Origin of the sequence: Mycobacterium sp. (assembly GCF_035633495.1) — a bacterium.
Classification (GTDB): Bacteria; Actinomycetota; Actinomycetes; order Mycobacteriales; family Mycobacteriaceae; genus Mycobacterium.
On sequence record NZ_DASQEU010000105.1, the window covers coordinates 1 to 51,487 of the forward strand.

General features: G+C 67.8%; 50 protein-coding genes and 6 pseudogenes. 28 read left to right on the top strand and 28 right to left on the bottom strand.

Annotated elements, in window-relative coordinates:
* Together VET27_RS16185 and VET27_RS16190 are read right to left on the bottom strand one after the other, a co-directional pair.
* Positions 1-216, bottom strand: a pseudogene (locus tag VET27_RS16185) (lipoprotein LpqH); the annotation flags it as partial.
* A 267-nt stretch (positions 217-483) separates the two neighbouring features.
* The gene (locus VET27_RS16190) at positions 484-864 is read right to left on the bottom strand and encodes a nitroreductase family deazaflavin-dependent oxidoreductase (RefSeq protein ID WP_526519965.1); all 381 of its coding nucleotides are present in this window, start codon (positions 862-864) and stop codon (positions 484-486) included.
* Between the two features lie 22 nt (positions 865-886).
* Between VET27_RS16190 and VET27_RS16195 the strand changes: the two genes are divergently transcribed.
* From VET27_RS16195 to VET27_RS16205, 3 genes and pseudogenes are all read left to right on the top strand, one after another.
* Positions 887-1,273 (top strand): nitroreductase/quinone reductase family protein, encoded by a 387-nt coding sequence (locus VET27_RS16195; RefSeq protein ID WP_526519884.1) that lies wholly within the window; start codon positions 887-889, stop codon positions 1,271-1,273.
* 54 nt (positions 1,274-1,327) lie between these two features.
* Positions 1,328-1,729, top strand: coding sequence for an ArsR/SmtB family transcription factor (locus VET27_RS16200; protein WP_526519886.1), 402 nt, complete (start codon positions 1,328-1,330; stop codon positions 1,727-1,729).
* Positions 1,726-2,737 (top strand): annotated as a pseudogene (locus tag VET27_RS16205) (cation diffusion facilitator family transporter). Before VET27_RS16200 ends, VET27_RS16205 begins: the two are co-directional and overlap by 4 nt.
* A gap of 65 nt (positions 2,738-2,802) precedes the next feature.
* Here the strand turns inward: VET27_RS16205 and VET27_RS16210 are convergent.
* Positions 2,803-5,412, bottom strand: coding sequence for a LuxR C-terminal-related transcriptional regulator (locus tag VET27_RS16210; RefSeq protein ID WP_526519888.1), 2,610 nt, complete (start codon positions 5,410-5,412; stop codon positions 2,803-2,805).
* A 77-nt stretch (positions 5,413-5,489) separates the two neighbouring features.
* Positions 5,490-5,687 (bottom strand): hypothetical protein, encoded by a 198-nt coding sequence (locus VET27_RS16215; RefSeq protein WP_526519890.1) that lies wholly within the window; start codon positions 5,685-5,687, stop codon positions 5,490-5,492.
* Between the two features lie 184 nt (positions 5,688-5,871).
* Between VET27_RS16215 and VET27_RS16220 the strand changes: the two genes are divergently transcribed.
* The 10 genes from VET27_RS16220 (at position 5,872) to VET27_RS16265 (ending at position 17,493) form a co-directional block, all read left to right on the top strand.
* Positions 5,872-6,360: a lipoprotein LpqH gene (locus VET27_RS16220; protein ID WP_526519892.1), complete on the top strand. Its 489-nt coding sequence runs from the start codon at positions 5,872-5,874 to the stop codon at positions 6,358-6,360.
* Between the two features lie 229 nt (positions 6,361-6,589).
* A complete protein-coding gene (locus VET27_RS16225; protein WP_526519894.1) occupies positions 6,590-7,171 on the top strand; it encodes a hypothetical protein in 582 nt (193 codons plus the stop codon).
* Complete coding sequence (locus tag VET27_RS16230) at positions 7,164-10,034, top strand: beta-propeller fold lactonase family protein (RefSeq protein ID WP_526519896.1); 2,871 nt, start codon at positions 7,164-7,166, stop codon at positions 10,032-10,034. Before VET27_RS16225 ends, VET27_RS16230 begins: the two co-directional genes overlap by 8 nt.
* A gap of 433 nt (positions 10,035-10,467) precedes the next feature.
* Positions 10,468-11,769 (top strand): glutamate-1-semialdehyde 2,1-aminomutase, encoded by a 1,302-nt coding sequence (hemL, locus tag VET27_RS16235; protein ID WP_526519898.1) that lies wholly within the window; start codon positions 10,468-10,470, stop codon positions 11,767-11,769.
* Positions 11,766-12,380, top strand: a complete 615-nt coding sequence (locus VET27_RS16240; RefSeq protein ID WP_526519900.1) for a histidine phosphatase family protein — start codon at positions 11,766-11,768, stop codon at positions 12,378-12,380. The genes hemL and VET27_RS16240 overlap by 4 nt, the downstream gene beginning before the upstream one ends.
* The gene (locus VET27_RS16245) at positions 12,377-12,961 is read left to right on the top strand and encodes a TlpA disulfide reductase family protein (RefSeq protein WP_526519902.1); all 585 of its coding nucleotides are present in this window, start codon (positions 12,377-12,379) and stop codon (positions 12,959-12,961) included. The genes VET27_RS16240 and VET27_RS16245 overlap by 4 nt, the downstream gene beginning before the upstream one ends.
* Before the next feature lie 38 nt (positions 12,962-12,999).
* Positions 13,000-13,776, top strand: coding sequence for a cytochrome c biogenesis CcdA family protein (locus tag VET27_RS16250; protein ID WP_526519967.1), 777 nt, complete (start codon positions 13,000-13,002; stop codon positions 13,774-13,776).
* A 113-nt stretch (positions 13,777-13,889) separates the two neighbouring features.
* A complete protein-coding gene (gene resB, locus VET27_RS16255) occupies positions 13,890-15,404 on the top strand; it encodes a cytochrome c biogenesis protein ResB (protein ID WP_526519969.1) in 1,515 nt (504 codons plus the stop codon).
* Positions 15,401-16,378, top strand: a complete 978-nt coding sequence (ccsB, locus tag VET27_RS16260; protein ID WP_526519905.1) for a c-type cytochrome biogenesis protein CcsB — start codon at positions 15,401-15,403, stop codon at positions 16,376-16,378. Before resB ends, ccsB begins: the two co-directional genes overlap by 4 nt.
* Complete coding sequence (locus VET27_RS16265; protein WP_526519971.1) at positions 16,375-17,493, top strand: MinD/ParA family ATP-binding protein; 1,119 nt, start codon at positions 16,375-16,377, stop codon at positions 17,491-17,493. Before ccsB ends, VET27_RS16265 begins: the two co-directional genes overlap by 4 nt.
* A 7-nt stretch (positions 17,494-17,500) precedes the next feature.
* On the opposite strand, the gene VET27_RS16270 is transcribed toward VET27_RS16265, so the two are convergent.
* Positions 17,501-17,659, bottom strand: a complete 159-nt coding sequence (locus VET27_RS16270) for a hypothetical protein (protein WP_526407020.1) — start codon at positions 17,657-17,659, stop codon at positions 17,501-17,503.
* Between the two features lie 123 nt (positions 17,660-17,782).
* On the opposite strand from VET27_RS16270, the gene VET27_RS16275 reads away from it, so the two are divergent.
* Positions 17,783-18,064, top strand: a complete 282-nt coding sequence (locus VET27_RS16275; protein ID WP_526519973.1) for a DUF4229 domain-containing protein — start codon at positions 17,783-17,785, stop codon at positions 18,062-18,064.
* Between the two features lie 31 nt (positions 18,065-18,095).
* Here VET27_RS16275 and VET27_RS16280 read toward each other — a convergent pair whose 3' ends face one another.
* The 5 genes from VET27_RS16280 to VET27_RS16300 all read right to left on the bottom strand — a co-directional run bounded on the left by VET27_RS16280 (position 18,096) and on the right by VET27_RS16300 (position 24,662).
* Entirely contained in the window at positions 18,096-18,767 is a 672-nt protein-coding gene (locus tag VET27_RS16280; RefSeq protein ID WP_526519907.1) for a hypothetical protein, read from the bottom strand.
* 106 nt (positions 18,768-18,873) lie between these two features.
* Positions 18,874-19,746 carry a 1,4-dihydroxy-2-naphthoate polyprenyltransferase gene (locus tag VET27_RS16285; protein WP_526519975.1) on the bottom strand — a complete coding sequence of 291 codons (873 nt, stop codon included), beginning with the start codon at positions 19,744-19,746 and terminating at the stop codon, positions 18,874-18,876.
* Between the two features lie 517 nt (positions 19,747-20,263).
* Complete coding sequence (locus tag VET27_RS16290; protein WP_526519909.1) at positions 20,264-20,809, bottom strand: DoxX family membrane protein; 546 nt, start codon at positions 20,807-20,809, stop codon at positions 20,264-20,266.
* A complete protein-coding gene (locus VET27_RS16295; protein ID WP_526519911.1) occupies positions 20,806-21,663 on the bottom strand; it encodes a nucleoside phosphorylase in 858 nt (285 codons plus the stop codon). Before VET27_RS16295 ends, VET27_RS16290 begins: the two co-directional genes overlap by 4 nt.
* Before the next feature lie 116 nt (positions 21,664-21,779).
* A complete protein-coding gene (locus VET27_RS16300; RefSeq protein WP_526519913.1) occupies positions 21,780-24,662 on the bottom strand; it encodes an arabinosyltransferase domain-containing protein in 2,883 nt (960 codons plus the stop codon).
* Positions 24,663-24,903: 241 nt separating this feature from the next.
* On the opposite strand from VET27_RS16300, the gene VET27_RS16305 reads away from it, so the two are divergent.
* From VET27_RS16305 to VET27_RS16315, 3 genes are read left to right on the top strand one after another with little or no spacing between them, the layout of a single operon-like run.
* Positions 24,904-25,737 (top strand): S-methyl-5'-thioadenosine phosphorylase, encoded by an 834-nt coding sequence (locus tag VET27_RS16305; protein ID WP_526519915.1) that lies wholly within the window; start codon positions 24,904-24,906, stop codon positions 25,735-25,737.
* The gene (locus tag VET27_RS16310) at positions 25,734-26,765 is read left to right on the top strand and encodes an NAD-dependent epimerase/dehydratase family protein (RefSeq protein WP_526519917.1); all 1,032 of its coding nucleotides are present in this window, start codon (positions 25,734-25,736) and stop codon (positions 26,763-26,765) included. Before VET27_RS16305 ends, VET27_RS16310 begins: the two co-directional genes overlap by 4 nt.
* A 13-nt stretch (positions 26,766-26,778) precedes the next feature.
* Positions 26,779-27,906, top strand: a complete 1,128-nt coding sequence (locus VET27_RS16315) for a nitronate monooxygenase (RefSeq protein ID WP_526519919.1) — start codon at positions 26,779-26,781, stop codon at positions 27,904-27,906.
* A gap of 89 nt (positions 27,907-27,995) precedes the next feature.
* On the opposite strand, the gene VET27_RS16320 is transcribed toward VET27_RS16315, so the two are convergent.
* Positions 27,996-29,024 (bottom strand): sensor histidine kinase, encoded by a 1,029-nt coding sequence (locus VET27_RS16320; RefSeq protein WP_526519921.1) that lies wholly within the window; start codon positions 29,022-29,024, stop codon positions 27,996-27,998.
* Positions 29,011-29,700 carry a response regulator transcription factor gene (locus tag VET27_RS16325; protein ID WP_526519923.1) on the bottom strand — a complete coding sequence of 230 codons (690 nt, stop codon included), beginning with the start codon at positions 29,698-29,700 and terminating at the stop codon, positions 29,011-29,013. Before VET27_RS16325 ends, VET27_RS16320 begins: the two co-directional genes overlap by 14 nt.
* A 128-nt stretch (positions 29,701-29,828) precedes the next feature.
* On the opposite strand from VET27_RS16325, the gene VET27_RS16330 reads away from it, so the two are divergent.
* Genes VET27_RS16330 through VET27_RS16340 form a run of 3 tightly spaced genes read left to right on the top strand, consistent with a single transcriptional unit; the run spans position 29,829 to position 31,763 of the window.
* Positions 29,829-30,458, top strand: a complete 630-nt coding sequence (locus VET27_RS16330) for a glycosyltransferase family 2 protein (RefSeq protein ID WP_526519977.1) — start codon at positions 29,829-29,831, stop codon at positions 30,456-30,458.
* Positions 30,459-30,484: 26 nt separating this feature from the next.
* Positions 30,485-31,141: a TIGR04282 family arsenosugar biosynthesis glycosyltransferase gene (locus tag VET27_RS16335; protein WP_526519925.1), complete on the top strand. Its 657-nt coding sequence runs from the start codon at positions 30,485-30,487 to the stop codon at positions 31,139-31,141.
* The gene (locus VET27_RS16340; protein WP_526519927.1) at positions 31,131-31,763 is read left to right on the top strand and encodes a methyltransferase domain-containing protein; all 633 of its coding nucleotides are present in this window, start codon (positions 31,131-31,133) and stop codon (positions 31,761-31,763) included. Before VET27_RS16335 ends, VET27_RS16340 begins: the two co-directional genes overlap by 11 nt.
* Before the next feature lie 92 nt (positions 31,764-31,855).
* Here the strand turns inward: VET27_RS16340 and VET27_RS16345 are convergent, their stop codons facing one another.
* Together VET27_RS16345 and VET27_RS16350 are read right to left on the bottom strand one after the other, a co-directional pair.
* The gene (locus VET27_RS16345) at positions 31,856-33,211 is read right to left on the bottom strand and encodes a hypothetical protein (protein WP_526519929.1); all 1,356 of its coding nucleotides are present in this window, start codon (positions 33,209-33,211) and stop codon (positions 31,856-31,858) included.
* A 135-nt stretch (positions 33,212-33,346) separates the two neighbouring features.
* Positions 33,347-33,691: a DUF302 domain-containing protein gene (locus VET27_RS16350; RefSeq protein ID WP_526519931.1), complete on the bottom strand. Its 345-nt coding sequence runs from the start codon at positions 33,689-33,691 to the stop codon at positions 33,347-33,349.
* Positions 33,692-33,740: 49 nt separating this feature from the next.
* Here VET27_RS16350 and VET27_RS16355 point away from each other — a divergent pair.
* Positions 33,741-33,845 (top strand): annotated as a pseudogene (locus VET27_RS16355) (regulator); the annotation flags it as partial.
* A 55-nt stretch (positions 33,846-33,900) separates the two neighbouring features.
* Positions 33,901-34,299, top strand: a complete 399-nt coding sequence (locus tag VET27_RS16360) for an ANTAR domain-containing protein (protein WP_526519933.1) — start codon at positions 33,901-33,903, stop codon at positions 34,297-34,299.
* A 166-nt stretch (positions 34,300-34,465) separates the two neighbouring features.
* Here VET27_RS16360 and VET27_RS16365 read toward each other — a convergent pair whose 3' ends face one another.
* Together VET27_RS16365 and VET27_RS16370 are read right to left on the bottom strand one after the other, a co-directional pair.
* Complete coding sequence (locus VET27_RS16365) at positions 34,466-35,599, bottom strand: AI-2E family transporter (RefSeq protein ID WP_526519935.1); 1,134 nt, start codon at positions 35,597-35,599, stop codon at positions 34,466-34,468.
* 15 nt (positions 35,600-35,614) lie between these two features.
* Positions 35,615-35,770: a hypothetical protein gene (locus VET27_RS16370; protein WP_526519937.1), complete on the bottom strand. Its 156-nt coding sequence runs from the start codon at positions 35,768-35,770 to the stop codon at positions 35,615-35,617.
* A 233-nt stretch (positions 35,771-36,003) separates the two neighbouring features.
* On the opposite strand from VET27_RS16370, the gene VET27_RS16375 reads away from it, so the two are divergent.
* Entirely contained in the window at positions 36,004-36,174 is a 171-nt protein-coding gene (locus VET27_RS16375; protein ID WP_526519979.1) for a DUF3140 domain-containing protein, read from the top strand.
* 25 nt (positions 36,175-36,199) lie between these two features.
* Here the strand turns inward: VET27_RS16375 and menE are convergent, their stop codons facing one another.
* Positions 36,200-37,288, bottom strand: coding sequence for an o-succinylbenzoate--CoA ligase (menE, locus tag VET27_RS16380; RefSeq protein WP_526519939.1), 1,089 nt, complete (start codon positions 37,286-37,288; stop codon positions 36,200-36,202).
* Between the two features lie 56 nt (positions 37,289-37,344).
* On the bottom strand, positions 37,345-37,671 hold the full coding sequence (locus tag VET27_RS16385; RefSeq protein ID WP_526519941.1) for a DUF3349 domain-containing protein: 327 nt from the start codon (positions 37,669-37,671) through the stop codon (positions 37,345-37,347).
* A 280-nt stretch (positions 37,672-37,951) separates the two neighbouring features.
* Here VET27_RS16385 and VET27_RS16390 point away from each other — a divergent pair.
* From VET27_RS16390 to VET27_RS16400, 3 genes and pseudogenes are all read left to right on the top strand, one after another.
* Positions 37,952-38,980, top strand: a pseudogene (locus VET27_RS16390) (inorganic phosphate transporter); the annotation flags it as partial.
* Between the two features lie 123 nt (positions 38,981-39,103).
* Positions 39,104-39,388 carry a hypothetical protein gene (locus VET27_RS16395; RefSeq protein WP_526519943.1) on the top strand — a complete coding sequence of 95 codons (285 nt, stop codon included), beginning with the start codon at positions 39,104-39,106 and terminating at the stop codon, positions 39,386-39,388.
* Positions 39,389-39,399: 11 nt separating this feature from the next.
* The gene (locus VET27_RS16400; protein ID WP_526519945.1) at positions 39,400-39,705 is read left to right on the top strand and encodes a DUF3349 domain-containing protein; all 306 of its coding nucleotides are present in this window, start codon (positions 39,400-39,402) and stop codon (positions 39,703-39,705) included.
* Positions 39,706-39,749: 44 nt separating this feature from the next.
* Here VET27_RS16400 and VET27_RS16405 read toward each other — a convergent pair whose 3' ends face one another.
* The 3 genes from VET27_RS16405 to VET27_RS16415 all read right to left on the bottom strand — a co-directional run bounded on the left by VET27_RS16405 (position 39,750) and on the right by VET27_RS16415 (position 41,445).
* Positions 39,750-40,136 carry a VOC family protein gene (locus VET27_RS16405; RefSeq protein ID WP_526519947.1) on the bottom strand — a complete coding sequence of 129 codons (387 nt, stop codon included), beginning with the start codon at positions 40,134-40,136 and terminating at the stop codon, positions 39,750-39,752.
* A 22-nt stretch (positions 40,137-40,158) separates the two neighbouring features.
* Complete coding sequence (locus VET27_RS16410; protein ID WP_526519949.1) at positions 40,159-41,034, bottom strand: SDR family oxidoreductase; 876 nt, start codon at positions 41,032-41,034, stop codon at positions 40,159-40,161.
* A 93-nt stretch (positions 41,035-41,127) separates the two neighbouring features.
* A complete protein-coding gene (locus VET27_RS16415) occupies positions 41,128-41,445 on the bottom strand; it encodes a hypothetical protein (RefSeq protein WP_526519951.1) in 318 nt (105 codons plus the stop codon).
* Between the two features lie 169 nt (positions 41,446-41,614).
* Between VET27_RS16415 and VET27_RS16420 the strand changes: the two genes are divergently transcribed.
* The gene (locus VET27_RS16420; protein ID WP_526519953.1) at positions 41,615-42,985 is read left to right on the top strand and encodes a PucR family transcriptional regulator; all 1,371 of its coding nucleotides are present in this window, start codon (positions 41,615-41,617) and stop codon (positions 42,983-42,985) included.
* A 13-nt stretch (positions 42,986-42,998) separates the two neighbouring features.
* On the opposite strand, the gene VET27_RS16425 is transcribed toward VET27_RS16420, so the two are convergent.
* From VET27_RS16425 to fadD8, 7 genes and pseudogenes are all read right to left on the bottom strand, one after another.
* Complete coding sequence (locus tag VET27_RS16425; RefSeq protein ID WP_526519955.1) at positions 42,999-45,173, bottom strand: dehydrogenase E1 component subunit alpha/beta; 2,175 nt, start codon at positions 45,171-45,173, stop codon at positions 42,999-43,001.
* Between the two features lie 10 nt (positions 45,174-45,183).
* Positions 45,184-46,098, bottom strand: coding sequence for a 1,4-dihydroxy-2-naphthoyl-CoA synthase (locus tag VET27_RS16430; RefSeq protein WP_526519957.1), 915 nt, complete (start codon positions 46,096-46,098; stop codon positions 45,184-45,186).
* A 24-nt stretch (positions 46,099-46,122) separates the two neighbouring features.
* Entirely contained in the window at positions 46,123-46,611 is a 489-nt protein-coding gene (locus VET27_RS16435) for a nitroreductase family deazaflavin-dependent oxidoreductase (protein ID WP_526519959.1), read from the bottom strand.
* A gap of 10 nt (positions 46,612-46,621) precedes the next feature.
* Positions 46,622-47,308, bottom strand: a complete 687-nt coding sequence (locus VET27_RS16440; protein WP_526519961.1) for an HAD family hydrolase — start codon at positions 47,306-47,308, stop codon at positions 46,622-46,624.
* A complete protein-coding gene (locus tag VET27_RS16445) occupies positions 47,305-48,519 on the bottom strand; it encodes an RNA polymerase sigma factor (RefSeq protein ID WP_526519981.1) in 1,215 nt (404 codons plus the stop codon). Before VET27_RS16445 ends, VET27_RS16440 begins: the two co-directional genes overlap by 4 nt.
* A 58-nt stretch (positions 48,520-48,577) precedes the next feature.
* A pseudogene (locus VET27_RS16450) lies at positions 48,578-49,150 on the bottom strand (MFS transporter); the annotation flags it as partial.
* 121 nt (positions 49,151-49,271) lie between these two features.
* Positions 49,272-50,873, bottom strand: coding sequence for a fatty-acid--CoA ligase FadD8 (gene fadD8, locus VET27_RS16455; protein ID WP_526519963.1), 1,602 nt, complete (start codon positions 50,871-50,873; stop codon positions 49,272-49,274).
* A gap of 101 nt (positions 50,874-50,974) precedes the next feature.
* On the opposite strand from fadD8, the pseudogene VET27_RS16460 reads away from it, so the two are divergent.
* Positions 50,975-51,221 (top strand): annotated as a pseudogene (locus VET27_RS16460) (DUF3253 domain-containing protein).
* Positions 51,222-51,487 lie beyond the last annotated feature (266 nt).

Below are 51,487 nucleotides of genomic sequence, written 5' to 3' on the forward strand. Positions count from 1 at the left end.
ACACACCACGGTGCCCGACACGTTCTGATCCTGGCCATCGATCGTGACCTTGGTTCCGCCGCCGGGTGCAGCTGTGGCGCTGGCGGTGCCCGCGCCTGTAGTTGCGTCAGCCGAGGTGGTCGGACTCTCAGACTTCTTCTCGTTCGACGAAAAGCCGGACAGACCGGCGATGACGACCGCCGCGCCGCTTACGGCGACCAGGAATGGATGCTTCACGATGGTTCTCCTTTGGTTGTGTGGCCGTCACGAAGCAAGTTAGGGCAGCTGCCGTCGAGCGGCTGGCGTAGTCGACAACCCCAGTTCCGCGATCGGCTTCGCCACCAAGCTGGGTAAGCCCCGCCGCTATGCGTGGCGCGAGATCGAGAAGTTCATGCTTGTGGCGCCGGCTTCGCACATCGAGGATGCGGTTGCTACTCCGGCAAGTGGATTGCCACGCGGTTGACGACTGGCGGTTGAACTCCGCATGCTGATCGGCGAACCACATCAACACCTACGCAACAGCACGGCGTCGTCGAACGGCAGCCGCGCAAAGATCGGCTTAAACAGCCCCTTCACCGAGCCCGCGGCCTCTGCTTTGGGCATCACCCGTGGATCCGTCACCGCGAATGTCTTTCCATAGCGTCGTATCCGACCGCCGTTGGCCGCGGTGATGTTCTTCAGCCAGTCCCGGTTCGGTCCGTAGGTCAACAAGATGGCCACCCCGTCACCGGTGCTGAACACGGTCAAGGGCGTCTTGAACTGCTTTCCGGACTTGCGGCCGACGTGTTCGAGGATGCCCATCGTCGGGGCCCAGCCCGCCCACAACCGTTGAACGGGATTGGTGACACGGCGGTTGAAACGGGCCAGCCATTGCGGTAGTTGCACATGGGCGATCAAACTCGTTGTCATGGCCTATCTCAAGCCCCCGTGGTTCACCGCGAAGATCTTCAACAGGGCTGCAATGGCGTTCGGGATCGGCGGCGCCGCGACGTTGACCGTCACCACGCGCAGCACCAAGCAGCCGCAGCAGATCCCTGTCGTCGTGCCCGAGGTCGAGGGTGTCAAGTACCTGGTGTCGACGCGGGGAGATTCGGAGTGGGTGCGTAACGTCCGCGCCGATCCCAACGTCAAACTCGGTGACGCCGGCTTCGTCGCGAGCGAAGTTCCGGTGGAGCAGCGAGCGCCGATCATCGCGGTCTACCGGCCGCTGGCGGGCAAGGTCGTCGAGGGCTACTGGAAGAAGCTGCCCGACGACGCCGACCACCCCGTCTTCGCCCTGACCCCGGCGGGGTGACGTCGGACGCCGCCATGGGTTTCCACACTCTAGGTGCTCCGCTATTATCTGCGTATGAATGTAGATAAGCAGCCACGTAGTCGTCGGCTCGACGACGATCAGGTGGGGCTGATGGTCGAGGTGTTCCGCATGCTGGCCGACGCGACCCGCGTGCGGGTGCTGTGGGCGCTGGTTGACCAGGAACTGTCCGTCAACGACCTGGCCGAGCACGTCGGCAAGCCCGCCCCATCGGTGTCCCAGCATCTGGCCAAGCTCCGTATGGCGCGTTTGGTCCGCACCCGCCGCGAGGCCACGACGATCTTCTACAGCCTCGAGAACGACCACGTCCGCCAACTCGTCAGCGATGCGGTGTTCAACGCCGAACACGCCAGCCCCGGCATCCCTGGTCACCACCGCAGGGACGACGACGTCGAGGTAATGCCGCAGCAGGATGCCCGAAAGGCGAACCGTCGATGAGACGCAGCGACCACGGCCACGATCACGAACACGGCCACGATCACCGCGGTGGGCTGCGCGGAGCGCTGCGCGAAGTGTTCTCCCCGCACAGTCACGACGCCTTTGACAGCGTCGACGACGCCCTTGAGTCCAGTGCGATCGGTATCCGCGCCGTCAAGATCAGCCTGATCGCGCTGGGTATCACCGCCGCGTTCCAAGTCGTGATCCTCGTCGTCTCCGGGTCGATTGCGTTGGCGGCGGACACCATTCACAACTTCTCCGACGCGCTGACGGCCATCCCCCTGTGGATCGCGTTCGTCCTGGGCCGCCGGGCCGCGACGAGGAGGTACAATTACGGCTACGGACGCGCGGAGGACCTCGCCGGCCTGTTCGTCATCCTGATGATCGCCCTGTCGGCCGTCATCGCCGGATACGAGGCGATCCGACGGCTGGTTAATCCGATCACCATCGACCACCTCGGCTGGGTGATCGCCGCCGGAATCGTCGGCTTCATCGGAAACGAGCTCGTCGCTGTACCGGATCCGGGTGGGTCGTCAGATTGGTTCGGCAGCCCTTCTCGCCGACGGACTGCACGCCCGCACCGACGGGTTCACCTCACTCGCCGTGGTGTTGGGCGCGATCGGCGTCGGGCTTGGCTTCCCACTGGCGGACCCCATCGTCGGGCTGATCATCACCGTGGCCATTGCGGCGGTCCTTCGCACTGCCGCGCGTGACGTGTTCCGCCGCCTGCTCGACGGCGTTGACCCGACGCTCGTCGACACCGCCGAAGCCGCCCTGGCCCGCGAGCCGGGCGTCGTCGAGGTGCGCAGTGTGCGGATGCGCTGGATCGGCCACCGGCTACACGCCGACGCGGAACTCGACGTCGCCCCCGAGACCAGTCTGCAGGATGCTCACCGGGTCGCACACAACGCTGAACACACCCTGACCCATGCGGTGCCCAAGCTGTCCACCGCACTCATCCACGCCTACCCCGCGCGCCAACCGGCTGGGCACGTCCACGGGCACTGACGTACGTCCTGCTTCTCACCGCGGCTGCGGACGATTGTCGTGTTCGGTCGCGTCAGTGGAAAGATTCAGAACCCTTGCAGAATGCCGATCAGCTGTTCGCGGCTGTTGGCTCCGACCCGCTGGCAGGCGCGGAAGAGGTGTCCTTCGACCGAGCGGGTCGACATTGTGAGTCGGTCGGCGATCTGCTTGTTCGATAGCCCTCGTGCGGCAAGCGATATTATTTCGCGCTGACGGGCAGTGAACGGCTGCGACATCGTCGCGGCCCGTAACGCGGGAGTCAGGGCCCCTTGGCATTCGGCTGCCAGACGCTGGGCCGCGGCGGACGCGCTCATTGCCGCACCGCGCAGCCCGGCGTGTTGATAGGCGACGATTGCGTGGGCTGCGGCGTCGGTGGCGGCGAGGCGATCGCCGAATGCCTCGTATTGGCGTGACGCGTCGACCAAACCGTCGCCGTCTCCCGCCGCGAGTGCGGCGGCGTGGGCCGCGGCCACAGCCGCGCGTGGGCCTTGGACCTGGTCGGTCAACTCGGCCAGCCTGCGCGCGGTGGTGTGGTCGCCAAACTGTGTCGCCGTCTGCAGAAGCATGACTTCCCAGGCCGGTCGGTCACGCTCAGATTCCTTTGCCGCCGCGTCGCGGGTGATCGAGATCGCCTGCGACACAGCGCCTTCAGCGGCACACACCCATGCCTCCGTGATGGATTTCTCCGCGTCCACCATGCAGGCATCGGGGTCTTGGGCCCACCACTCGATGTCACCGAATTCACGGCGCGCGTCGGTCGCACGTCCGGCCATTGCGGTCACGGTCGTCAACCACGACCGTCCGAAGCACTTCATCATGCGCCCGCTGTCCCCGGTACCCAGATATGCAACGGCTTCCCGCAATGAGCGACGCGCGTCGTCCAGAGCGCCCCGGCTCATCGCGGACATGCCGCTACGCACGCTGTGCCATGACTCCTCGAACGGAATGTCGCGCGTGTCGCGCCGAATCCGGGCGATCACGGCGTCCGACTGTGTCAGCGCACCCGCGAGTCGGTAGCCGTAGGCGTGCAGGAACGCCACCGGGTGCCGCAGGTGTGACACCCCTGGAGACCTATCGGCGATGGCGTAGCCGTTGCTTGCCGCGGGCTCCAGCTCCTCGATGCGCCCGAGGTCGGCGAGCCCCGCGACCAGCACCCAGGCCAGTATCATTTGCGAGACGTCGTCGGCAGGAAGGCCGGCGTGGGCGGTGTAGGCCGCTTCGACCGCAGCCCTGGAGTGGCCGCGCTCCAAGTCGATGAGTGCCCGGAGTGCGGTATCGATCGCCTGCGCGAAGTGATCGTCAGCGGGCAGCACCTCGAGTTCGCGTTCGGCGCTGGAAAGTTGACCGAGTACTACCGCGAAGTTCATGGCACGAAGAATCGCAATCTGAGCCCGCGCGGGGCCGGACGCCTGCTCGGCGAGGTCGGCGAGGATTGTCTCCGCTTCGGTGCCGCGCTCTTGCCAGGTGATCGCCATCGCGTGCGTGATCCTGGCGTCTGGGCCACCGCCAGCGGCAACGGCGCGCTCGGCGAGCGTTTCGGCGAGCCGATGGTCCAGCAGTTGCATCGCGGCCGCCGCGGCGGCGAGGAGGAACTCTGGGTCAGGCGTGAGATCGGATTCGATGGTGAGGGCCGCACGGCGGACCAGGTCTCGGGGATCTGTTGAGCCCTTTCGAGCGAGTTCGCTGGCGATGTGCCCGCGGAGTCGCTGCAGCCGCAGGGACTCGGCGCCGCGGCGGACCTCGCCGAGTAGTGGATGCGCCAGCCGCACCACCGCCGGTCGCACGCCGGAGTCGACGCTTGCCAACCCGAGTGATTCGGCCTCGGCGAGCGCGTCGGCATCCGTCACAGCCGCCAATACATCCGTATCCAGTGGCTCGGCCACGGCGAGAGCATCGAGAACGACACGAACGGTCGTGGGTACTTCGGCCAGCCGCGCTTCGAGCAACTCTGCAAGTGTCGGTGAGAGACGGGGACGCCCGTCCCACAGCCAGATACCCGAGCGCTGTGTCATCCGACCGGCGTTCACCTCGTTCTCGAGGAGGTGACGCAAATAGAGCGAGTTGCCTTGGGTGTAGCGCCAAAGCCGTTGTGCACTACGGGAGTCGACCGGCCCGTCGAGTACGTGCTCCAACAGTCTCGCGATCTCTGGCAGCGATAGCGGTTGCAGTTCAAGGCGTTCCAGATGAAGGTCCTTCCAGATCGCCGTGATGGCGTCCGGCGGCTTTTCTCCCGAGTGGATCGTCAGGATCACGGTGGCCAGTCGACGAATGACGAGTTGGTGAACGGCGAACGCCGACATGTCGTCCAGCAGATGCGCATCGTCGACGCCGACGACCACCTCGCGATCCGGTGCCGCACCGATGAGCCCGTCGATGACCTCACGTACCCGTCGCAGGGGATCGGGACCGAATTCGCTGGCGACGTCGGCGAATGCGCCCAGCGGAATGCCGCGCGCCGATGCGGTCCCGACGATCCAGTGCCGGCGCGCGTTACGCGGAACGCAGTTCGCGACGGCTTCGCGCGCGACCCGCGTCTTGCCCACACCGGCGGAGCCGGACAACACGATCCCACGGGCACCGTCGGCGGTCGCCCGCGTGGCGTCGGCAATCACCTGGAGCTCTTCGGATCGCCCGATCAGTGGCCACTGGCGGATCACCGCCGAATTCTAACCGCCGCAGGCGCCCTGCATCCGTTCTCAAGCAAGGCCGAGATCACGATTGGCGGTGCCAGCAATCACATCGGTGGCTGCTCGGATGCGGCTGCGAGCTTGGCGTCGGCGACTCGCATGAACGTCGGCAGCGCGTCCAGGTCCACCCCGACGCACTCGGCGATCACCTCCTCGGCAATCCCGGCATCGCGCATCCGCAACGCGGTCGCATACGGCAACGGCAACCGCTGCAGCGACTCGGCCCGGCGGGCATCGGTGGCCATAGATGAAGATTCACGCCGTCTTCAATGTCCGGCTGGGGTAGTTCGCTACCCCAATCCGGATACTCCTTGGCGCCTGGCCCACCGGGCGAACTGGGGTAGTCGACTACGCCACACACCTGCCGGAAAGCGCTCTACGTTGCCGTTGTAGCCATCGAGGCGACGCACGAACGAAGGGAAAACATCGATGAAGCGAGTTCTCGCGGCGGTGATCGGACTGATCGCCAGCGCCGCCATGTTGGTGGGCTGCTCCGACGACAAGGGCAGCAGCGCCCCGGCGAGCACGGCGGCCGCTGGCGGCTCCGACGTCTCAACTGGTGGCGCCAGCGAGGTCAAGGTCGACGGCGCCGATCTGGCCGGCCTGGACCCGGCCTCGGTCACCTGTGTCAAGCAGGGCGGCAAGATCAACATCGGCAGCGGCGCGGCCGGCCCCCAGCAAGGTCTGGGCGTGGTGATGACGGATGAGGCGACGCCGGTCGTCGAGTCCCTGGGCCTGGTGGTCGACGGCAATGCCCTTGCCGTGGCCAACAATATGGGCATGAAGACCGGCTCGGCCGAGGTCAAGGTCGAAGGTGACACCTACACGATCACCGGTGAGGCACAGGGCGCCGACCTGAAGAATCCGATGGCCGGGATGATCACCAAGAAGTTCGAAATCACGGTGAGTTGCAGCTAGAAGACCGCACTTAGGCGGCGGGCGTGCTGAGCACGCCCGCCGCTTTCGCAGCGTGCAGCGGTGACGACGTGGCAGCGAGTCACACCACCGTCGAGATGAAGTGGTCCCGTCCTGTGAACGGCCGAACTGGGGTAGCCGATTACCCCAGCCGACCCGCCGGAGCGCACCTAATTTTCTTGGTAAACAACGCGAATGCGCGATCGGTGTCCGTGTCCATGGAGGTGCCACGATGGGTAACACGAAATACGTCGGCCGGGTCGGTGCGCTGGCGGTCGCGCTGGGCATCGGTACGGCGGTGGTCACGTCGCCGGGGGTCGCGATGGCCGATCCTTCGGCGGATTCGTCGTCAGCACCTGACTCCTCGTCATCGAACGCATCACCTGCTGCGGAGTCCACGTCCAAGGATGACGCGAAACCTGCTGCGTCCGTGGCCACTTCGAGTGAAGCGCAGACAGCGGCGCATACCGGGGTACCGACTGCAGACCCGCGGTCGGGGATCGTGCAGGCGTCCGGTGGCGCGCACAGCTCGCGGGACGCCGAGGAGGAGCCCGCCGCATCGACCGACGAGGACACCTCGGCACCGCTGAGTACGCCGGAACCCGCGGACGCGGAACCCGCGGACGCCGAACCCACGGACGCGAAGCCCGCCACCAGACCGGAGCCGAGCGCGCCGGAACAGTCGCCGGTCTCGGCGGCCCCGGCTCCGCCACCGGCCACCGTCGCTCACACCGAATCTTCGGACAACGACGGTCCGGCGTTTGCGCACCCGCAGACCGTCCATCTGCCCGCCGCTGACACTGACATTGCCTGACCCGGACGACCCGGTGCCCGCCATCCGCAATCTGGTCGCCGTCGAACAACCGGCGACGACGGTGTCGGTGGCCTCGGCGCGCAGCAGCACTGCGACGGCCTCCGCGGGGCCCAGCGCGGCCGCGGCGCCCGCCACGGCGGCGCAGCTGCTGCCGGCTGCTCCGGTGAACCCGTTCGGCGTGGTGTCGGACGTGGTGTCGCGCGTGGTGTCGGGGTTGTTGGCATGGGTGGGGTTGGGTCCGTCGATGACGACCGCCCCCGCTGCGCCGGTGCAGTCGGTCGGGCTGTGGGGGTTGCTGGCCTGGGTGCGCCGCGAGGTCCAGCGCACGTTGTTCAATCAGGCCCCCACCATCAGCTACGACTCCACGTCGAACGTTCGGACCCTCGACGGGGTGGTGACCGGTCACTTGACTGCCGTAGACCCCGATGGCGACCCGGTGAGTCTCCGCGTCGTCGAGGCCCCGAGATACGGGACGGTGGTGCTCAACCGGGACGGCACCTTCACCTATACGCCCAACCCCGACTTCGCTCGCACCGGTGGCACCGACGAGTTCACCGTCCTGTCCTCCGACACCGGATTCCATTTGCACGGACCGTTTGGTGTGTTCGCCCCCGGCTTCGGCCACACCACCCTCATCAAGGCAAGCGTCCCGTTGTTCGCCATCGGGACCACCATCGATGTCGGCGACGACCCGAACGGGGTGGCGGTCAGCCCCGACGGCGCCACCGTCTACATCACCAACATCTGGGACGGCACGGTGTCGGTGATCGACACCACCACCAACACCGTCACCACCACCATCACCGTCGGCGCCTTTCCGCGCGGTGTGGCGGTCAGCCCCGACGGCGCCGCCGTCTACGTCGTCAACAATGCCAGCGGCACGGTGTCGGTGATCGATGCAGCTACCAACACCGTCACCATCAACACCGACGTCGGCGACGATCCGCGCGGGTTGGCGGTCAGCCCGGACGGCACCACCGTCTACGTCGCCAACGCCGAAGACGACACCGTGTCGGTCATCGAAACCACCAACTACACCGTCACCGCCACCATCCCCGTCGGCCACCCGAACCGGGTGGCGGTCAGCCCCGACGGCGCCACCGCCTACGTCACCAACTACTTCGACGGCACGGTGTCGGTGATCGACACCGCCACCAATACCGTCTCCACCACCATCGCCGTCGGCACCTATCCGCTCGGCGTGGCGGTCAGCCCCGACGGCGCCACCGCCTACGTCACCAACTACCTTGAAAACACGGTGTCGGTGATCGACACCGCCACCAATACCGTCACCACCATCATCTCCGTCGGCGACCAGCCGGACGGTGTGGCGGTAAGCCCCGACGGCACCCGGGTCTACGTCGCCAACAAATTCGACAACACGGTGTCGGTGATCAATACGGCCACCAATACCGTGACCGCCACCAAGAACGTCGGCGGCAATCCGGTCGGTGTGGCGGTTAGCCCCAACGGCACCCGAGTCTACGTCGCCAACGAGTTCGACGGCACCGTGTCGGTGCTCAATGTGTCGGCGGTGCAGATGAATAGTGTTGTGGCACAGGCAGTTCCGGCGAACCTGCTGACCCCCGCCCCGCAGACGAGCGTGGTGTCGAGGCTGTGCGGGCTGCTGGGCTTGGTGGCGAAGCAGATCCAGCGCACGTTCTTCAATCAGGCCCCAACCATTGGCTACAACCCCGCGTTGAACAGCCAGACCCTCGACGGGGTGGTGACCGGTGACCTCAATGCCGCCGACGGTGATGGCGACCCGGTGAGTCTTCGCGTCGTCGAGGCCCCGAGATACGGGACGGTGGTGATCAACCGGGACGGCACCTTCACCTATACGCCCAACCCCGAGTTCGCTCGCACCGGGGGCACCGACGAGTTCACCGTCCTGTCCGCCGACACCGGATTCCACCTGCACGGACCGTTCGGGGTGTTCGCGCCCGGCTTCGGCCACACATCCCTCGCGAAGGCGAGCGTCCACTTGTTCAAGATCCCGGCCATCATCGATGTCGGCGACGGCCCGGCCGGGGTGGCGGTCAGCCCCGACGGGGCCACCGTCTACGTCGCCAACAGCCAGGACGACACGGTGTCGGTGATCGACGCCGCCGGCAAGACCGTTACCGCGACCATCACCGTCGGCGACATTCCACTCGCAGTCGCCGTCAGCCCCAACGGCACCACCGCCTACGTCAACAACGGCCAGGACACCTCCGTGTCGGTGATCAACACCGCCACCAACACCGTCATCGCCACCATCGACCTCAGCGACGTACCGAACGGGCTGGCGGTCAGTCCCAACAGCGCCATCCTCTACGTCACCCAGCGCGATGCCGGCGCCGTGTTGGTGATCGACACCGCCACCAACACCGTGAGCGACACCATCACCGTCGGCGGCGCCCCCGCCTCGGTGGCGATCAGCCCCGACGGCGCCACCCTCTACGTCGCCCTTGGTGCCGACTCGGTGACCGACACGGTGGCGGTGGTCGGCACCGGCACCGTCACCACCATCACCGTCGGCAACCCGCCGGTCGGGGTGGCGGTCAGCCCGGACGGCACCCTCGCCTACGTGACCAAGCTCAACGACAACACGGTGTCGGTGATCGACACGGCCAGCAACACAGTCATCGCGACCATCACCGTCGGCAACGCGCCGACCATGGTCGCCTTCAGCCCCGATGGCACGAGGGCGTACGTCGCCAATTTCATCGATGACACCGTGTCGGTGATCAACACCGCCACCAACACCGTCACCACCACCAGAACCGTTGGCAGCGGACCGGTCGGGGTGGCGGTCGGCCCCGACGGCACCGTCTACGTCAGCCATGGTGGCGACGGCACCGTGTGGGCCATCGACTTCTGACAACCCCCGCCGTCCCCAGCTACGAAAGGAACATCATGAAAGGAACATCATGAAACGAACACTCGTCGCGGGGTTGACGACGGCCGCCCTGGTATCGAGCGGACTCGGCCTGGCCGCAGGCACCGCGCGGGCGGCCAACGAGGGCCCGTTCGTATGGTGCCCAGGGCAAACCATGAGTTACCCGGGGCCGGGGCGCGAATTCCTCTGGGACATGAACGTCTGCCACACCTGGTACCGCGTCGACTTCGGGAAGGGCAATGTGCCACGAAATTCGCCGCCGCCCCCAGAATCGAATATTTGGGACGGAGACAACCCCCCGCCGAGCGATCGGTGCTACCCCTGGTGTTTGTAGGCTGGCCCGGCCCGGCCAGGTGAGACCTTTCTCCTACACCCTGTAGTTGACGCCCGGTGGCCGACTGGGACACTGGAGATCATGGGTATCGAAACGTCGGCACGGTTGTTCGCCGACGCGTCCGCCGTCATTCCCGGCGGGGTCAACTCGCCGGTCCGTGCCTTCAACGCGGTGGGCGGGACGCCGCGGTTCATCACCAAGGCAAGTGGCTGCTGGCTCACCGATGCCGACGACAACCGCTACGTCGACCTGGTGTGCTCGTGGGGTCCGATGATCCACGGCCACGCGTACCCCGCCGTCGTTCAGGCCGTCCAGCGAGCCGCCGCCGACGGACTGAGCTTCGGAGCGCCGACGCCATCGGAGAGTGAACTGGCGCGGGAGATCGTCGGCCGCGTCGCGCCCGTCGAGAGGGTGCGGCTGGTCAACTCGGGCACCGAGGCCACGATGAGTGCCATCCGGCTGGCCCGGGGCTTCACCAGGCGCGCGAAGATCGTTAAGTTCTCGGGCTGCTACCACGGACACAGTGACGCCCTGCTCGCCGACGCAGGGTCGGGCGTCGCGACGTTGGGCCTACCGTCCTCGCCGGGCGTCACCGGTGCAGCTACCGCCGACACGGTCGTGTTGCCCTACAACGCCATCGGCGCCGTCGAGGCGGCGTTCGCCGAGTTCGGCGACGACATCGCCTGCGTGATCACCGAAGCCGCGGCGGGCAACATGGGCACCGTGCCACCGCTTCCCGGCTTCAACGCCGGGCTGCGCCGCATCACCGCCGAACACGGGGCGCTCCTCGTTCTCGATGAGGTGATGACGGGCTTTCGGGTCAGCCGATCCGGCTGGTACGGACTCGATCCGGTGGACGCCGACCTCTTCGCCTTCGGCAAGGTCATGAGCGGCGGACTGCCCGCGGCTGCGTTCGGCGGTCGTGCCGAGGTCATGGAGCGCCTGGCTCCGTTGGGCCCCGTCTACCAGGCGGGCACGCTGTCGGGTAACCCCGTCGCGATGGCCGCCGGGCTGGCCACGCTGCGGGCGGCCGACGACGCCGTCTACGCGACCTTGGATGCCAACGCGGACCGACTTGCCGGGTTGCTCACCGGTGCCTTGACCGAAGCGTCTGTGACACATCGCATTTCGCGGGCTGGCAGCATGCTGAGCGTGTTCTTCACCGATCAGAAGGTGGTCGACTTCGCCGGGGCGCGCGCCACCGAAACCTGGCGCTTCCCGGCGTTCTTCCACGCCCTCCTCGACGCCGGGGTCTACCCGCCGTGCAGCGCCTTCGAGGCGTGGTTCGTGTCGACGGCGCTCGACGATGATGCGTTCGACCGCATCGGCGCCGCCCTGCCCGCTGCGGCCCGTGCCGCCGCCGAAGCGCAGAGCCCCGCATGACGGACACCACGATTGTGCACGTGATGCGGCACGGCGAAGTGCACAATCCGGACAAGATCCTCTACGGGCGGCTGCCCGACTTCCACCTGTCCGACAAGGGTCGTGACCAGGCGCAGCGCGTGGCCGACTGGCTGGCCAACCACGACGTCGTACACGTCGCCGCCTCGCCGCTGGAACGCGCGCAGGAGACCGCCGGGCCCATCGCCGCGACGCACGGCCTGTCGATCGACACCGACCGCGATCTCATCGAATCCGTGAACGTCTTCGAGGGCGAGCGGGTGTCCCCGGGTGACGGCGCGCTGCGCAATCCCCGCAACTGGTGGCACCTACGCAACCCCCACACGCCGTCCTGGGGCGAGCCCTACGGTCACATCGCCGACCGCATGCAGGCGGCGCTCCACCGCGCCAGGGACAAGGCCGTCGGCCACGAGGCGGTGTGCGTCAGTCATCAGCTGCCGACGGCGACCCTGCGCCGCTCGTTGACCGGACAGACCCTGCATCATCTTCCGACCGCGGCCAAACGGATGTGCAACCACGCGTCGCTGACGTCCTTCTACTTTCACGACGAGGCGTTGGTCGGCTGGAGTTATGCGGAGCTGGGTGGCCAGTGAGGTGGCTGTTGGCTTTCCTTTCGTCGGCGGCGGTGCTGCTGACCGGATGCGCGACCGGTGACGACGCGGTAGCCCAGGGCGGCACCTTCGAGTTCGTGGCGCCAGGCGGCAAGACCGACATCTTCTACGACCCACCCGAGAGTCGAAGTCGCCCAGGCAAGATCAGCGGCCCCGAGCTGACCGACCCGTCGAAGACCGTTTCGCTGGACGACTTCGCGGGGAAGGTCGTCGTCATCAACGTCTGGGGACAGTGGTGCGGACCGTGCCGCTCGGAGATCCCCGAGCTGCAAGAGGTGTACGACGCCACCCGGGCCGACGGCGTCGCGTTCCTCGGCATCGACGTCCGTGACAACAACCGCGACGCTGCAGTCGATTTCGTCACCGACCGCAAGGTCACGTTCCCGTCGATCTACGACCCGGCCATGCGCACCATGATCGCGTTCGGCGGCAGGTATCCCACCACCGTCATCCCGTCCACGGTCGTCCTCGACCGGCAACACCGGGTCGCCGCGGTGTTCCTGCGCGAGTTGCTGGCGGAGGACCTGATGCCCGTCGTGCAGAGGTTGGCGGCCGAGAAGTGACCGACCTCGCAGTGAGTCTCGACCAGGTCGGCACGTTGATGTCGGCCGGTCCGCTGGCTCTCGCGTTCTGCGTCAGCGTGCTGGCCGGGTTCGTCTCTTTCGCATCGCCGTGCGTGGTGCCGTTGGTGCCCGGCTACCTGTCCTACCTGGCGGCGATCGTCGGTGTCGAGGACGGTCCGGACCAGGTCGGTGAAGACGGTGGCGCCGCCCGCACGACCGTCCGCGCCGCCCGGTTGCGCGTGGCGGGCGCCGCCGCGTTGTTCGTGGCCGGGTTCACGGTCGTGTTCGTGCTCGGCACCGTGGCGGTGCTCGGGCTGACCACCACGCTGTTGACCAATCAGCTTCTGCTGCAACGCATCGGCGGCGTCGTCACGATCGTGATGGGACTGGTGTTCGTCGGGTTCATCCCGGCGCTGCAGCGCGAGGCGCGGTTCACGCCGAAGCTGCTGTCCACCATCGGCGGCGCACCGCTGCTCGGGGCGGTCTTCGCCCTCGGTTGGACGCCGTGCCTCGGCCCGACGCTGACCGCGGTGATCGCGGTGGCGTCCGCCACCGACGGCGCGGGCGTGGCGCGTGGTGTCGTGCTCGTCGTCGCGTACTGCCTCGGGTTGGGAATCCCGTTCCTGCTGTTGGCCTTCGGATCATCGCGGGCCGTCCAGGGGCTGGGGTGGCTGCGTCGCCACACCAGGGGCATCCAGGTCTTCGGTGGCGTGCTGTTGATCGTGGTCGGCGTCGCACTGGTCACCGGTCTGTGGGCCGACTTCATCTCCTGGGTGCGAGACGCGTTCGTCAGCGACGTGCGGCTGCCGATATGACACCCGACCTGCCCTCCTCGCGAGCAGACGCAAAGGTGCTCGAATCGAGGCGTTTCGGAGTACTTTCGCGACTGCTCGCGCTGGTGCGGAACACCTGGCGCACCTTGACCTCGATGGGCACGGCGCTGGTGCTGCTGTTCCTGCTGGCGCTCGCGGCGATCCCCGGCGCACTGCTGCCGCAGCGCAGTCTCAACGAGGCCAAGGTGCAGGGGTACCTGGCCGAGCACACGCTGATTGGTCCGTGGCTGGATCGGCTGCAGGCGTTCGACGTGTTCTCCAGTTTCTGGTTCACCTCGATCTACGCGCTGCTGTTCATCTCGCTGGTCGGGTGTCTCACGCCACGCCTGGCCGAGCACGTCCGCAGCATGCGCGCCATGCCCGTCGCCGCTCCGCGGAATCTCGCCAGGCTGCCGAAGCACGAGTCGCTGGACACCACGGGTCAACCGGAGGCCGTCGCCGCCGACGTCGAGAAGCGCCTCAAGGGCTGGCGGCGGGTCAGCCGCCGCGACGGCGACACCATCGAAATCTCTGCGGAGAAGGGCTATTTCCGTGAGTTCGGCAACATCGTCTTCCACTTCTCGCTACTCGGTCTGCTGGTCGCGGTGGCGGCCGGCAAGCTGTTCGGTTACGAGGGCAACGTCATCGTCGTCGCCAACGGCGGGCCGGGATTCTGCTCGGCGTCTCCGGCGGCCTTTGACTCGTTCCGGGCGGGTAACACCGTCGACGGAACGTCACTGCATCCGATCTGCCTGCGGGTCAACGACTTCGACGCGGACTATCTGCCGAGTGGGCAGGCGCTGAGCTTCGCGGCCAACGTCGACTACCAGGCCGGAGACGACCTCGTCACCGATACCTGGCGGCCCTACCGGCTGGAGGTCAACCACCCGCTGCGCCTCGGCGGTGACCGGCTGTACCTGCAGGGCCACGGCTACGCCCCGACGTTCACCGTCACCTTCCCCGACGGGAAGACGCGCACCCAGACCGTGCAGTGGCAGCCCGACGACCCGATCACCCTGTTGTCGTCGGGCGTCATCCGCGTCGACCCACCCGGCGGCACCTATCCCGACGCCGGCGACCGGCGCAAGAACCAGATCGCGATCCAGGGGTTGTTCGCGCCGACCGAACAGCTCGACGGCAAGCTTCTGTCGTCGAGCTTTCCGGCGCTGAACGACCCGGCGGTTGCGATCGACGTCTATCGCGGCGACACGGGTCTCGACACCGGGCGACCGCAGTCACTGTTCAGCCTCGATTCCAGCCTGATCGACCAGAAGCGGCTCACCAAACAGGCCCGGGTGAACCTGAAGGCGGGCGAGTCGACGCGGCTCGACGACGGCACCCGGGTCGCGTTCGACGGCGCGGTGCCGTTCATCAACGTCCAGGTCTCCCACGACCCGGCGCAGATCTGGGTGCTGGTGTCGGCGATGGCGATGATGGCCGGGCTTCTGGTGTCGCTGGTGGTGCGTCGCCGCCGGATCTGGGTTCGTGTGTCACCGACGTCGCCGGGTACCGTTAACGTCGAGCTTGGTGGCCTCGCTCGCACGGACAACTCCGGGTGGGGCGACGAGTTCGAGAAGCTGACCGAGCGGCTGGTGCCTCCGGCGGAAACAGGCGGGAGAGAGCGTTCGTGAACAACCCCAACATCGACCTCGGGCTGGCCCGACTCTCGGACTTGGCCTTCACGTCGACGATCGTGGTGCTGGTCATCGCGTTGCTCCTGCTCGCGGTCGAACTCGCCTACAGCAGCAGCCGCAAGGCGGACGCCCGTGAGCTGGTGTCCGCGGGTGCCGTCACGGCCGACAGCGCCCAGCCCGGCGTCATCGTCGAGACCCCGAAACGGCCGTTCGACGAACGGATCGGTCGGGCCGGTCTCGCGCTGGTGTACGTCGGCACGGCGATGCTGCTGGCCTGCATCGTGCTGCGTGGTCTGGCGACCTCACGCGTGCCGTGGGGCAACATGTACGAGTTCATCAACCTGACGTGCTTCTCCGGGCTGGCGGCGGCGGCGGTCACCCTGCGTCAGCCGAAGTTCCGGGCGCTGTGGGCGTTCGTGCTGCTGCCCGTGCTGATCCTGCTGGCAGTGTCGGGAAAGTGGCTGTACTCCAACGCCGCACCGGTGATGCCCGCGCTGCAGTCCTACTGGCTGCCCATCCACGTGTCGGTGGTCAGCCTCGGCTCGGGGGTGTTCCTCGTCGCGGGCGTGGCGAGCATCCTGTTCCTGGTCAAGATGTCGCCGCTGGGCGACGCGGACCGCGAGGGCAGGCTGGCCGCCATCGTGCAGCGGCTGCCCGACGCTCAGACGCTGGACCGAATCGCCTACCGCACCACGATCTTCGCGTTCCCGATCTTCGGTTTCGGCGTGATCTTCGGTGCCATCTGGGCCGAGGAGGCGTGGGGCCGTTACTGGGGCTGGGACCCCAAGGAGACGGTCGCGTTCATCGCCTGGGTCGTCTACGCCGCCTACCTGCATGCCCGTTCGACGGCGGGCTGGCGGGACAAGAAGGCCGCGTGGATCAACGTCGTCGGCTTCGTCGCGATGGTGTTCAACCTGTTCTTCATCAACCTCGTCGTAGCCGGGCTGCACTCCTATGCAGGGGTGGGCTGAGGTTGACTCCTCCGGCGTCTGAGCAACCACCGGGCTTCCGGTCGCAGCAACGGTTCAGTGATCCATTGCAGGCCATACCGCCGGAGTGGACGGCGCCGACACCACCTCACGGCATGCCGGTCGTCAAGGTGCCGACGACGCCGGAGCCCGCGGCGGCGATCCCCGAGCCCGAGGCGAAGGCGCCGTACCTGGATCTGTCGACCGTGGCCTTGCTCGGCCAGCCCAAGCGAAAGCCGAGCGGGGGCTGGCGCCGCTGGCTCTATCTGGGTTCGTTCACCCTGGTGAACCTCGGCGAGGGGCGCAAGGCGATTCACCGCAGGGCGCTCACCGCTCAGGCCAGTCGACCACTCCGCGGCTGCTACCGGATCGCGTTGCTGTCACTCAAGGGCGGCGTCGGCAAGACGACGATCACCGCGACCCTGGGTGCGACGTTCGCCTCCGCGAGAGGCGATCGGGTCATCGCCGTCGACGCCAACCCCGACCGCGGCACGCTCAGCCAGAAGGTGCCCCTCGAGACGCCGTCGACCGTGCGTCACCTGCTGCGCGACGCCGAGGGGATCAGCAGCTACAGCGACGTCCGCAATTACACGTCGCAGGGCCCGAGCCGACTGGAAGTGCTTGCCTCCGAGAGCGATCCGGCCGTGTCGGAGGCGTTCAGCAGCGACGACTACAAGAGGACGCTGGAGGTGCTCGAGCGCTTCTACAGCCTGGTGCTCACCGACTGCGGCACGGGGATGCTGCACTCGGCGATGTCGGCCGTGCTGAACAACGCCGACGTGTTGATCGTCGTCAGTTCGGGTTCGGTCGACGGCGCGCGCAGTGCGTCCGCGACGTTGGACTGGCTCGACGCTCACGGCTACCAGCAATTGGTGACCAATTCGATCGCCGTCATCAACGCGGTTCGGCCGCAGTCGGGTCGGGGCGGTTCACGCGTCGATCTGGGGAAGGTCGTCGACCACTTCTCCCGCAGATGCAAGGCAGTGCTTCAGGTGCCATTCGACCCGCACCTCGAGGAAGGCGCGGAGATCAGCCTCGACAGGTTGAGGCCAGAGACTCGCGACGCGCTGACGGAGTTGGCGGCCGTGGTCGCCGGCGGATTCCCGGGCGCGCACTGAGACTCGCTCAGCGAGGGTCCTTGCCGTGGTTGAGACGGTTGAGGAACTCCGGGTCGTCATCGGGCCCGATGGTCCTGGTTCTCGGCCGGTTGGCGGTCGCTCGCACCAGGCGCCAGGCCCCATAGGCCAGACCCGCCAAGATGACGACGAGGAGAACGAACTGCAGCACAAAAACCTCCTTGCTGTAAATATACGCGCCGTCGGTAGGCTCGGGTTCGTGTCTGGTGCGGAGGGTTCGGGAGGCAGGAGCGAAGCGACCGGGGATTCGACGACTCGGCCCGGCTCGCGGATGGTGGTCGACGTTCTGATCTACACGATCGCTCGGCTTCTGTTGGTCGTCCTGCTCGCGGCGGCGATCTATTTCGGTGGGCACCTGTTGGGTATCCGCGAGTTTCCGATCGTGGTGCCGCTGCTCTTCGCGATCGTGCTCGCTCTGCCACTGGGTATTTGGCTGTTCGCCCCGCTGCGTCACCGTGCCACTGCCAGCATGGCCGTGTTCGACGAACGCCGCAGCCGCGACCGCGAGCAACTCAGGGCCCGCTTGCGCGGCGACGAGCCTCCGGTCGAGTGACGGAAGTATGACGCCGCTTGGATGAGGTGGGTCAGCCGTCGAGCTGGCCGGCGATCCCGCGTTCGATGCCCTCGCGCGTCGTGGACGGGAGCACGACGAGCCCGTCGAGTTCCTTGCACGCCAGTTCGTATGCCCGCTCGCGCTCGTTCTGCGTCGCACCGGAATCCGATGCCACGCTCAACAGGCTGCGGGCGCGGGCGATGCGCTGCTGACTCTCGGGGGAGAAGTCGCTGCGGCGTCGACGGATCGCTTCGGCCTCGGCGGCGTCGAACGCCGTCGTGTAGTCCTCGACGGCCGCGAGGTACTGGGCGGCGGACTCACGGTCGTCGAACAGGTCTTCGGCCTTGCCCGGTCGCAACAGGTCCGCGCGGAGCTTGGCCTTGTGGAACGCCGTCGTGAGGGGAGCGCGCATGTCGGTCATCAACGGGAAGTCGAGGAGCTTGTCGGCGTCGAGCTCGTACTCCATCCAGCGGGTGTCGGTGCGAACGTGCTCCTCGAGGGTGCGCGTGATGATGCGCCACAGGGCGGCGGGGTTGGTCGGCGCGCCTCCTGACGGGGTCGGCGCATCGTCGTCCTCGTCACCGCCGCGAGGCGGGGCCGACGACCGCTGCACTCGCTTCCATAGGTTCACCCCGGCGAAGACGACGCCCGCCACGGGCACCAGCAGCAGCAGAAGTTCCGCCAACCGAAACACGATGCCCACTCCGCCAGGATGCCACTGTCTGCGGCCGGGGCGCCGATCCTGCGCTGAGGGCGACGACATGCCGAGGGCGGGCACCCTCAGCGCAGACTCGGCGCAAGGGTGGGGGTTACTGGGCGAACGCCAATGCCGCCGCCACGGCGATCGACCACAAAAGCATCGTCAACCCGGTATCGCGCAGCACGGGGATGAGGTCCTTACCGCCGCGGCCGGAACGCACCGGTGCGGCGGCCCGTACCGCCAGGGGCAGCGCCACCAGGCCGACCGCGCTCCATGGCGTAGCGAACGTCAGGGCCAGGGTCAGCACGAACGCCAGCGCCACCAATACCTGATACAGCACGCGGGTGCGCCCGTCACCGAGACGCACCGTCAGCGTGATCTTGCCGGACTCCCGGTCGGTCGGGATGTCGCGAAGGTTGTTGGCCACCAGGACGGCTGACGACAGGGCACCCGTCGCGACGGCGAGCGCAGCGCCGACCCAGTCCACTCGCAGCGCCTGCGTGTACTGCGTGCCGAGGACGGCGACGAGGCCGAAGAACACGAACACGGCGACCTCGCCGAAACCGATGTAGCCGTAGGGCTTCGAGCCCCCGGTGTACAGCCACGCCCCGGCGATGCACGCCGCGCCGACCGCGATGAGCCACGGCTGGCTGGCGATCGCCAACGCCAGGCCCGCCACGGCGCCCACCCCGAGGCTGATCGCCGCGGCGGTCGCGACGGCGCGCGGCGACGCTAGTTTGGACCCGACGAGGCGCAGCGGGCCCGCCCGCACGTCGTCGGTGCCGCGGATGCCGTCGGAGTAGTCGTTGGCGTAGTTGACGCCGACGATCAGGGCCAGCGAGACGATCAACGCCAGCAGGGCCTTCCACCACACGGCGTCGCCGAGCCACGCCGCTGCCCCCGTGCCGGCGATCACCGGAGCGACGGCGTTGGGCAACGTCCGCGGACGGGCGCCCTCGACCCACTGCGCGAGACTGGCCACGCCGGTCATCGTCGCACGGCTACCGTCGACGCCATCGTCGGAAGCCACGAGCTCAGTTGATCGCGGGAAAGGCATCGCGGGCATTCTCGTCGGCAGGTCCATTCGCCAGGCCTGGCTGAGATTGGGTCCGAGGCATGCCAGCCAAGCTGGGGCTTCAGCGGGTCACCCTCCGGCCGCGACTGACTGTTCGCGGACCAGGAGTCTTGCGGGTCGTCGCCGCGCTGCGCCTCGCCGCGCTGCTAGGACCGATGGGAGGTGACGATCCGCGAGACGGTCGTCGTCGGGGTCGTCGGCGCCGGCGGGCTGGGGATGCTGCTAAAGACCCAGCTGGCGCTGTTCGACTACGGCGCCGCGGTCACCACCATCGCCTCGCTTCTGCTGCTGACCGTGCTGGTGGATCTGATCAAGCGCCGGGTTGCGCAGCGCGGTCCGCTGAGTAGGTCACGTCGGTCGGCGCAGAGCAAGCCAGGTGAACGGCTGCGTCACGCCCGCCGGGGTGAGGTGGTTCGTCCGCTGGTCAGAACGGCCACCGGCCATGAAACCGGCGGGCGAGCGACTTGTCGAAGCCGAGCACCCGACCGGCAGGCACGACCGCAAGCAGCAGCAGAGGGAACAGGTCCTCTGCGGGGTAGGTCCACAGGTACTGACCCCGGTCCCACAGCATCAGCCAGATCGGGGTGAGTAGCAGCAGACCGCCCACCGCGGCCAGCCGGGTCGCCACGCCGAAGATCAGACCGAGACCGATGGCGAGTTCGGCGACGGTGAGGAACACGCTGAAGAAGCCCCAGTTCGGGAGCACGAAGTCCTGGTAGACCGACGCAAGCGGGGCGAAGTTGGTCTTCTCCGCGGCGTCAGTGGCGATGAACCGCGCCGCGCCGTTGGTGATGAGGTTGAACGAGAAGAAGCCCCAGTCGTAGTTGGCCTTGTCGAAGATCTTGGCCAGCGCGTTGGACAACCAAACCAGGCCGGTGAAGATGCGCAGCGCGGCGAACGCGCGAGCCATCAACTGGTAGGTGTCCTTCGGTTCGGCTGTCGGGTCGGCGGTGGAGACGGTGTCGGTCATTGCTCGGCGCCCTTCGCTGTGGTGTCTGCGGCCGTGCTGTGGTGGTCACCGGGTACCACCGAACCGTGTCCGGTCCTGACCGCCACCGCCCTGACCAGGGCCATGGCGTCGTGGACGCCGTTGTCCACGCCCTTCTCGAAATCGCTGCCATTGACCGCCATCGTGTTGGTGATGTGGGCCACACACACGACTTTAGTCCCGGCCGCTTGGGCGTAGGCGTAGAGCGCGGCGGCCTCCATCTCCACGCAGGTAATCTGCTCGGCCTCGGCGGCGGCGATAGCGGCGGTGGTCTCGCGGTAGGGGGCGTCGGTCGTCCACGACGCCCCAACCTGTACGCGCTCGGCGAGGTGGTCGAACGCCCCGTCCAGCCGGGCGAGCATCGTGGCGTCGAGGTGGCTCCACCGTGCCGGCGCCACATAGTGAACGCTGGTGCCTTCGTCGCGCAGGGCGCGATCGATGAGCACGAAGTACGGCGGGCTGCCCGACGAGGAGATCTGGCCCGCCGAGGTCACGCTGATCAGCAGTTCGCAGCCGGACGCGGCCAACTGCTCGGCGACGAGCACGGCGAAAGGTGCCCCCACCGCCCGCCCGACCACCCCGATCTCGATGCCGTCCAGATCGGTCGTCCACATCTCGGTGTGATAGCAGGCCCAGCCGGGGTGTCGGCGACCGCGACCGGTTCGGGCCAGGTGCGCGACGATGTCGCCGTCTGGGTCGAGCAGCACGACCTCCGGAACTGCGACGTCCGGAAGGTTCTTCTGCCGACGGGCCTCGCGCAGCAGGCTGGCCGGCTGGAACACCGATGGCGCGTGGTAGTCCTTGTCCCGAAGGAGCGGAGAATCGTCGGTGTTCATGTCTCCTGTTTCGGTTGCCCATGCGGTCCGGCGTCATCCGCGTCATCCACGTCATCCACTGAGACCTCCAAAGTGCCGGGGTACATCGTAGACGGCCTCAAACCAGCGCTTGCGGGTCACGCATGCCCCGACCCGGGTGTGCGCGTGACGCTGCGTCCATAGCCGTCTGGTGACGCGTCGTCACCAGTGAGACGTAATGTGCCCCAATCGATTTCGGGGTGTCCGACGATCTGAGTGGGTACCTCGAAGAGTTTGCCGAACGGTACGAGGCCGGCGAAGGAACCGCCGATTGTCTGATCAGTCGCCGCTATCGACCAGGGCACGGGCTCCTCGATGAGCGCCCGGGGCGCCTCGGCGAGCCCGCCGGCGAACCTCGGGATGTCCCGTACGCACGGGAACACGAACGCCAGCGGCCAGTTGACCAGGACGGGGCCACGGTCGGCCAGGAACTCGGTCAACCCGACCGCTGAGCGAAGCCGGGGACCGGTGAAGGCCAACCAGCCGGCCGTGTCGGAGCTGGCATCCGTAGCCCGGATCCGGACGCGATCGGCGCTGGATGGGACCTGGCGTGCGTCGACACCGATGGTCCGCCACAACGATCGGTCGGGATCCAGTTTGGCCGACACTCTGTCGAGCGGTTGACGCTCGCCCAGGGTCTCGACGAGACCCGCGCCCGCCCGGCCGAACTCCAGCACCAGGTTGTTGGGCTCGGCGACGCGACCGGAAACGGACAGCGCCACTCCGCCCGCCGGATCGAGAGTCGGCAGCACGAACCACGGGGTCGTCATGGTTCCGGTGTTGTTCAGCCGGGACAGCCGGCTGCCCCAGAGTTCGGCCGAGGTCCTGACACCCGGCGGGTCGGGCGGCGGCGCGCCGGGGTCGAATCCGGTCAGGGCGGCGAACCCGTCCAACTGCCCCCGGGGGACGGACGGGGCCAGCACGTCGCCGTCCTGCAGCACTTCGATGTCGTCGGCCAGCCCGCAGTCCGGGCCGCCACCCAGTTCGGTGAGGTTCGACGACGTCAGCGATGCCGCCGACCGACGAGACGGCGCGGCCACGAACGAGCCCACCAGGACGAGAACCACGGTCCCGGCGGCGGCGAGCGCGACCACGGCCGGCCCGGCGGCCAGCGATTGGCTGACGCGGGCACGGCCGTGCGGTGCGGCCGTTGCGGCGGCTGCCGCCCACACCAGCGCCAGCACGCCGATCCAGAACACCACGGAATCCAGGGGCACTCCGAACGGCCGGATCGGCGCCGACGCCCAGGGGACGTCGTAGAGGGCGGGCATCCACCACGCGTTCGGGCCGGAGAAGGCCAGCCCGGCAGCCGCGGCCACCAACGCACCACCCAACACCGCGATCACGCCGGTGACCCGGTCCGCTTCGTGGAACCCGGACGTCCTGCGGGCGGCCTGCAGCAGTGCCACTACGGCCACCACCAGGAACGACGCGAAGAGTCCGGCTGCCGCGCCGAGGTGATACGACCACTTGGACGGCACCACACATAGGGCGACGAGCGCGACGATCACCATGGCGGCCATCCGCACGGCGGCACGGTCGGCGTCGCTGCGTTCGGTTCGCCGGGCGGCCAGTGCCGCGACCACGGGCAGCAGCGCGGCGGTGAGCAGAACCGGGACTCGCTTGGGGCCACTGCCCTGCTGCGTCTCCCCGAGCAGGTTTACGTAGCGCTCGGGCTCCTGATACCACGGCAACGATGGGCCGAATGCGGTGTGCCAGCGCGTCGCCGTGACGAGTGCGTCCCAGGTCTCGTCGGCGAAGACGATGGTCGCCAAGGTGGCGACGATGCAGCACAGCAGCATCACCAGAGCCAAGAGCTCGGTCCGGCTGCGCGCCGTGTTACGCAGAATCGACACGATCCGCGGCGCGAACACCACCAGGGGTCCGGCGAGCAGCACGGCCGTCGGGGCTAGCGCGACGGTCACCACGGCGGTTAGCGCCGCCCAGCCCAGTGCCGTTGGCCCCCGCGCCCGCCACAGGATCGCCAGCACCGCGGTGACGCCGAAGGCCACATAGGACTCCGAGCGCGCGCCAAGGTTGAACGGCAGCCAGGCGGCGAGCAGGCAGACCGCGGCCAACAACCGGATCCGAGCGAGGCCCGCCAGCCTGGGCAGGGCCGCCGGGAGGATGCCCCGGCTCAGCACGAACCAGGTGGCGATGGCCAGGATGGTGCTAGGCACCCGCAACCACAACGGCGCCAGGCTGACGTCGGTCAACGGCGCGGGCAGTTGATAGGCCAGCGCGAAGGGTGTCTCCGAGGCGTTCCACCAGCGGTAGTAGTTGCCGGTGTTGCCGGTCGCGGCAAAGTTGCGGGCCATCATGGTGCCCCAGCCGTCGTCGACGGACAACGGTCCGATCACCGCCCAGCCCGCCAACGCGCCGATCACCCCGCCATCGACCCACGCGGTACGCCACCACCCGCGTGTGCGGAGTGGTTGCCCGACCGGGTGCTCGGGACCTCGTGGGCGTCTCCCGGCCCGGGTCAGCAGGCCGATTGCGAGCGACGCGGCGAGCAGCTGCCCGGCGATCAACAGGATCTTGAACGGGCTCGGGCTGGTCCCGAATGGGCTCGTGACATCGGCGGTGACCGTCATTCCAGCGGCGTCGGCCGGATCGAGTTCGGTTCGGAAGGCGAACACGTTCGGCACCGGCTCGCCGGCCAGATCGATCACCCGCCCGTCGGCTTGGCGGATCGACACCCCGGCGGGGCTCGCATCGATGCCGAGCCGGCAATCCGCGTCCCCGACCGGAACGGCCACGCGGTACACGCGGTCGTCCAGCTGGAGACGGGGTCCGTTCACCCCGGTCTGCACTAGCAGCCCGTCGCCCCGTTCGCCGGTGGCCAGCACCGTGACCGGATCGCGCTGGCCTCTGGCGCGCAACGCCGAACACGGCACGGTCGCGGTCAAGGTCGTCGGCCCGTAAGGGACGAACATCGCCGTGCTCGACTCGACGGGTTGGCCCGCGGCGGGCCATGTCACGGTAGTTTCGTCGGCGATCACCGGCGCAAACGGCAAGGCGAGGGCGGCCAGCAGCCCGATTACGCCGACCAGCAGTGCGGGCCAATGAAGGGCCCGCCGATGCGCGAGGCTCGAATCATCAGTCAGTGGATACCTTCTCGACGACGCAGACGGCGCCGAATCAGTCGGGGCGCACTTCTCGCTACCTTAGGGGTTGGGGCGGTTGCGAACGCCCGGCGTCACGGGCACGTCATGATTCACAATGATTGCCGCAGGCGTAGAGAGCAGATCGCATGCCAGCGGACGTAAGGAGCAACACGTGTTGGGAGTGATCGGTGGCAGTGGCTTCTACACGTTCTTCGGCGCGGATGCCCGCAGCATCAGCGTCGACACCCCGTACGGCCCGCCGAGCGGAGCCATCACCGTCGGCACCGTCGGTCACCACGAGGTCGCGTTCCTGCCGAGACACGGCGCCAACCACGAGTTCTCCCCCCATTCCGTGCCGTACCGCGCGAACATGTGGGCGCTGCGCGCGCTCGGCGTGCGACGGATCTTCGCGCCGTGTGCGGTGGGGAGCCTGACCCCCGACCTCGGTCCGGGGTCGATGGTGGTACCCGACCAGCTCGTCGACCGGACCATCGCCCGCGCGGACACGTACTTCGACTCCGGCGGCATCCACGTCGCGTTCGCCGATCCGTACTGTCCGAGTCTTCGTGCCAACGCGACCGAACTGCCGGGTGTGATCGACGGCGGCACCATGGTGGTGATCCAGGGACCGCGGTTCTCGACGCGCGCGGAGAGTCGCTGGTTCGCGTCGCAGGGGTTCACGCTGGTCAACATGACCGGTTATCCCGAGGCGGTGCTCGCTCGCGAGTTGGAGATGTGTTATGCGGCAATCGCTTTGGTGACCGATCTGGACGCGGGCATCGACTCCGGCACGGCCGTCAAGGCGGTTGACGTGTTCGCCGAGTTCGAGAAGAACATGGTGCCGTTCAAGAAGTTGGTGCACGAGGCCATCGATCAGGTCCCCGTCGAGCGGACCTGCACCCACTGCCTACCGCACGAGGGCGTCACCCTGCCGATCGAGCTGCCGTGAAGGTCCTCGTCACGGGCGCCGCGGGCTTCATCGGCTCCAAGGTGTGCGCGGCGCTGACCGACGCCGGGCACGACGTGGTCGGGGTCGACGCGATGCTGACCGCCGCGCACGGTGACGTCACCAAGCCGCCGGACGGCGTGCTGGAGGTCGACGTCCGGGACGCGTCCGGACTGGCGTCGCTGCTGCCGGACGTCGACGTCGTGTGCCATCAGGCGGCCGTCGTGGGCGCGGGGGTCGACGCGTCAGACGCGCCGAACTACGCCAGCCACAACGACTTTGGCACGACCGTGCTGCTCGCCGAGATGTTCGCCGCGGGCTGCCGCCGACTGGTGTTGGCGTCGTCGATGGTGGTCTACGGACAGGGCGGCTACGACTGCCCCGTGCACGGTCCGGTCGACCCGCTGCCGCGCACCGCCGCGGACCTGGACGCCGGCGTCTTCGAGCACCGCTGCCCAGTCGGCGGCGAGGAACTGCGCTGGCGCCTGGTGGGAGAGGACGCCCCACTGCGGCCGCGCAGCCTCTACGCGGCGAGCAAGACGGCCCAGGAGCACTACGCGCTGGCCTGGGCAGAGGCGACGGGCGGCTCGGTGGTCGCGCTGCGCTACCACAACGTCTACGGCCCGCTGATGCCTCGCGACACCCCGTACTCCGGGGTGGCGGCGATCTTCCGGTCGGCCATCGAAAGAGGCGAACCACCAAGGGTTTTCGAGGACGGCGGCCAGATGCGGGACTTCGTCCACGTCGCGGACGTGGCAGCGGTCAACGCCGCGGCGGTCGCGGCGGACACCGACGGATTCGCGGCGTTCAACGTCTGCTCCGGGCGGCCCATCTCGATCATGGACGTCGCGACGAAGATCTGTGACGCCCGCGAGGGGCAGCCGCCCGTCGTCACCGGCCAGTACCGCAGCGGCGACGTCCGCCACATCGTGGCAGATCCCGCCGCCGCGGCGGACGTGCTCGGATTCCGGGCGGCGATCGATCCCTCCGACGGACTGCGGGAGTTCGCGTTCGCGCCACTGCGCGGCTGACCATACTGAGCAGGTGAAACCAGCACTCTGCGAACGGTTCGGCATCGACTTCCCGCTCTTCGCCTTCAGTCACTGTCGGGACGTCGTGGCCGCGGTCACCAATGCCGGCGGCTTCGGCGTGCTCGGTGCGACGGCCTACACCCCCGAGCAGCTCGACCGGGAGCTGACCTGGATCGACGAGCACGTGCACGGCAAGCCGTACGGCGCAGACATCATCGTCCCCGCGAAGTTCGAGGGCAAGGGTGAGAACCTGTCCCGCACGCAGCTGGTCGACAGGATTCCCGACGAGTATCGGAGTTTCGTCGCCCAGCTGTTGGCCGAGCACGGAATCGAGACCGAGTCCGCGCCGAGCATCGGCGGTTCGGCGTTGACCGGCGACACCGGCCGGGAGTTGTTGGACGTGGCGATGAGCCACCCGATCAAGCTGATCGCCAACGCCCTCGGCGTCCCGCCGGACTACATGATCGAGGCGGGCCGTGAGCGCGGCGTACCGGTCGCCGCGTTGGTCGGCGCGAAGGAGCACGCGGTCAAGCAGGTGGCCGCGGGCGTCGACCTGATCGTCGCGCAGGGCACCGAGGCGGGCGGGCACTGCGGCGAGGTAACCACGCTGGTGCTCATCCCCGAAGTGCTGGACGCACTGCAGGCGATCGGCAGCGACATCCCGGTGCTCGCCGCGGGTGGCATCGTGACGGGCAGGCAGATGGCCGCCGCCGTCGCGATGGGCGCCGACGGTGCGTGGACCGGTTCGGTGTGGTTGACCACTGAAGAGGCCGAGACCGCGCCGCACACCGTGCAGAAGATGCTCGCCGCGACGTCGCGCGACACCGTGCGTTCGGCGGGCCGCACGGGAAAGCCGTCGCGCCAACTCGTGTCGGAGTGGACCGACGCCTGGCTGCCGCACACGGACGGTCGCCAGCCGCTACCGCTTCCGCTGCAGTCGATGCTCTGCGAGCCGGTGCTGCGGCGCATCGACGCGTTGGCCGATCAGGGCCACCAGGGCGCCCAAGAGCTGGCGACGTACTTCGTCGGACAGGGCGTCGGGTTGATGAACAAGGTGAAGCCCGCGCGCGACGTCGTCGTCGAGTTCATCGAGGACTACCTCGCCGCCGCGCAGCGGTTGAGCAATTCGTTGCCGGAGTGAGCCAGAATGCTCGCCGAACGTGGATTACCGCCGCGCCAAAGTGCGGAACTCCGTGTCAAAAGTCCACAGTCGGCGCGCCACTTCCGGAGCTATTCCTCGCCGGCCAGCGGCAGCCGCACCTCGAACCGTGCGCCGTTCTCCAGGTTGTAGGCCGACACGGTGCCGTGGTGCGCGTGCACCAGCCCGGCGGCGATGGCCAGGCCCAGCCCCGAGCCGCTCGGCAGAGAGGAGTCCTCCCGCGGCACCCGGCTGTTGGATCCGCGGTAGGCGATGTCGAAGACGCGTGCCAGGTCGGCCTCGTTGATGCCGACTCCGGTGTCGTCGACCCTGGCCCATGCGCCGTGCCCGTCGGATCCGATGGCCAGTTCGACTGTGCCGCCCTCCGGCGTGTGGGCGATGGCATTGGCGACCAGGTTGGACAGCACCCGCACCAGGGCGCGGTCGCTGCCGATCACGCCGACCGGCTTGGCGGGCACCCGGGCGTGGAGCGCGACTCCCGCGCGTTCGGCGGCGATCCGGTGGGCGGAGACCACGTCGTCGACGACCTCGTCCAGTGACACCTTGTCGTAGGCCGGTTGGACGGCGCCCGCGTTGATCTTCGACATCTCGAAGAGGTCGTCCACCATCTCGGAGAGTCGGATCGTCTCGTGCTCGATGTGCTTGGCGTGCGACCGCACCTCGTCGGGTTCGACCACGCCGTCGGCGATCGCCTCGGCCACGGCGCGGATTCCGGCCAGTGGCGTGCGCAGGTCATGGCTGACGAAGGCGACGAGCTGGCGACGCGATTGTTCGGCGATCTCGTCGGCTTCGTGGATCTGCTGCTCCCACACGGTGCGCCTGGCCTGGTAGCCCGCGAGCATGATCGCGGCGGGGATCGTCACGACCGACACGATGACCAGGACGACGACGATGCCCTCGAAGTTGGGCGACAGCATGAAACCGCTCGCACCGAACACCCCGGTGAACGTGGCCACCGTCGGGATGAGCACCAGCACGACCATGCTGACCGTCAGCGACCACAACCGCGCCAGCCGTATCAGGATCGCGCCTGCCACCACTACCGGCACCGAGCACGCCAGCGCGAGGCCGACGATCTCCCAGATGTCAGTCGTTGGCATACCGCTCCTCGCTCCACATGTAGCCGCGACCCCACACCGTCTGCACCCGGTGCTCGTCGCCGAGCTTCGATCGGAGCCGCTTGACGTGCACGGTGACGGTGGACAGATCGCCGAAGTCCCACTGCCACACCAGTTTCAGCAGCTCCTCGCGGGTGAACACGACGCCCTTGTGGGTGAGGAAGAACAGCAGGAGGTCGAACTCGCGATTGGTCAGGCTGATCGGCTGGCCCTTGATGGTCACCGAGCGCGCGGCGGCCGACACCGTCATGTCACCCACCGTCACGACCACGGGTTGGGTGCCTGCGGCCGCGGGGGCGCGGCGGAGCACCGACCGGACCCGCAGCGCCAACTCGCGAGGACTGAACGGCTTGACGAGGTAGTCGTCGGCGCCGGCCTCGAGCCCGGCGATGCGGTCGTCTTCCTCCCCGAGCGCCGTCAGCAAAATGACCGGCACCGAGTAGCCGCCGCGCTCGCGAAGGACGCGGCAGAGGGCGAGGCCGTCGGGCCCGGGCATCATCACGTCGAGCACGGCGACGTCGATCTGCTCGGATCCCAGCACCCGCAATGCCTGATTTCCATCGCGCGCAATCGACACGTCCAGGCCGTCACGCTCCAGGTACCGGCGCACGACGTCGCGGACGACGTTGTCGTCGTCGGCGATCAGCACTCGGGTCACAACGTCCCAGACTAGCTGGGCACAGTCTTACCTGCGCCGACGTCACCGATTGGTCAGCGTTCACCGCGCGGGATGCCAGCAAGGGTGGCTACTGTCACCTGGTGATTCCTTCTCGCGTGACGGTGGTGATGCCCTGTCTCAACGAGGCGGAATCACTGCCAGGGGTGATCGCGTTGCTGCCCGACGGCTACCAGGCGCTGGTAGTGGACAACAACAGCACCGATGGGACCGCCGAGGTGGCGCGCCGTTGCGGGGCGACAGTCGTGGAGGAGTCTCGGCCGGGGTACGGGGCGGCCGTGCACGCGGGCATCGTCGCGGCGTCAACGCCGATCGTGGCGGTGCTCGACGGCGACGGGTCGCTGGATCCGCGGGAGTTGCCCAAACTCGTCGACGAACTGGACCGCGGCGCCGACATGGCGGTCGGTCGTCGGCGCCCGTTGCCGGGGGTCCGTTGGCCGTGGCACGCGCGCCTGGGCACGCAGGTGGTTTGCTGGCGTCTGCGCAGGCGGCACGGGATTCCGGTCCACGACATCGCGCCCATGAGGGTAGCCCGTCGGGACGCCGTCGTCGGGCTTGGTGTAGCCGACCGCAGATCAGGGTATCCGCTCGAATTACTGGTCCGGGCTGCCGCCGCGGGGTGGGTGGTAGCTGAGCACGATGTCGCCTACGGATCCCGCACCGGCGGGAAGTCCAAGGTCAGCGGCTCGGTGCGAGGCAGTTTCTTTGCGATACTTGACTTTTGGCGGGTGATTTCTTGAGACCGGACTTCTCTGTGGCGGTATTGGTGGTCGCGAAGGCCCCGGTGCCAGGCCTGGCGAAGACTCGCCTGGCGGCCAGCATGGGCAACGCAGCGGCTGCGGACGTCGCGGCCGCTGCGCTGCTGGACACCCTGGACGCCGTCGCTGCCGCTCCTGTTGCCGCGCGCGTCGTCGCCATGACCGGCGATCTGTCCGCCGCGAGCCGCAGCGCCGAGATTCGCACCCGTCTCGCGGATTTCACCGTCATCGAGCAGCGGGGCGACGACTTCGCCGACCGACTCGCCAACGCCCACGCAGATGTTGCGCTCGCTGCGGGCGGCCTCCCCGTGGTGCAGATCGGCACGGACACCCCGCAGGTCACCGCGGACCTGCTCGTCGAGTGCGCGACCGCGCTGCTGTCGACCGACGCGGTGCTCGGCTTGGCCCGCGATGGGGGCTGGTGGGTCCTGGGCCTCACCGATCCGCAGGCCGCCGAGTGCCTGCGGGACGTGCCGATGTCCACGGCGGAAACGGGTGAGGTAACGCTTGCCGCCCTTCGCGACACCGGGCTCGACGTGAGAGTGGTATCCGAGTTGGCCGATGTCGACACCGTCGACGACGTCGGAGTCGTTCGCCGGGCGTGCCCGCCGGACAGTCGATTCCGCCAGGTGACACTGGCCATGGAGGTGGGACGTGCTGGGTAACTTGTATGACCAGGCCCTGACGGGTGAGCGATGTTGGATTCGCTACGACGACGGCACCGTGCAGGGGCTTCCGGTGCACAGCTGGTTGCCTGGGGGTCGGCGTCTGGACAAGGCGTTCGACGAGGCGGTGCTGGGCCTGTGCAACGGGCCGACGATCGACCTGGGCTGCGGTCCTGGACGATTCGTCGCCCATCTGACCAAGCTCGGCATCCCCGCGCTGGGCGTGGACCAGTCGCAGACCGCAGTCGAGCTGGCCCGCCGCGGCGGCGCCCCCGCACTGCGGCGCGACGTCTTCGAGCGGTTGCCCGGTACCGGCCGCTGGGGGACCGTCCTCCTGGCCGACGGCAACGTGGGACTCGGTGGAGATCCGACTCGCGTCCTGCGGCGTGCCGGCGAGTTGATGCGCACGGGCGGACGTTGTGTCGCCGAGTTCGACCCCACCATCAGCGGTGTCCAGTCCCGGTGGGTCCGCCTCGAATCCTCGAAAACCGTTGGGCCCTGGTTCCGTTGGGCGTCGGTCGGCATCGACTGCGCCAAGCATCTGGCCGAGGACGTGGGTCTCGCGGTCGCCGCCGTCATGCCGGTCGGCAACAGGGTGCTGGCGAGCCTCGCCGCTGCCTGACCCCCCCGCCTTTCTGCCGCGAGCGTGCGTGTTTGCGGCCGACACGCCGGGCGGAAATCGGACTTTGCGCACGTTCGGCGCCGACCCAGCCGCTACCAGTTCGTCAGAATGACGTGATTGAGCACCAGGGCGCCGATCACGTTGAGACCCAGCCACCATCGATGTGAGCGCGGGGGCAGCAGCGCCCCTGCGGCGGTCAGCCAGACGGTGTAGGGCAACCAAATTCGCTCGACCTCGGCCTTGCTGAGCATGCTCAGGTCGGCGCAGACGGTGGCCAGCAGCGCGCCGAGAATCACCAGGTACAGGCCGGAGCGCTGCTTGATCATCTTGACGTCGAAGGCCCGGGACACACCTGCCACCGTGCCGATTCCGACCGCGCACACCACCGACGCGAAGTTGGCCCACGACCAGTACTGAAACGGACGGTTCGCGGCGATACCCTGCCAATAGCGTTCCTGCACAAGGAGATAACCGTCGAACCACCAGAACCCGACGAGGGCGAAGACCCCCACGACCGCGAGTGCGACGACCACCGCCGGAAGGAAGGCGCGCAGCGCGGAGCGGACGTCCTTCGCGGAGATCAGCACTGCCACGGCGGGCAGGGCGATGAGGCCGAGTCCATAGTTGAGGAAGATCCCCCAGCCCAGCAGCAGTCCGGCCCCGGCGCCCGCGAGGACCGGGAGGCGTGTGGTTCCCCGAGTGGCAAGCGCCAGCAGTGCGAGACCCCACGCCGCCACTCCGGCGAAGTATCCGTCGGCCGACACCGCGACCCAGATCGCCGTCGGCGCGACCGCGACGAACGGCGCCGCGCGTCGCGCGAGGTCCTCACCGGACAGTGCCCGCGCTGCCACGACGATCGCCGCGGCGGCACTCGAACCGACCAGCAGGCACAGCAGACCTGCCCATGCGCCGCCGCTCAAGCCGATGCGGTCGAGCCACACGAACGTCAGCAGGGCGCCCGGTGGATGGCCGGAGACGTGGGTGATCCACGAATCTGGTTGGAAGTCCAGGATTCTGGAGGAGAACGACCGAAGCGCGTAGGGAATGTCGGTGATCGACGGCACCTGGCGCAGATACTCGTTGGTGGTCTCCAGGCGGTGGGCGAAACCACGCTGCCAACCGTCGATCATCGCCAGCGCGAACGCCCACGCGCACGACGTCGCCCACGTCACCAACGGCACCGCACGCCAGGGCAGGCGCTGCGTCACCGCCGGACCCCACAGCGCGGTGCCGACGCCGATCACGACGGCCGGGATGGTGCCCCATCCGACGTGGGCGTTCCACCACCCGAAGATCGGCGCCGCGGCGGCGTACATCTCGATCTGTCGCGGGGTGCTGTTGATCAGCGGCGTGACGATGCCGAGGTCGAGATGCGGGATGACGAACGCCGCGACGACCAGCAAGACCGCCAGGGTGGCCGCAACGATTTCGCGCCGGGCAGACTTCACGCCTACCCACCCTAGGCGTGGCGCGTATCGGGCCGCCGTGAGGTTTCGCCAACGGTCTCAGGTTGCGGCGCTGTGCAGCAGTGTCACCACCGCATCGTCGAGTGACGCGGCGACCGCGGTCGCTTCATCACTCGCTTACGGCGCGACCGCGCTGGCCAGGCGGTCATACGACCGCGTCGTTCCCTCGATCCGCTCGGCGACGAGAATGGTGATCGGCGCGTGCGAGCCGACGTCGGGGACGGTAGCGGCCATCTTGCTCATGGTGACGGGGTTGCCCGCGATGATGCGCAGCAGGCGACGGTCTTGCGCCGGGTCGCGTTTCGTCAGGGCCATGCCGAGGTCCAGGGTCAGGAACTCGATGAGACCACTGCCTCGCTGACAGACGAGTGAAGCTAGGGCGAATGTGATACCTGTTCCGATCGTGGCGTCCGACGAGACTCGAGAACCCGCCGCCGGGTTCCAGCGCGTGGGAAGCTTCACGTACCTGCAGGGATGCGACCGCTGGGAGTGGTCGAATGCCGTCGCGGCGATGCACGGCTACGAACCCGGTGCGGTCGTCCCGACCGCCGCGCTGATCCTGTCTCACAAGCATCCCGACGATCAGGCCGCAGTTTCGGAGATCATCGACCACGTCCTACGGCACGGCGCTCGCTTCAGCAGTCGACACCGCATCATCGACAGGTCAGGCCGTGAAAACGTCGTTGTCGTCGTTGGCGACAAACTGCTCGGCGAGGGGGGACGAGGTCGTCGGAACCACGGGCTTCTACATCGACGTCACCGAGGCCTTCGAAGCCGACGTGCAGCAGTCGGTCACGGAAGTGGTGGCCGCGGTCGAGGAGCGACGCGCGGCCATCCACGCGGCTATCGGGATCATCAGGATGGTGTACGGGGTCTCCGCCGAGCGAGCGTTCGAGGTGCTGACGTGGCGTTCGCAGCAGACGAACGTCAAGTTGCGGATCATCGCTAAGCAGTTCGTCGAGCGGCTCTCGCGGCAACCGCTGGCCACCGACGTCCGCGCGTACGTCGACCACCCGCTGATCACGGCGCACGAGCCTGCCGATGTCGATCGTGCCGCCGTCTTCGACTGACGGCTACGCGGCTGACAACGGGCAGCTGAGCTGCATCACACCGTCGACACCGGACTGGGTCGACCGGCGGCAATCAGCGTCTCGCCGAGGTCGTAGTCGTCGTCGGCATTGCAGGTACGAGATCGGTTCCGCGCGAGCAGAATCCAGGGTCGATCCGAGTAGGCGGTCAGGGCTCGCCGTCGGCGTGCGCATCGATCAGCGGCCCGTCGTCGGCCTCGAGTGCTTCGACTCGAGCGCCGGGGTTGTCGGCGATCAGCACGCGCACGAAGTTGTTGAAGAAGGCGATCGCGGGTACCGCAAGCAGGGCCCCGATGACGCCTGCGAGCACCACGCCCGCCGAGAGGCCGAGGACGACGGCGAGCGGATGGATGGAGACTGCGCGCCCCATCACCAACGGCTGCAGTACGTGCGCCTCGAGTTGCATGACCGCGACGATCAGGCCGAGCGTGATGAGTGCGTAGATGAGTCCCTTGGCCAGCAGGGCCACGATCACGGCCAGGAAGCCGGTGATCAAAGCGCCGACGACGGGTATGAAGGCGCCGAGGAAGATCAGCGAGGCCAGTGGCAGTGCCAGTGGAATGCCCATGATGGCGAGCCCGCTACCGATGGCGACCGCATCGACGAATGCGACGAGCGAGGTGGCACGTGCGTAGCCGGCCAGCGAATGAAATCCCGCCGAGCCCGCCTCGCGGACGCGCGCTCGGTGCTCGTCGGGGATGAGCCGGGTGACGAACTGCCAGATGCTGCGTCCGCCGAGAAGGAAGAAGATAACCGTGAACAGCAGCAGGAACGCGCCGCCAAGGATTTCGACGATGGTGCCCGCGGTGGACAAGGCGCCGCTGGTGAGCTGAGTCTGATGGGTGCGAAGCGCCTCGGTGAACGAGTCGACCGCACGGTTGATCTGGTCGGCGCTGAGTCTGGCTGGACCGTTGATGAGCCAGTCGCGTGTGCTCTCGATGCTGCGTGTCACCTGTTCGACCAGGAGGGGGGCTCCCTCGATGAACTGGTTGACGACGAAGGCGAGAGCGCCGCCGAAGATGGCAAGGCTGAGGACGAGAACGAAGGCGACTGCGCCTCCGCGTGCTGCGCCGTACCGGTCGAGGAAGTCGACCGCAGGCTGGAGTAATGCCGTGAGGATGAGGGCCAGCGCCACTGGGACCACGACGACGCCGAAGCGTACGAGGACCTCGAACGTCACATAGGCGGCGGCAGCGAGAAGGAGCAGCCGCCACGCCCACGCCGCGGACGCGCGTACCAGAGGACTGACCCACTGGTCAGCGCGTTCCGCAGCGGGGGGCACGACGGCGTTAGCGCGCTAGAACCACACTTTTCGGCCGCCGACGGGACGGCCGACTGCCCCGAGGATCCACAGAATCACCCCGACTACCACGAGGATTCCGCCGATGGTGTACAGGATCGGTATCCCTGCGAAATAACCGATCAACAGGAGAATGATGCCAAGGACGATCATGATCAATCCGATCCGTAGAGGGGAACTGCCGCAGAGGGAATTGCCCATTCCGTCAAAACCAAACCCCTGGGTTTCAACGGCTTTGCGGGAGCATTCCCGGCGCCTCCGTGTTTGAGCGCGGGTCGGGTGGGCAACGGCACTCCCATGGGTGCACGGGACGCCTCCGATGACGTGAAGGCGATACGCGAGGAATTCTCGTCAGCGGTGAGCATGGCGGCCAAGGAAATCGAGGACTGGCTCGACCGAAGAAGTCGTGTCTCGACGACGACGACGTCGCCCATATGCGGAAGGTCAACGCGTACGTGAAGCGGCATCTGGCCCAGCGTCCATCCGGCGACGTCCGCGATACCCACTGGCGGTACTCGCTGATGAACTGGGTGCCACGCGACCCACTCGAGAAGTAGACCGGACGCGCCGTCGGCGCCCCCGTCACGCGCCGGAGTCGAACCGGGTGGCGAGCTCTCTTCGGTCGAGCTTGCCGATGCCGCGGCGGGGGAGTTCCTCGACGACGTGCACCTCCCGCGGAGCCGCCGTCGCATCCAGCGTCTGCTCGACGTATGCGCGCAGCTCGGCCACCGTCGGTGCATCGGCACCCGCCGCGACCACCACCGCCGTGACGACGCGTTGGCCCAGCCGTTCGTCGCTGACCCCGAAGACGGCACAGTCGGCGATGGCGGGATGCGACGCCAGTGCCGATTCGACGAGTTGCGGCAGGACGGTCAGTCCGCCCGTGCCGATGGCGTCATCGACGCGTCCCAGTATTCGCAGGACACCTGAATCGTCAATGGCGCCAACGTCATCGGTGTGAAACCAGCCGGGCTCGGCGAACGGATTCGGCTCCATCGGATTGCGGTACCCCTTGGCCAGGGTCTCCCCGCCGAGCACCACGCGGCCGTCGTCGATGCGCACGCGCACTCCGTCCAGAGGCGTGCCGTCGTACACGCACCCGCCTGCCGTCTCACTCATTCCGTAGGTGCGCACCACCCGAATGCCCGCTGCAGCAGCGGCTTCGCCGACCGCCGCGGGCATCGGCCCACCGCCGATGAGGACCGCATCCAGTTCTGCCAACGCGCCGGCGGCAGCCGGATCGCCGAGTGCCTTGGCAAGCTGGAACGCGACCAACGACGCATACCGTGGCCCGGAACCCAATGCCTCGATCGCAGAGGGTAGTTCGGCGACGTCGAAACTCGGGTCGATCGCGACGGGCACGGTACCCGCCAGAAGACTGCGCACCATCACCTGCAATCCGGCGACGTGATGAGCGGGCAACGCCAGCAGCCAGGTGCCGGGACCGCCGATCCTGTCGTGGGTCGCCGACGCGCTGGCGATCAGCGCAGGCGCAGTGAGCATGGCGCCCTTCGGAGTTCCCGTCGTGCCCGACGTCGACACCACGACCGCGACGTCGTCGTCGATGTCCTCGCCGATCCCGAGCGACGTCGTCAGCAGTTCGGCCGACACGACGTCGGCAGGCACCGGCAGGATCGCCGATTCTCGACCGTCGAGGACGCCCTCGAGCACCGCGAGGAGCGGCTCGGGTGAGGGGATCGACGGGATGACGACCGCACGCAGGGGGGCTATGCCGATTCCTCGCCGTCGCTCCTGAGGTCCGCGCCGTCCTCGCGCGGATCGTCCAGCGGCCAACCCTTCGCGGCCAGGCGTTCCCGTACCCGCTCGACGTCCTCCGGTCGGGGTAGCTCGTCGGTGGTCTGGGTGATGAGCACGCCGATGTCGACGTCGTCGAACTCGCCGCGATCGATCAACTCATGCGCCACTGCCTTGACCTCGTCGTTGCTGAGACGACGGTTAAACAACGACATGAGTGGGATGCGATCGGGCCCCGGGACACCCTCTGGGTACCCGGCGGTGATCCACGCCACGATCTTGGCGAGAAATGTGTTCACAGGCGTCTGCTCCCTTGGGGCCGCGGTGGGGTCACGGCAACGGCGATGTGTCGATGGTAGTGGCGTACCCGGCTCAGGGCCCTTCAGGCGTTGCGTCGGTTAGATGTTTCGGGTCCGCGGGAGAACGCGCCCTGCCCTGCGGGCGAACAATGGATGAACAGCTCGTCGGAACCGGCAAAAGCCCAGGTGAGACCGCCTGTTACGCACCCTGTTCGCTGGTCGAAACATCCAGAAAAGCCCGACAATCTGTACCCATCAGCACAGAGATGATCATCCTGAGTTGCTGATTGCCACGGCGCTGGCATTCGACTTCACCAACGGATTCCACGACACCGGCAATGCCATGGCGACGTCGATCGCCACCGGTGCGCTCAAACCCAAGGTCGCGGTCTTGCTGGCAGGCATCCTGAACCTCGTCGGCGCCTTTCTCTCCGTCGAGGTGGCCGTCACCGTCACGACGTCGGTGCTGAAGATTCAGGACAACAAGACCGGTGCGCTGGTCCCGTCGATCGACGCATCGATGGGCCTGACCATCATCTTCGCCGGTCTCATCGGCGGCATCCTCTGGAACCTGCTGACCTGGCTGTTCGGCATCCCGTCCAGTTCCTCACACGCGTTGTTCGGAGGACTGATCGGTGCAGGCATCGCTGCCATCGGCATGGAGGGAGTCAACTGGACGGGCGTCATCAGCAAGGTTCTGGTCCCCGCGGTCGCTGCCCCGTTCATCGCCGGACTCGTCGCGGCCTGCGGAACCTGGTTGGTCTACCGCATATCGCGCAACGTGGTGAAGAAGCGGCGCGAGGACGGCTTCCGCTGGGGTCAGATCGCCACCGCGTCGCTCGTCGCTCTGTCGCACGGCACCAACGACGCGCAAAAGACGATGGGCGTCATCGCGCTGGCGCTGATCACCACCGGCCACCTGACTGGGGACGTGAAGAAGGACGGCCTGCCGTTCTGGGTCATCCTGTCCTGCGCACTGGCCATCGGCCTCGGCACCTACATCGGTGGCTGGCGCGTCATCCGGACCCTGGGCAAGGGCCTCGTCGAGATCGAGTCGCCGCAGGGCCTGGCCGCCGAAGCCTCGTCCGCTGCGATCATCCTGAGCTCGAGTGCGGCCGGAATGGCACTGTCGACCACGCACGTTGCGACGGGCTCGATCCTCGGCAGCGGTGCCGGCAAGCCAGGTGCGCAGGTTCGCTGGGCAGTGGCAGGTCGCATGGCGCTGGCGTGGCTGGTCACGCTGCCCGCCGCGGCGCTCGTCGGAGCGATCGCCTTTTGGATCTCGCACTTCGTCGCCGGCGCCACCACGCATCGACCAACTCGGTCGTTCCCGTCGAGGTCCGCGGGGCATTGACCGATTCCCCCAAGGCCAGTGTCTGATCCGGCCGGTCTGATCCGGGCCCACAAGCCAACTAACAGAAGGAATCACTGAATGACTACGTATGTGATACCGCTGCTCACGGTGCTCGTCGTGGGTCTATTGCTTGGAGCTGGCCTACCCGCCGTCTTCGCGCTCGGGCTGGTGTCCTATTCGCACGGTGCCGGTGGCGCCGAGGCCGACGGCACCGTGGACGCGCCCAACCCCGCGCTCAAGGTCCCCGGCCTGCTGCTGTTCGCGCTCGTCAGTTTCATCATCTTCGTCGCGATCCTCTGGATCACGCGGTCCACCATCATCCACCACACCGGGTTCGACCCCTTCTTCGGATTCAAGAAGTGAGCTGACTGAACATGACTGAGCACAAGACCGTTTTCGACAACGTCCTGCACTGGCTGAACGCCGGCTATCCGGAAGGCGTTCCGACGAAGGACTACTTTCCACTTCTCGCACTGCTCAAGCGGTCGCTAACGGACGACGAGGTCATCAAGGCGGCCCAGTCGATCCTCAAGTCGACCGATGCGGACACGGTCACCGAGGCCGAGATCCGCAAGGCGGTCCAGGATGTCACCGACCAGGAACCCAACCCCGAGGAGATCCATCAGGTCGCCTCGCGGCTGGCTTCGGTGGGCTGGCCGCTGGCGCTGCCCTCGCACTGAACCATTTCCTGAGCGGCCCCCTACCCGAACGGGTGGGGGGTCGTTCATTTTCTGGCGTCTCGCCGCAACGGGTGCGTGTCGGGCACCTGCACGAAGATGAGGGTGACGCCATCCGGGTCGGTGACGTGCATTTCGTGCAGGCCCCACGGCTCCTGGGTGGCTGCCCGCGCGATCGCGACGTCGCGGGCCTCGAGCTCGGTCTGCGTGGCGTAGACGTCCCGCACCTGCAGCCACAGCGCGCCGGGAAATGGTGGCGCCGAGGGCGATCCCCCGCCGTGGCCGGCCAGCTCGATGAGCGACTGACCGGCGTAGAACACCGTGCCCGCACCGTACTCACGGGCGATGGCGAGACCGATGGCATCGCGGTAGAAGGTCAACGATCGCTGGTAGTCGGCCGGCCGCAACAACACCCGACTGGCCAGGATCTCCATGTGTCGGTTCTAACACGAGAACTCAGCTCGTGGGTTGCACGCGCTGACGCTTCATGAGGGCGTCCACGGCGGCGGGCGCGAAACTGTTCATCGCGTGGGCGGTGACGGCCATCCGCGGGGCGATGCGCACGGGCCTGCGTCGGACGGCGGTGACCATCCAGTCCGCCGCCTCGTCGGCCGACAGTCCAGGGAGCCCGTCGTATGCCCGCGTCGGCGCGATCATCGGCGTCTTGACCAGCGGGTAGAACAGCGTCGTCGAGTGCACTCCGTCCTGGGCCCATTCGGTCTCGACGACACGGCTGACGGCGGTGAGCGCCGCCTTCGAGGCGTTGTAGACCGCGAATAGCGGCGAGGATTCACTCAGCACGCCCCACGTCGAGACGTTCACGATGTGTCCGTCACGCCGCGCCCGCATACCCGGCGCGAAACCGCGGATCAGCCGAAGCGGTGAGTAGTAGTTCAACGACATCGTCCGTTCGACGTCGTGCCAGCGGTCCAGCGATTCGGCCAACGGTCGCCGGATCGACCTGCCCGCGTTGTTGATCAGGACGTCTACCCCGCCGAACCGGCCCTCGACGTCGGCGACCAGAGCGTCCACCTCGTCGAGGTCGGACAGGTCGCAGGCGATGGCGGTCGCGTCGCCGCCCGCGGCGCCGACCCGCTCCACGACGGAGTCCAGCAATTCCTGTCGGCGGGCCACGACGATGACCCGTGCACCCTGGCGGGCCAGCTTCAGTGCACCCGCTTCGCCGATTCCCGACGAGGCCCCGGTGATCAGGATCCGCTTCCCGGCGGGATCGACGTCGTGCCTGGGCTGCAGCAGCTGTGCGGTCAGCGGCGGACGCATGCCGGCCAGGAACAGCGAGTCGGCGAGGCGGCGCAGCGGGTTCTTGCTCACGGACGATGAGCTTAGGTCGCGCGTCGCGGCCCTCGCGATTTCGGTGCGCTAACCGTTGCTCACCGAACGTTAGCGCGCGCCGAAACCGTGGGGTTAGCCAACGCCCTCGAGGACGTCCGTCTCGGTGTTGCCGATGTTCGCGACGATCTCCGGCCTGCGTGCGACGCGGTACCGGTACCAGGCGACTGCCGCAATCATGGTGGCGAGGAACAGGTACGGAATGACGTTCAGCGGCCAGGCAGGCACCGGCCAGACGTTGGCGAAGAACACGTAGGCCATCGCGAGGACCACGACGACGGCGCAGGTCCACACCAGGCGGTTGCGCATGCCCTCGCGCCGTGTGTACACGACGCGGGCGATCGCGACGAGCGCATAGGCCGCCATGTAGCCGCAGGTGCCGTAGGTGTCCACCTAGACGACGATCTCCATGGGGTCGACGCGGAAGACGATGGCTTTCATGCCCCTCCAGGCTTCGGTAAGGCGGTCGAATCCGGGTGATCGTAGACATGGGAACCGCTCGGAAGCACTGTGAAAATTTGTGGATGCAACGCTAGTGATTCGACATTCGTACACTGCCTCGGTGGCCCGCGACCTGAGTTCGATTGCGCACGTGCTCGGCGGCGAACTGCTCATCGCCGGCGGCGCCGCAGCATCGACGCAAGTGGATGCCGCCGTGCGTCTGGACGACTTCGTCGTCGTCGGTCATCCCTCGTACGCGACGCTCGTGGTGGGCTCTGCCGGTGCGCTCGAGGCGGCCGTACTCGCGGGTGACAAGCGCAGCGCGGCGCTGACCGACACCGTCCTCGTCGTCGGTGGTGAACGGGATGGGCTTCGTAACCTGTTCGCCAGCAAAGGATTCTGCGTCATCATCGTGGAGGAGCCCAACGAGGAGCTGCTTCATGCGCGGCTGGTCGCGCTACTCGCCGTTGACCAAGCGGCCGAAGGTCGGCTGGTGACGACGGGGACCAAGGTGCTCACTCAGGTCGCCCGCCGCGGCGGTGCCGAAGGCGTGATCGCTCAGCTCGCGCACCGCATCGACGGGTGGGCGGTCTTGCTCGACGCGCACGGGCAGACGATCACCACCGCCGGTGCAGGACACCTGGTCATTTCGTCCCGTAACAGTTCGACCAGTCGCAGCCGTGACCTGGCTTCGCAAGCGGCCGCGCTGCTCGACCTGATCCTTCGCACCCACGAGTACACCGGCACCGAACGGCTCGGCCGCGGGGTCATGATGGGCACGCTGTTGGCCGGCGGCGATGCGGCCTCTGCGCTGTTGCGTCGGTGGGGCGTACACGAGGTCTCGCTAACGGCCTTCGTCCTCACCGCACGATCGCGGTCAGTCGATCTCGAACGGCTGGTGATCCGTTGGCTCGACGAACTCGGCGCCGTGCCCATGGTGACCGCAGACCGCGGCACCGTGCTCGGCTTCGTCCAAGACGATCAGTCAGGCGAACTCGCGGAGCGGGTGCAGAACTCCACCGGCCAGCCGCGGCTCCCGTTGCGTCTCGGCGTCGGCACGCCTGCCCCGACCGATGCGCTGACCCGCAGCGTGGCAGAGGCCCGCCAGGCGCACGAGGTCGCGGTCGCGGACGGCCGCGACGCGGTCCGCTACCAAGCCCTGCCGACGGTCGCCTACGTGCTCGATCGGCTCGATCCCGTCGACGGCGGACGTCTGGCGGCCGTGCTCGATCCCCTTCGCGATCAGGGCGGCTCGCATGGCGACCTCACCCGCACACTGCGACTCTTCCTCGCACAGAACGGCGTTTGGGGCATCACGGCCGAGCAGCTGGGCGTGCATCGACAAACCCTCGCGAGCCGCATCCGTCGGATCGAGGACCTCACGGGTTCGTCGATGTCGAGTCCCGACGATCGCGCCGCGGCGTGGCTCGCCCTGCGGGCGCTCGAACGCCACGCGATTTCGGCGCGCCAACTGTCGCCCACCGAACGTTAGCGCGCCCAAATCGCTACGGGAGCAGCTTGAGAGCGGCTGCTTCAATCTGCTCCTCGGACAGAAGCACGTTCAGTGCCGCATCGCCCAGCGGGATGAAGCTGTCCGCGCTGGCCACCCGGGCCAGTGAGCCGGTGTAACCCTGGTCGATCATCGCGGCCATCACGCCCTCGGCGACTCCGCCGGAGGCCCGCGTCTCGTCCACCACGAGCGTGCAGCCGGTGGCGTTCGCCTCCCGCATGACGTCTGTCAAGGGAAGTGGTGCAAGCCAACGCATGTCGACGACTCGGGTCGAGACGTTCGCGCTCGCGAGGCGGCGCGCCACACGCAGGCTCATCGGCACGCCGTTGCCGAACGTCACGATGGTCAGATGGGTGCCATCGCCGTAGACGCGCGCCCGACCGATCGGCGCGGCCGCCGTCGGATATTGGGCCAGCCACTGGTCGTCGCCGCTCTCGTGGAGATCTCGAACATGGTACAGCGCAATCGGTTCCAGGAAGACGCAGAGGGCGCCGGCGGTATGGGCTGCCGATGCACACGTCCGCATCATGGCGGCGGCATCGTCGGGACGCGAGGGGGAGGCGATGACGATGCCGGGGATGTCCCGCAGGGCGCCGATGGCATTGTCGTTGTGAAAGTGCCCTCCGAACCCCTTCTGGTACCCGTAACCGGCGACGCGAACGACCATGGGGTTGCGGTACTGCCGGTTGGAGAAGAACTGCAAGGTGGCGCCCTCGCCGCGGATCTGGTCGGCGGCGTTGTGCAGATAAGCGAGATACTGGATCTCGGGGATGGGCAGCAGGCCGGCGAGTCCGGCGCCGAGTGCCAGCCCGAGGATGGCCTGCTCGTCGAGGAGAGTGTCGAACACTCTTGCCGGACTGGTCTTTTGCGCGAGCCCGCGGGTCACGCCGTAGACGCCGCCCTTGCGCGCGACGTCCTCGCCGAAGACCAGCGCCCCGGGGTAGTCCGTCAGCACGTCGAGCAGTGCGCGGTTGATCGACTGCGCCACCGTAAGCGGGTCCCCGTCGCCCGAGCCGTCGGCCGCGGCGATGCGGGGTGGTGCCGCAGTGGCCTCGGCGAGACCGTCGAGCAGCGGCCTCATCACCGCTGCGGCACTGTCCAACTGGGGCAGTTCGGCAACCCGTTCGGCGATCCCTATGACCTCCGCGCGCTTGGCTTCGTAGCGTTCGAGGACGTCGGCGGGGGACATGCCGCCATGCGCGATCAACAGTTTCGCCGTATGGAGAACGGGGTCGCGGTCGTAGTCGGCGGTGATCTCGCCGGGGGCACGGTAGGCGGCTTCCACGTCGGAGCCCGCGTGGCCCATCAGTCGTACGGTGCGCAGGTGCAGGAACGCGGGTTTGCGATGCCTGCGCACCCAGTCGACGGCGCGGGTGGCGACGGCATGGGTGTCGGTCACGTCGGAACCGTCGGCGGTGAAGTACTCGAGGCCCGCTCGGCCGGAGAAGTTGGCGGCGATCCACCCCGTCGGCGTCCTGGTGCTGATGCCGATGCCGTTGTCCTCGCAGACGAAGAGCAGGGGCAGCGGAAGTCCTTGGTAGGCAGCGTGGGTCGCGGTGTTGATGGCGCCGACCGCGGTCGAGTGGTTCACGGAGGCATCGCCGAAGCTGCATACGGTGACGGCGTCGCGCGGCCACGGGGTGTCGACGGCGAGCTTGGCGGCCCGCCCGATGGAGAAGGCCACCCCGACGGCGCGCGGCAGGTGTGAGGCGATCGTCGAGGTCTGCGGTATGACGTTGATGTCGTGGCGACCGAACACCTTGTGCCTCCCGCCGCTGATCGGATCGTCGGTCGCGGCGCACACACCGAGCAAGACGTCACGCAGCGGGTCGGTGCCGTCGACCTGGCCGGCGCGGTGCAGGAAGAAGCCACCCGAACGGTAGTGCAGCAGTGCGGGATCGGTGGGGCGAAGCGCAGCGGCGACTGCGGCGTTGCCTTCGTGACCGGACGAACCGATCGTGTAGAAGCCCTTGCCGTGGGAGCGCAACCAGCGGGCGGCCAGGTCGAGGTGCCTGCTGCCGAGCTGGGAGTCGAACAAGTCCAGCACGTCCTGCACGGTCAGGGACGAGGTCGGCAGGATCGGCGCACCCCGGTCGACGACAGCGTGTCCCTCACCGCCGGGTAGCCCGGCGATGGTTGCGGTGAAGTACTCGTCGATCTTCTCGGCCACGGCCCCTCCCTCAGAAGTAGCGCGGGAACTTCGACCAGTCGGGGTCGCGCTTCTCCAGGAAGGCGTCGCGTCCCTCGACCGCCTCGTCGGTCATGTACGCCAGACGCGTCGCCTCGCCGGCGAAGACCTGCTGCCCGACCAGCCCGTCGTCGAGCAGGTTGAACGCGAACTTGAGCATCCGGATGGCCTGAGGTGACTTGCCATTGATTTCGTCAGCCCATTGCAGCGCAACGGTTTCCAGTTCGGCGTGGTCGACGACCTCGTTGACGGCGCCCATCGCGTGCATTTGCTCGGCGGTGTAGGGCCTGCCGAGGAAGAAGATCTCGCGGGCGAACTTCTGGCCCGCCTGACGCGCGAGGTACGCGCTGCCGTAGCCGCCGTCGAAGCTGCCGACGTCGGCGTCGGTCTGCTTGAAGCGGGCGTGCTCGCGGCTGGCCAGCGTCAGGTCGCACACCACGTGCAGGCTGTGCCCACCACCGGCGGCCCAGCCGTTCACCAGGCAGATCACCGGCTTCGGCATGAACCGGATCAGGCGTTGCACCTCGAGGATGTGCAGCCGGCCCGCCTGGGCGGGGTCGACGGTGTCGGCGGTCTCGCCCGCGGCGTACTGGTAGCCGGTGCGGCCGCGGATGCGTTGGTCTCCGCCGGAGCAGAAGGCCCAGCCGCCGTCCTTCTCCGAGGGTCCGTTACCCGTCAGCAGGATCACTCCCACGTCGTTCGACATCCGGGCGTGGTCGAGCACGCGGTACAGCTCGTCGACGGTGTGCGGCCGGAAGGCGTTGCGCACTTCGGGGCGGTCGAACGCGATCCGGACCGTCGGCTTCGCGACGCCGTCGACGACGTGACGGTGATACGTGATGTCGGTCAGCTCGAAGCCCTTGACGGGCTGCCACACGGTCGGGTCGAACGGGTTGTCAGCACTCACCCGGTTGACTGTAGAGCGGTGTCGTCAGACGTCCTCGCGCGCCTGCACCGGGTCGAACCGGAAGACGGCGCACCGACCTGCGAGCGCCTCGAACCCCTCGGGTGCGCCGTCGGTGACCAAGCCGGAGCGCTTCATGAAGCTGACGCCGGTCGGTACCAGCACGGGGAACTGGCGCAGAAGTGGCCGCGCCTCGTCGGCCGGCATCTCGACCACGCGTACGTGCTCGTCCCTTCGGCCCTGCGTCAGGGTTGCCTCACCCGCGGCGCGCAGGTTCTTCACCCAGTCGGCCTTCGGGAAACCACCGACGACGTAGCGCTTGCCGTCGACGACCATCGGGGTGATCGGCGTCGAGTGAGGCTGGCCGGTCGTGCGGCCGGGCACCGTCAGCATGACGGGCCCTTCCTTGCCGGAGATCGGCAGGCCGACCTTCATCATCGCCATGAACACCTTGTTCATCGGCTTGAGCCACCAGGGGGGTCTGATGTCGTCGTCGTTCGGCGGCGGTGTCGACATGAACCCGAGCTTAGACCGCGACACCTGCGCTCTTGAGCGCTGCGATCAGGCCGTCCGGGCGCTGCGACGTGGGCAGCGGATCGACCAGGGCGAAGCGGCAACCCACCGCGCGAGCGGCCCCATCGGCCTCCTCGCTGTCGCCGACCATCAACGCGTGTGCCGCGTCGACGCCCAGTCGTGACAACGCGGTGTGAAAGATGTCTGGGGTCGGCTTGACCGCCCCGACTTCAAAGGACAGCACGAACTCGTCGACGTCGCGCTCGGCGCCGATCGCTGCGAACGCGGGCCGCACGTCGAACGCGATGTTGGACACCACCGCGGTCTTGACGCCTTGTCGATGCAATCCCGCGAGCACCGTGGCGGTGTCGGGGTAGGGGCACCAACTCGCGGGGTCGATCACGCGGTCGTACAGGGATTCGGCGTGGTGGACGGCCAACCCGGATTCGCGCAGCACGTGCAGATACGCCTCGCGGTGCAGATGCGGCGCCAGATCGCGGTTCACCCATGCGCGGTAGGTCTGTTCTTCCATGTCGACGGACCGCCCGGTGGGTGCGGTCAGACTACGCATCAGCTCGGCCTGGACGTGGCCGTCGATCGCCTGTTCGTCGACCTGGATTCCCGAAAACCAGCTGTCGTCCTCTTCGAGCCGAAACAGCGTCCCGGAGAAGTCGAAGAGCACCGCGACCGTGGTGGTCATGCCCTGACCCTTTCTGCCTTGTCGACCAGCACGTCGCGCTCCTGGTCGTTGGTGGCCATGGTCGCGGCCCGCTCGAACTCGGCTGCCGCTTCGGACTGTCTGCCCAGCCGGGACAGCAACTCACCCCGCACACTTGGCAGGAGGTAGGAATCGGCGAGGCCGCCGATCTGGTCGATGATGGTGAGCGCCTCGGCGGGCCCCGACAGAATCGCGACCGCGACCGCCCGGTTGAGTTCCACCACTGGTGAGGGCGCGATCTGGACGAGGCCGTCGTACAGCGACACGATGCGTGACCAATCGGTGTCGGCGGCGGTCGTCGCGGCGGCATGGCATTCGGCCAGTGCTGCCTGCAGTGCGCAGGGTCCCCAGCCGACTCCCTTGCGGCGCAACGTTCGAGCGGCGCGCTCCAGGGCAGCGGTGCCGCGCACGATCTGTGCCCGGTCCCACTTGGTGCGGTCCTGGTCCTCCAAGAGGACGGGCCGCCCTTCCGGGGCGGTGCGGGCGCGGAAGCGCGACGACTGGAATTCCATCAACGCCACCAGCCCGTGCACCTCGGCCTCGTCGGGCACGAGCGCCGTCAGCACTCGGCCCAGCCGCAGTGTCTCCGTGCACAGTTCGTCGCGGATCCAGCGTTGGCCCGACGACGCGGAGTAGCCCTCGTTGTAGATCAGGTAGATGACGCTGAGAACGGCTGACAACCGTCCCGGGTACTCGCTCGGGTCGGGCACCTCGAACGGCACGTTCGCCTCACCGAGCGTCTTCTTGGCCCGCACTATTCGCTGCGCAATGGTGGCCTTGGGCACGAGGAACGCCTGGGCGATCTCGTCGGTGGTGAGTCCGCCGACGACGCGCAGCGTCAACGCGATCCGACCCTCCCGCACGAGCACCGGGTGCGCGGAGATGAACATCAGCCGCAGGACGTCGTCGTCGATGCGGTCGGGGTGAGATGCCTCGGCCGTCGGATCGTGCAGGTGGGTCTCCAACTCGCGGGCCAGCGTGGCGTACTTGGCGTCCAGGCGGTCCCGACGGCGCCAGTGGTCGATCGCCTTGCGCTTGGCGACGGTCACGAGCCAGGCGGCTGCGTTGCGCGGCACGCCGGTCGTCGGCCACTGCTCGAGTGCGTCGACGAGGGCGTCGGCCGCGAGGTCCTCGGCCATCCCGACGTCACCGACCGCACGGGTCAGCGTCGCCACGATCTTGGCGGCCTCCATGCGCCACACCGCATCGACGGTGTGCTGGATGTCGGAGTCGGACACGTACCCACCGTAGTCAGACGTAGCGAGCGCGACCCGCCGCCGCTCCGGCGATGATCTGGACGGCGTAGACCGCCAGGAACATGACGAACGGAATGGTCCAGCCGTCCGAGAAGTCCTGGAGGAGTCCGAAGCGGAACGGCCCCGTGCCCGCGAACACTTAGCCGAATCCCTGTGCCATTCCAGACAGTTGCGCGGTGTCCTCCGCGTTGCGGGCCCACAGCGCAATGACCGTCAGCGCCAGCGAGAAGGCGCTCATGCCGATGCCGATCAGCACGCTCCACACCAACGGGGCGGCGGCGGGCGCGACCAGGAGGCCGACTGCGCCGCCCAGACCGAGGACGCCCAGCGCGACGATCCACCCGCTCTGGCTCGCCGAGCGCGCCGCCAGCGGCGAGATGATCAGCGCGACGGGCACACCGATCAGTGACACCAGCCCGACCAGCAGCCTGGATGCCTGGCAGCCGAAGAACAGCGTCACGGTCCAGGCGAGTCGGTTGCGCAGCAGCGACCTTCGTTCGCCCGTCGGTGCGGTCACCGCGGCCCATGATCCGCGATGACGCCGCGACGCGGGCAGCCACGCGATCAGGCGCACGCTGCCACATTGTCATGCCGCCCGCCGGACGGGCCGCCGCACCCAGCGCGAGCAGACGCAAAAGTGTCGCGACACGCCGCGTCAGCGGAGCCTTTGCGTCTGCTCGCGGGGAAAGTCAGCCGATCGCTCGGCCCGCGCCCTCCCAGAACTGTGCGCGCACGGCCTTCTTGTCGGGCTTGCCCAGCGCGGTCACCGGCACCGAGTCGACGACGATCACCTGCTTGGGCGACTGCACCGAGCCCTTGCGGTCCTTCACGGCGGCCTGGATCTCGGCGGTCATCGTGGCGACCGCCGCCTCGTCGGTGGCCGCATCGGGGCGCAGCACCACGACGGCCGTCACGGCCTCGCCCCACTTCTCGTCGGGTGTACCGATCACGCACACCTGCGCCACCGAAGGATGTTCGGCGACAACGTCTTCCACCTCACGCGGAAAGACGTTGAATCCGCCGGTGACGATCATGTCCTTGGTGCGGTCGACGATGAACCAGAAGCCGTCGGAGTCCTCGCGGGCCAGATCGCCGGTGTGCATCCAGCCGTTGCGGAAGGTCTCGGCCGTCGCCTCCGGCAGATTCCAGTAGCCGCCGGACAGCAGCGGCCCGCTGACGCAGATCTCGCCGACCTCCCCCTGCGCAACGGGCTTGCCATCCTCGCCGAGCAGGGCGGTGCGACAGAACAGCGTCGGCTTGCCGCAGGACGTCAGCCGCTTCTCGTCGTGATCACCCTTGGCGAGGTAGGAGATCACCATCGGCGCCTCGGACTGGCCGTAGTACTGCGCGAAGATCGGGCCGAACCGGCGGATGGCCTCGGCCAGTCGCACCGGGTTCATCGCCGAGGCGCCGTAGTAGACGGTCTCCAGCGAGGACAGGTCGCGGGTGTGGCTGTCGGGGTGGTCCATGAGCGCGTAGATCATCGACGGCACCAGCATGGTGGCCGTGATCTTCTGCTCCTCGATGGTCTTGAGCACATCGGCGGGATCGAACTTGGCGAGCACGATCATCTCGCCGCCCTTGACGATCACGGGCGTGAAGAACGCCGCGCCTGCGTGCGACAGCGGGGTGCACATCAGGAAGCGCGGATGCTCCGGCCACTCCCATTCGGCGAGTTGGATCGTCGTCATCGTGGTGATGGAGCCCGCGGTGCCCATCACGCCCTTGGGCTTGCCGGTGGTGCCGCCGGTGTATGCCATCCCGCCGACGTGGTCGGTCGGAAGGTCGGCCGCCACCAACGGCTTCGGGGCGTACTTGGCGGCTTCGGCCACGAGGTCGACTGCTACGTCGGCCAACGCCTCGGGCACCGGACCGATGGTCAGGATCTGCTTCAGCGAGTCGACCTTCTCGAGCAGGCCGAGGGCGCGCTCGACGAACATGGGGTTCGGGTCGATGATCAACGACGTGATGCCTGCGTCGGACAGCACGTAGGCGTGGTCGTCCAGGGAACCGAGAGGGTGTAGTGCGGTGCGCCGGTAGCCCTGGGTCTGACTGGCTCCAATGATCATCAGCACCTCGGGGCGGTTCAGCGACAGCAGCCCCGACACCGAACCGGTGCCCGCGCCGAGCGCCTCGAACGCCTCAATGTACTGGCTGATGCGGTCCGCGAGCTGCCCGCCGGTGAGCGTGGTGTCACCGAGGAACAGCACCGGCTTGTCCTTGTTGCGCTTGAGCGCGCCGACGGTGATGTGTCCGGAGTGGATGGGATGGCGCAGCAGCTCGTCACTCATGACGACCAGACTAGAACGTGTTACAGATTTGGTGGCGAAGCCCTCCACATTTCGCCGAGCTGGTACGTCGGGGGCGGCACGCTTTCGGGTTGACTGGGTGGGTGAGCGAGCAGTGTCTGCGGGCAGCCATCCTCGAGTTGGCCGGCGATCGTGGTCCGACGAGCAGCATTTGTCCGTCCGATGCGGCGCGTGCCGTCGGCGGCGACGACTGGCGTGACCTGATGGATGACGCCCCGAGACGTGGCGCGCGCCCTGGCGAAAGCCGGTGACGTCGACATCACTCAGAAGGGCGCCGTGCTCGATCCGGATTCCGCGTGGCGTGGTCCGATCCGGATCCGCATTCGATAGCCATCCGAAATCGAGTAGCGCACTACTCGCGTTCCCCGGCGCCGTCGCCAATAGCGTCCATCTTGCGTCGCAGAACCCGACTGCAACGAAAACCGCACTGGTGCTTGTCCTTTCGTGGGCGGCCCAAAAGGAGGAACGGACCATGAATCTTCAACTCGCGAGAGCCAGCACACTGGCCTCGCTGTCGGCCGCGGCACTGGGGGCCTTGGGATCCATCGCGGCCACGCCACCCGCGTCGGCCGACCCGCTGCCGTATGGCCCCGACA

Excerpts from the sequence above, each read along its gene's own strand:
- hemL (WP_526519898.1), top strand. The coding sequence starts at position 10,468 with ATGGGTATCGAAACGTCGGCACGGTTGTTCGCCGACGCGTCCGCCGTC.
- VET27_RS16275 (WP_526519973.1), top strand. The coding sequence starts at position 17,783 with ATGGTGGTCGACGTTCTGATCTACACGATCGCTCGGCTTCTGTTGGTC.
- VET27_RS16200 (WP_526519886.1), top strand. The coding sequence starts at position 1,328 with ATGAATGTAGATAAGCAGCCACGTAGTCGTCGGCTCGACGACGATCAG.
- VET27_RS16330 (WP_526519977.1), top strand. The coding sequence starts at position 29,829 with ATGCCCTGTCTCAACGAGGCGGAATCACTGCCAGGGGTGATCGCGTTG.
- VET27_RS16220 (WP_526519892.1), top strand. The coding sequence starts at position 5,872 with ATGAAGCGAGTTCTCGCGGCGGTGATCGGACTGATCGCCAGCGCCGCC.
- VET27_RS16295 (WP_526519911.1), bottom strand. The coding sequence starts at position 21,663 with ATGAACACCGACGATTCTCCGCTCCTTCGGGACAAGGACTACCACGCG.
- VET27_RS16320 (WP_526519921.1), bottom strand. The coding sequence starts at position 29,024 with ATGCCAACGACTGACATCTGGGAGATCGTCGGCCTCGCGCTGGCGTGC.
- fadD8 (WP_526519963.1), bottom strand. The coding sequence starts at position 50,873 with ATGAGTGACGAGCTGCTGCGCCATCCCATCCACTCCGGACACATCACC.
- VET27_RS16290 (WP_526519909.1), bottom strand. The coding sequence starts at position 20,809 with ATGACCGACACCGTCTCCACCGCCGACCCGACAGCCGAACCGAAGGAC.
- VET27_RS16215 (WP_526519890.1), bottom strand. The coding sequence starts at position 5,687 with ATGGCCACCGATGCCCGCCGGGCCGAGTCGCTGCAGCGGTTGCCGTTG.
- VET27_RS16305 (WP_526519915.1), top strand. The coding sequence starts at position 24,904 with ATGATTGCCGCAGGCGTAGAGAGCAGATCGCATGCCAGCGGACGTAAG.
- VET27_RS16440 (WP_526519961.1), bottom strand. The coding sequence starts at position 47,308 with ATGACCACCACGGTCGCGGTGCTCTTCGACTTCTCCGGGACGCTGTTT.
- VET27_RS16225 (WP_526519894.1), top strand. The coding sequence starts at position 6,590 with ATGGGTAACACGAAATACGTCGGCCGGGTCGGTGCGCTGGCGGTCGCG.
- VET27_RS16195 (WP_526519884.1), top strand. The coding sequence starts at position 887 with ATGGCCTATCTCAAGCCCCCGTGGTTCACCGCGAAGATCTTCAACAGG.
- VET27_RS16400 (WP_526519945.1), top strand. The coding sequence starts at position 39,400 with ATGACTGAGCACAAGACCGTTTTCGACAACGTCCTGCACTGGCTGAAC.
- VET27_RS16250 (WP_526519967.1), top strand. The coding sequence starts at position 13,000 with ATGTCGGCCGGTCCGCTGGCTCTCGCGTTCTGCGTCAGCGTGCTGGCC.
- VET27_RS16395 (WP_526519943.1), top strand. The coding sequence starts at position 39,104 with ATGACTACGTATGTGATACCGCTGCTCACGGTGCTCGTCGTGGGTCTA.
- VET27_RS16405 (WP_526519947.1), bottom strand. The coding sequence starts at position 40,136 with ATGGAGATCCTGGCCAGTCGGGTGTTGTTGCGGCCGGCCGACTACCAG.
- VET27_RS16370 (WP_526519937.1), bottom strand. The coding sequence starts at position 35,770 with ATGATCGTCCTTGGCATCATTCTCCTGTTGATCGGTTATTTCGCAGGG.
- VET27_RS16240 (WP_526519900.1), top strand. The coding sequence starts at position 11,766 with ATGACGGACACCACGATTGTGCACGTGATGCGGCACGGCGAAGTGCAC.
- VET27_RS16435 (WP_526519959.1), bottom strand. The coding sequence starts at position 46,611 with ATGTCGACACCGCCGCCGAACGACGACGACATCAGACCCCCCTGGTGG.
- VET27_RS16445 (WP_526519981.1), bottom strand. The coding sequence starts at position 48,519 with ATGGAGGCCGCCAAGATCGTGGCGACGCTGACCCGTGCGGTCGGTGAC.
- resB (WP_526519969.1), top strand. The coding sequence starts at position 13,890 with ATGGGCACGGCGCTGGTGCTGCTGTTCCTGCTGGCGCTCGCGGCGATC.